The sequence below is a fragment of the Comamonas suwonensis genome (assembly GCF_012844455.2).
GTDB classification, from domain to species: domain Bacteria; phylum Pseudomonadota; class Gammaproteobacteria; order Burkholderiales; family Burkholderiaceae_C; genus Comamonas; species Comamonas suwonensis.
Genome location: NZ_JABBCQ020000017.1, coordinates 1 through 56,208 on the forward strand (window position 1 = coordinate 1; position 56,208 = coordinate 56,208).

General features: G+C 59.3%; 56 protein-coding genes and 1 riboswitch (1 of these 57 only partly in view). Of the genes, 32 read left to right on the plus strand and 24 right to left on the minus strand.

Annotated elements, in window-relative coordinates:
• Positions 1-238 precede the first annotated feature (238 nt).
• Entirely contained in the window at positions 239-1,684 is a 1,446-nt protein-coding gene (locus HF327_RS17275) for a lactonase family protein (RefSeq protein ID WP_198461577.1), read from the plus strand.
• 819 nt (positions 1,685-2,503) lie between these two features.
• Here the strand turns inward: HF327_RS17275 and HF327_RS17280 are convergent.
• Entirely contained in the window at positions 2,504-2,722 is a 219-nt protein-coding gene (locus HF327_RS17280) for a hypothetical protein (RefSeq protein WP_099736092.1), read from the minus strand.
• A gap of 196 nt (positions 2,723-2,918) precedes the next feature.
• Here HF327_RS17280 and HF327_RS17285 point away from each other — a divergent pair, with 196 nt between their 5' ends.
• Both HF327_RS17285 and HF327_RS17290 read left to right on the plus strand, forming a co-directional pair.
• Positions 2,919-3,320: a CidA/LrgA family protein gene (locus HF327_RS17285; RefSeq protein WP_198461578.1), complete on the plus strand. Its 402-nt coding sequence runs from the start codon at positions 2,919-2,921 to the stop codon at positions 3,318-3,320.
• Positions 3,317-4,057, plus strand: coding sequence for an LrgB family protein (locus HF327_RS17290; protein WP_198461579.1), 741 nt, complete (start codon positions 3,317-3,319; stop codon positions 4,055-4,057). Before HF327_RS17285 ends, HF327_RS17290 begins: the two co-directional genes overlap by 4 nt.
• Positions 4,058-4,101: 44 nt before the next feature.
• Here HF327_RS17290 and HF327_RS17295 read toward each other — a convergent pair whose 3' ends face one another.
• Both HF327_RS17295 and tenA read right to left on the minus strand, forming a co-directional pair.
• Complete coding sequence (locus HF327_RS17295) at positions 4,102-4,413, minus strand: hypothetical protein (protein ID WP_328701890.1); 312 nt, start codon at positions 4,411-4,413, stop codon at positions 4,102-4,104.
• Positions 4,414-5,517: 1,104 nt separating this feature from the next.
• Positions 5,518-6,189: a thiaminase II gene (gene tenA / locus HF327_RS17300; RefSeq protein WP_198461673.1), complete on the minus strand. Its 672-nt coding sequence runs from the start codon at positions 6,187-6,189 to the stop codon at positions 5,518-5,520.
• Between the two features lie 328 nt (positions 6,190-6,517).
• On the opposite strand from tenA, the gene HF327_RS17305 reads away from it, so the two are divergent.
• From HF327_RS17305 to HF327_RS17315, 3 genes are all read left to right on the plus strand, one after another.
• Positions 6,518-7,435 (plus strand): hypothetical protein, encoded by a 918-nt coding sequence (locus tag HF327_RS17305; protein ID WP_236024259.1) that lies wholly within the window; start codon positions 6,518-6,520, stop codon positions 7,433-7,435.
• Between the two features lie 471 nt (positions 7,436-7,906).
• Positions 7,907-9,079: an aromatic ring-hydroxylating oxygenase subunit alpha gene (locus tag HF327_RS17310; protein WP_198461580.1), complete on the plus strand. Its 1,173-nt coding sequence runs from the start codon at positions 7,907-7,909 to the stop codon at positions 9,077-9,079.
• Between the two features lie 423 nt (positions 9,080-9,502).
• Positions 9,503-10,129 carry a TetR/AcrR family transcriptional regulator gene (locus tag HF327_RS17315; protein ID WP_198461581.1) on the plus strand — a complete coding sequence of 209 codons (627 nt, stop codon included), beginning with the start codon at positions 9,503-9,505 and terminating at the stop codon, positions 10,127-10,129.
• A gap of 14 nt (positions 10,130-10,143) precedes the next feature.
• Here the strand turns inward: HF327_RS17315 and HF327_RS17320 are convergent, their stop codons facing one another.
• The gene (locus tag HF327_RS17320; protein ID WP_198461582.1) at positions 10,144-11,100 is read right to left on the minus strand and encodes a LysR family transcriptional regulator; all 957 of its coding nucleotides are present in this window, start codon (positions 11,098-11,100) and stop codon (positions 10,144-10,146) included.
• 193 nt (positions 11,101-11,293) lie between these two features.
• Between HF327_RS17320 and HF327_RS17325 the strand changes: the two genes are divergently transcribed.
• The 3 genes from HF327_RS17325 (at position 11,294) to HF327_RS17335 (ending at position 15,099) form a co-directional block, all read left to right on the plus strand.
• Entirely contained in the window at positions 11,294-12,487 is a 1,194-nt protein-coding gene (locus HF327_RS17325) for an acyl-CoA dehydrogenase (RefSeq protein ID WP_198461583.1), read from the plus strand.
• A 265-nt stretch (positions 12,488-12,752) separates the two neighbouring features.
• Positions 12,753-14,003 (plus strand): CaiB/BaiF CoA transferase family protein, encoded by a 1,251-nt coding sequence (locus HF327_RS17330; protein WP_198461584.1) that lies wholly within the window; start codon positions 12,753-12,755, stop codon positions 14,001-14,003.
• Positions 14,004-14,130: 127 nt separating this feature from the next.
• Positions 14,131-15,099 (plus strand): tripartite tricarboxylate transporter substrate binding protein BugE, encoded by a 969-nt coding sequence (locus tag HF327_RS17335; RefSeq protein WP_198461585.1) that lies wholly within the window; start codon positions 14,131-14,133, stop codon positions 15,097-15,099.
• A 107-nt stretch (positions 15,100-15,206) separates the two neighbouring features.
• On the opposite strand, the gene HF327_RS17340 is transcribed toward HF327_RS17335, so the two are convergent.
• From HF327_RS17340 to HF327_RS17350, 3 genes are all read right to left on the minus strand, one after another.
• Entirely contained in the window at positions 15,207-16,256 is a 1,050-nt protein-coding gene (locus tag HF327_RS17340) for a porin (RefSeq protein ID WP_198461586.1), read from the minus strand.
• A 71-nt stretch (positions 16,257-16,327) separates the two neighbouring features.
• Positions 16,328-17,548 (minus strand): sugar transporter, encoded by a 1,221-nt coding sequence (locus HF327_RS17345; RefSeq protein WP_198461587.1) that lies wholly within the window; start codon positions 17,546-17,548, stop codon positions 16,328-16,330.
• Between the two features lie 124 nt (positions 17,549-17,672).
• Positions 17,673-18,332 carry an NAD(P)-dependent oxidoreductase gene (locus HF327_RS17350; protein ID WP_198461588.1) on the minus strand — a complete coding sequence of 220 codons (660 nt, stop codon included), beginning with the start codon at positions 18,330-18,332 and terminating at the stop codon, positions 17,673-17,675.
• Positions 18,333-18,440: 108 nt separating this feature from the next.
• Here HF327_RS17350 and HF327_RS17355 point away from each other — a divergent pair, with 108 nt between their 5' ends.
• On the plus strand, positions 18,441-19,367 hold the full coding sequence (locus HF327_RS17355) for a LysR family transcriptional regulator (protein ID WP_198461589.1): 927 nt from the start codon (positions 18,441-18,443) through the stop codon (positions 19,365-19,367).
• Positions 19,368-19,523: 156 nt separating this feature from the next.
• On the opposite strand, the gene HF327_RS17360 is transcribed toward HF327_RS17355, so the two are convergent.
• Both HF327_RS17360 and HF327_RS17365 read right to left on the minus strand, forming a co-directional pair.
• Entirely contained in the window at positions 19,524-20,660 is a 1,137-nt protein-coding gene (locus HF327_RS17360) for a branched-chain amino acid ABC transporter substrate-binding protein (RefSeq protein ID WP_198461590.1), read from the minus strand.
• A gap of 241 nt (positions 20,661-20,901) precedes the next feature.
• Positions 20,902-21,444, minus strand: coding sequence for a 6,7-dimethyl-8-ribityllumazine synthase (locus HF327_RS17365; RefSeq protein WP_099736079.1), 543 nt, complete (start codon positions 21,442-21,444; stop codon positions 20,902-20,904).
• Between the two features lie 89 nt (positions 21,445-21,533).
• Positions 21,534-21,705: riboswitch (FMN riboswitch) on the minus strand.
• Positions 21,706-21,960: 255 nt separating this feature from the next.
• On the opposite strand from HF327_RS17365, the gene HF327_RS17370 reads away from it, so the two are divergent.
• Positions 21,961-22,605: a hypothetical protein gene (locus HF327_RS17370; RefSeq protein ID WP_198461591.1), complete on the plus strand. Its 645-nt coding sequence runs from the start codon at positions 21,961-21,963 to the stop codon at positions 22,603-22,605.
• An 89-nt stretch (positions 22,606-22,694) separates the two neighbouring features.
• Entirely contained in the window at positions 22,695-23,381 is a 687-nt protein-coding gene (locus tag HF327_RS17375) for a DUF4124 domain-containing protein (protein WP_198461592.1), read from the plus strand.
• 120 nt (positions 23,382-23,501) lie between these two features.
• Here the strand turns inward: HF327_RS17375 and HF327_RS17380 are convergent, their stop codons facing one another.
• Entirely contained in the window at positions 23,502-24,431 is a 930-nt protein-coding gene (locus HF327_RS17380; protein WP_407927052.1) for an SDR family oxidoreductase, read from the minus strand.
• A 109-nt stretch (positions 24,432-24,540) separates the two neighbouring features.
• Here HF327_RS17380 and HF327_RS17385 point away from each other — a divergent pair, with 109 nt between their 5' ends.
• Both HF327_RS17385 and HF327_RS17390 read left to right on the plus strand, forming a co-directional pair.
• On the plus strand, positions 24,541-25,587 hold the full coding sequence (locus HF327_RS17385) for a CDP-6-deoxy-delta-3,4-glucoseen reductase (protein ID WP_198461594.1): 1,047 nt from the start codon (positions 24,541-24,543) through the stop codon (positions 25,585-25,587).
• 120 nt (positions 25,588-25,707) lie between these two features.
• Positions 25,708-26,676 carry a Bug family tripartite tricarboxylate transporter substrate binding protein gene (locus tag HF327_RS17390; RefSeq protein ID WP_198461595.1) on the plus strand — a complete coding sequence of 323 codons (969 nt, stop codon included), beginning with the start codon at positions 25,708-25,710 and terminating at the stop codon, positions 26,674-26,676.
• Between the two features lie 117 nt (positions 26,677-26,793).
• Here HF327_RS17390 and folK read toward each other — a convergent pair whose 3' ends face one another.
• The 4 genes from folK to hda form a co-directional block, all read right to left on the minus strand.
• Positions 26,794-27,309 carry a 2-amino-4-hydroxy-6-hydroxymethyldihydropteridine diphosphokinase gene (folK, locus tag HF327_RS17395; RefSeq protein ID WP_198461596.1) on the minus strand — a complete coding sequence of 172 codons (516 nt, stop codon included), beginning with the start codon at positions 27,307-27,309 and terminating at the stop codon, positions 26,794-26,796.
• Complete coding sequence (pcnB, locus tag HF327_RS17400; RefSeq protein ID WP_198461597.1) at positions 27,302-28,870, minus strand: polynucleotide adenylyltransferase PcnB; 1,569 nt, start codon at positions 28,868-28,870, stop codon at positions 27,302-27,304. Before pcnB ends, folK begins: the two co-directional genes overlap by 8 nt.
• The gene (locus HF327_RS17405) at positions 28,867-29,571 is read right to left on the minus strand and encodes an HAD family hydrolase (protein WP_198461598.1); all 705 of its coding nucleotides are present in this window, start codon (positions 29,569-29,571) and stop codon (positions 28,867-28,869) included. The genes pcnB and HF327_RS17405 overlap by 4 nt, the downstream gene beginning before the upstream one ends.
• 69 nt (positions 29,572-29,640) lie before the next feature.
• Entirely contained in the window at positions 29,641-30,339 is a 699-nt protein-coding gene (hda, locus tag HF327_RS17410) for a DnaA regulatory inactivator Hda (RefSeq protein ID WP_328701897.1), read from the minus strand.
• A gap of 361 nt (positions 30,340-30,700) precedes the next feature.
• Between hda and purM the strand changes: the two genes are divergently transcribed.
• Together purM and HF327_RS17420 are read left to right on the plus strand one after the other, a co-directional pair.
• Complete coding sequence (purM, locus tag HF327_RS17415) at positions 30,701-31,753, plus strand: phosphoribosylformylglycinamidine cyclo-ligase (RefSeq protein WP_198461600.1); 1,053 nt, start codon at positions 30,701-30,703, stop codon at positions 31,751-31,753.
• Positions 31,754-31,789: 36 nt separating this feature from the next.
• Positions 31,790-32,848 carry an AI-2E family transporter gene (locus HF327_RS17420; RefSeq protein ID WP_198461601.1) on the plus strand — a complete coding sequence of 353 codons (1,059 nt, stop codon included), beginning with the start codon at positions 31,790-31,792 and terminating at the stop codon, positions 32,846-32,848.
• Positions 32,849-32,864: 16 nt separating this feature from the next.
• On the opposite strand, the gene HF327_RS17425 is transcribed toward HF327_RS17420, so the two are convergent.
• On the minus strand, positions 32,865-33,713 hold the full coding sequence (locus tag HF327_RS17425; protein ID WP_198461602.1) for a SirB1 family protein: 849 nt from the start codon (positions 33,711-33,713) through the stop codon (positions 32,865-32,867).
• 104 nt (positions 33,714-33,817) lie between these two features.
• Entirely contained in the window at positions 33,818-35,383 is a 1,566-nt protein-coding gene (gene murJ, locus HF327_RS17430; RefSeq protein WP_198461603.1) for a murein biosynthesis integral membrane protein MurJ, read from the minus strand.
• Positions 35,384-35,395: 12 nt separating this feature from the next.
• Between murJ and HF327_RS17435 the strand changes: the two genes are divergently transcribed.
• From HF327_RS17435 to HF327_RS17450, 4 genes are all read left to right on the plus strand, one after another.
• Positions 35,396-35,656: a hypothetical protein gene (locus HF327_RS17435; protein ID WP_198461604.1), complete on the plus strand. Its 261-nt coding sequence runs from the start codon at positions 35,396-35,398 to the stop codon at positions 35,654-35,656.
• The gene (gene rpsT, locus HF327_RS17440; protein WP_099736066.1) at positions 35,646-35,939 is read left to right on the plus strand and encodes a 30S ribosomal protein S20; all 294 of its coding nucleotides are present in this window, start codon (positions 35,646-35,648) and stop codon (positions 35,937-35,939) included. The genes HF327_RS17435 and rpsT overlap by 11 nt, the downstream gene beginning before the upstream one ends.
• A gap of 321 nt (positions 35,940-36,260) precedes the next feature.
• Entirely contained in the window at positions 36,261-37,961 is a 1,701-nt protein-coding gene (mqo, locus tag HF327_RS17445) for a malate dehydrogenase (quinone) (protein ID WP_198461605.1), read from the plus strand.
• Between the two features lie 116 nt (positions 37,962-38,077).
• On the plus strand, positions 38,078-39,454 hold the full coding sequence (locus HF327_RS17450; RefSeq protein ID WP_198461606.1) for an MATE family efflux transporter: 1,377 nt from the start codon (positions 38,078-38,080) through the stop codon (positions 39,452-39,454).
• Between the two features lie 86 nt (positions 39,455-39,540).
• Here HF327_RS17450 and HF327_RS17455 read toward each other — a convergent pair whose 3' ends face one another.
• On the minus strand, positions 39,541-39,867 hold the full coding sequence (locus HF327_RS17455) for a DUF3579 domain-containing protein (protein WP_198461607.1): 327 nt from the start codon (positions 39,865-39,867) through the stop codon (positions 39,541-39,543).
• A 238-nt stretch (positions 39,868-40,105) separates the two neighbouring features.
• On the opposite strand from HF327_RS17455, the gene HF327_RS17460 reads away from it, so the two are divergent.
• The 5 genes from HF327_RS17460 to HF327_RS17480 all read left to right on the plus strand — a co-directional run bounded on the left by HF327_RS17460 (position 40,106) and on the right by HF327_RS17480 (position 43,737).
• The gene (locus HF327_RS17460; RefSeq protein ID WP_198461608.1) at positions 40,106-41,302 is read left to right on the plus strand and encodes an aspartate aminotransferase family protein; all 1,197 of its coding nucleotides are present in this window, start codon (positions 40,106-40,108) and stop codon (positions 41,300-41,302) included.
• Between the two features lie 18 nt (positions 41,303-41,320).
• The gene (gene argF, locus HF327_RS17465) at positions 41,321-42,244 is read left to right on the plus strand and encodes an ornithine carbamoyltransferase (RefSeq protein ID WP_198461609.1); all 924 of its coding nucleotides are present in this window, start codon (positions 41,321-41,323) and stop codon (positions 42,242-42,244) included.
• Between the two features lie 38 nt (positions 42,245-42,282).
• Positions 42,283-42,537, plus strand: coding sequence for a hypothetical protein (locus tag HF327_RS17470; RefSeq protein ID WP_198461610.1), 255 nt, complete (start codon positions 42,283-42,285; stop codon positions 42,535-42,537).
• 124 nt (positions 42,538-42,661) lie between these two features.
• The gene (locus HF327_RS17475; protein WP_198461611.1) at positions 42,662-43,027 is read left to right on the plus strand and encodes a YkgJ family cysteine cluster protein; all 366 of its coding nucleotides are present in this window, start codon (positions 42,662-42,664) and stop codon (positions 43,025-43,027) included.
• A gap of 146 nt (positions 43,028-43,173) precedes the next feature.
• Positions 43,174-43,737, plus strand: coding sequence for a dihydrofolate reductase family protein (locus HF327_RS17480; protein WP_198461612.1), 564 nt, complete (start codon positions 43,174-43,176; stop codon positions 43,735-43,737).
• Positions 43,738-43,791: 54 nt separating this feature from the next.
• Here the strand turns inward: HF327_RS17480 and HF327_RS17485 are convergent, their stop codons facing one another.
• From HF327_RS17485 to HF327_RS17495, 3 genes are read right to left on the minus strand one after another with little or no spacing between them, the layout of a single operon-like run.
• A complete protein-coding gene (locus HF327_RS17485) occupies positions 43,792-43,986 on the minus strand; it encodes a hypothetical protein (protein ID WP_198461613.1) in 195 nt (64 codons plus the stop codon).
• A gap of 27 nt (positions 43,987-44,013) precedes the next feature.
• Positions 44,014-45,990, minus strand: a complete 1,977-nt coding sequence (feoB, locus tag HF327_RS17490; RefSeq protein ID WP_198461614.1) for a ferrous iron transporter B — start codon at positions 45,988-45,990, stop codon at positions 44,014-44,016.
• Entirely contained in the window at positions 45,987-46,322 is a 336-nt protein-coding gene (locus tag HF327_RS17495; RefSeq protein ID WP_198461615.1) for a FeoA family protein, read from the minus strand. Before HF327_RS17495 ends, feoB begins: the two co-directional genes overlap by 4 nt.
• A 241-nt stretch (positions 46,323-46,563) precedes the next feature.
• Here HF327_RS17495 and HF327_RS17500 point away from each other — a divergent pair, with 241 nt between their 5' ends.
• Positions 46,564-46,884, plus strand: coding sequence for a YkgJ family cysteine cluster protein (locus tag HF327_RS17500; protein WP_198461616.1), 321 nt, complete (start codon positions 46,564-46,566; stop codon positions 46,882-46,884).
• 29 nt (positions 46,885-46,913) lie between these two features.
• On the opposite strand, the gene HF327_RS17505 is transcribed toward HF327_RS17500, so the two are convergent.
• On the minus strand, positions 46,914-47,645 hold the full coding sequence (locus HF327_RS17505; protein ID WP_198461674.1) for a Stp1/IreP family PP2C-type Ser/Thr phosphatase: 732 nt from the start codon (positions 47,643-47,645) through the stop codon (positions 46,914-46,916).
• Between the two features lie 231 nt (positions 47,646-47,876).
• On the opposite strand from HF327_RS17505, the gene HF327_RS17510 reads away from it, so the two are divergent.
• From HF327_RS17510 to kynU, 5 genes are all read left to right on the plus strand, one after another.
• A complete protein-coding gene (locus tag HF327_RS17510) occupies positions 47,877-48,500 on the plus strand; it encodes a LysE family translocator (RefSeq protein ID WP_198461617.1) in 624 nt (207 codons plus the stop codon).
• Positions 48,501-48,509: 9 nt separating this feature from the next.
• Entirely contained in the window at positions 48,510-49,301 is a 792-nt protein-coding gene (locus HF327_RS17515) for an AraC family transcriptional regulator (RefSeq protein WP_198461618.1), read from the plus strand.
• Positions 49,302-49,401: 100 nt separating this feature from the next.
• Complete coding sequence (locus HF327_RS17520; protein WP_198461619.1) at positions 49,402-50,778, plus strand: amino acid permease; 1,377 nt, start codon at positions 49,402-49,404, stop codon at positions 50,776-50,778.
• Positions 50,779-50,875: 97 nt separating this feature from the next.
• Positions 50,876-51,508: an arylformamidase gene (kynB, locus tag HF327_RS17525; RefSeq protein WP_198461620.1), complete on the plus strand. Its 633-nt coding sequence runs from the start codon at positions 50,876-50,878 to the stop codon at positions 51,506-51,508.
• A gap of 71 nt (positions 51,509-51,579) precedes the next feature.
• Complete coding sequence (gene kynU, locus HF327_RS17530; protein ID WP_198461621.1) at positions 51,580-52,887, plus strand: kynureninase; 1,308 nt, start codon at positions 51,580-51,582, stop codon at positions 52,885-52,887.
• A 61-nt stretch (positions 52,888-52,948) separates the two neighbouring features.
• On the opposite strand, the gene HF327_RS17535 is transcribed toward kynU, so the two are convergent.
• Entirely contained in the window at positions 52,949-54,349 is a 1,401-nt protein-coding gene (locus HF327_RS17535) for an L-lactate permease (RefSeq protein ID WP_198461622.1), read from the minus strand.
• A 96-nt stretch (positions 54,350-54,445) separates the two neighbouring features.
• Here HF327_RS17535 and HF327_RS17540 point away from each other — a divergent pair, with 96 nt between their 5' ends.
• The gene (locus tag HF327_RS17540; protein WP_198461623.1) at positions 54,446-55,021 is read left to right on the plus strand and encodes a helix-turn-helix domain-containing protein; all 576 of its coding nucleotides are present in this window, start codon (positions 54,446-54,448) and stop codon (positions 55,019-55,021) included.
• Here the strand turns inward: HF327_RS17540 and HF327_RS17545 are convergent, their stop codons facing one another.
• On the minus strand, positions 55,022-55,996 hold the full coding sequence (locus HF327_RS17545; RefSeq protein WP_198461624.1) for a DNA-3-methyladenine glycosylase family protein: 975 nt from the start codon (positions 55,994-55,996) through the stop codon (positions 55,022-55,024).
• A gap of 108 nt (positions 55,997-56,104) precedes the next feature.
• On the minus strand, positions 56,105-56,208 hold the end of the coding sequence (locus HF327_RS17550) for a methylated-DNA--[protein]-cysteine S-methyltransferase (protein ID WP_198461625.1). The gene runs 769 nt beyond the window's last position; 104 of the gene's 873 nt are visible here — the last part of the coding sequence; its start codon lies off the right edge, out of view; it ends in the stop codon at positions 56,105-56,107.

Below are 56,208 nucleotides of genomic sequence, written 5' to 3' on the forward strand. Positions count from 1 at the left end.
AAAGGCTGTGCGATAAAAATTAACCAAAGTCAAAAACTGAAAAACTGAAAAACATAAATCTGAAATAATTAGTAATATTTTTATTCTTATCATGTAACAATATTTATGTCGTTTCTCTTTCTAAGACGACGCAATATTAGCTTGCATCATAAAAATACCAACACATAACAATTAGATATGACTGCATTTTTCTTCTTTGTCAATACATCGGTTTAATTTCAATGATTCATAGAAAAAAATGGATTTCAGAAAATCCACTGGCATCAATGAAACAGCACTTCCCTACTCAAAAATAGGCTATGCATTTTTGCTGGCATCTGCTATCGCAATGACTGGATGCGGCGGCGGCGGCGGCAGCGGCAGCGAAGAAGGCAAGCAGCCCGAAGTATCGGAGCCTATTGCTAAGACCTATACCGTCAGCGGCGAAGTCACTGGCCTGCTTGGTACAGGCTTGGTTCTACAAAGCAATTTCGGAGAAATTCTAGAAATAGCGGAAGATGGAAAATTTCAGTTTGCTAAAGCGTTGAAAAGCGAGGAGGCCTATGAAATTTCTATTAAAAATCAACCCACAAACCTTACTCGCACTTGCTCTGTAGCCCAAGGTAGTGGAGCAATCGCCAATGCAGAAGTCAGCAATATTAAAATCATATGCTCGGCTCCTAATGCACGATTTGCATATTCATTTTCCAGTAGCAACGATGAATTATCAATCTTTAAAATCGATGAAAAGACGGGCGAACTAAATTTCGTATCATCACTTACTGGTCAAAATAGTTTCTTGGCAGCTCACCCATCGGGTCGCTTTGCATACTCGTATAACTTGATAACGGCTGAACTCATTGTCTCGGACATCGACAAGGAGACGGGTGCACTCACTACAACCAGCTCCGTGCCTGACATCTACTCATCAAGATTGATCATTGATCCTACAGGCCGCTTCGCCTATTTCGTAAATCAACATACCTATCCCAACCATTTATTAGAAACTTACGCAATTGACCCCGAAAGCGGGAAATTGAGCAAGATTGGCCAAGGCTACAATATCATCCATTCTTTGCCATCTTACAGATACGAATATATAAAAATCGACCCCTTGGGTAAATATCTCTACATCGGAGATAATCAATCTACTTTAAGCTTCTCTATTGATACTAAAACGGGTTTGCCTAGCCCCATCAGCCAATCACCTTACATATCTCAGCAGCATTACACAGACTTTGTTATAGATCCAAGCGCTCGATTTGCCTACTTCGCGCACCAAGGCAACGGCCAAATAACAATAGCTACTATTGACACCAAGGGCGAGATAAGTGCAGTTAACGCCCCCCCACCAGTCTTGGGCCTCGATCCGTTGAAAATCGGTTTTCATCCAAACGGTCGATTTGCCTATGCGACTAACCCAATCTCACTCAAGGTGTCAAGCTACAGTGTTGATAGCACGGATGGATCGCTCACTCTCTTGAGCGCTTCACAAACGCCTTCATATTTCTACCCTGAATTAATCACCATTGATCCTACCGGCCAGTTTGCATATGTGAGCACCACAAACAACATGCTGCAGCCAGGGTTTAATAACGCATTAGTGTTTTTCATTAATCCAGAAACAGGCGAGCTGGGCTCGACGCCTATTTTTGCTACCAAAGCAAATATTACGTATCCAAATGCATTGATTTTGACTAGGTAAGGCATCTATTCTTGGAGGGAACGGCGAATTAAGGCAAGCATGGAGGCGATACCTCAACCCCCTAACGCCCATGCTCTGCCTGATCGCCAATCCCATTGGCGCAAACCTTTTTTGTCAGAGTGACGATTCGTCATTTTTTTGCGCCAAAAAACAGACTACAATCAGCACCCCTCAAGGGTTAGTGCCAAGACTCAAAATCCCCCACCGAAAGGTGTGCCGGTTCGATTCCGGCCCCGGCACCAGATACCCAAGCCGAAAAAGTAATTTACTTTCTCGGCTTTTCTGTTCTCTGACTCCAGAAAAACGGCGAATCGGGTACATCGCCTCATCTCTTTATCCAAGTCTTCCCATTGCAGGGCTTAGGCAAGATCTGCCTTATCTGCTCACTTTTCAGAAATAGTGCAGCAACTGTGCATAACTTTTTCCACTCAGGCCCTTATAAGCGCATGGGAATATGCAGCTTCTTGCTTTAACACGGCACCTCTACGCCGCTGCAGCTGACAAGCTCTACACGCAAGAAAAGCTACTCAAGGCAGTGACTACACAGCTGCCTCCTCTGAAAAATGTCTTTGCGACGTCAACGCTGGCGTACTGTCGAAGCCAAAGTCGACTGTCAATCAGAGCAATCCTGCTTCCGTTCCAGCCATAAAAAAAGCGCCGATTTTCGCGGCGCTTTTTTCCACAGATCCTGTTGATAATTCTGTGGAAATCCAGTGAAATCTAGTTAAAAAAGGCTTCTACGCCCTTGTAATAACGCCTTTACCGGTTGATTGCCTTCAAATCAGGCAGATGCCTAGCAAAGGGTTAACCCTTACCCTTTTAGAGGGTACGCCGGATCAGCAAACGGCCGGTATCGGTGATGTGCCAATGCTTTTCCTCGTCCTGCACAACAAAGCCACGCTCCAGCAGGCGCCTGGACAGGTATTCCTTGACGGCCGCACCGAGTGAAACATCTTCGCCCAGCTCCAGTTTTTTAAGCGTTTCCAATTCATCGACCGTAGGTTCATACACAGGTGCACGATAGACTGCTGTTTGCATGGTGATTTCTCCTAAGCTAGTCTGAGTAGACTGGACGCTCCGGCCTCGAAGCGCCTGAAACCCAAGATAAACCTCTCATTTGCCACGCGCAATAGCTGATTGGCGGCTTTACCTAAATTCACCAAGCCCTCAGACACCGCTCAGCACCACACCCAGCGCCAGTCCGCCACTCTTATTTCAGGAGCTAGCCACCCCCATGTTGTATGCGATTGCTGTTCTTTTCGCCTTTCAGTTGCTGGGCGAGTTTCTGGTGCGCGTCAGCGGCCTGCCACTGCCCGGAGCACTCGTTGGGACTTTGCTGCTGCTGATTGGACTGCTGTTTTACAAGCGCCTGCCCAAGCCGCTGGAAGACACCGCACAGGTACTGCTGCAGAACATGATGCTGCTTTTTATCCCCGTCATCGCGGGCGTGATGCTGGAGTTTGGCCACCTGCGCCGCGAATGGTTGCCGTTTGTACTGGCTTGCGTGGCAGGTGCGGCGATCACGTTTACAGCCACCGCCCTCACTTTCCGCTTTTTTCTGCAACGCCAGCGCACTCTTCAGAGCAGCAATAAAGATAACGATGAGCGCACGCCAGAGCAGGAGCAGCCCGCATGAGCACGCCTTTGCTTGACCGGCTGCACACCACCTGGCTGAGCCTTGCCCAAGGCTCGCCCCTGCCTTGGCTGGTGTTGACGCTGATCGTCTACCTTGCCGCCATGGCGGTCTACAAAAAAAGCGGTAACCGGCCCACACTGATTCCCGTTTTTACCGGAGTGGTTGTCATCGTCGGCATTCTGATGGTGACCGGCACGCCGTACGAAACCTATCGCAGTGGCGTGTCGCTTCTAGGGCTGATGATTGGCCCGGCCACAGTGGCACTGGCGATTCCGCTCTATGCCCAGCGTGAGCGCATCAAGGAGCTGTGGCTGCCCATCAGCGTGGCACTGTTTGTGGGTTGCCTGGTGGCGTTGTTTTCTGCGCTGGGTATTGCTTGGTTGTTCGGCGGCTCTGAAGCAACGCTGATTGCCGTGGCACCCAAATCGGCCACCATCCCCATCGCCCTACCCATGGCCGAGCGTTTTGGCGGCAAGCCCTCTCTGGCTGCGGTAGCAGTCGCCATCACCGGCATCAGCGGCACCATGATGGCACCACTGCTGTGCCGCTTTCTGCGCCTCAAAGATCCGGCCGTTGAAGGCTTTGCCCTTGGCCTGACCGCCCACGCCATTGGCACGGCGCGCGCCATTCAGCTCAACCCCACAGCAGGCGCTTTCTCGGCGCTGGCTATGGGGTTGAACGGTGTCGCTACGGCGGTGCTGATGCCGCTCGTGCTAGCCATCACCCCTTGGGTTTAAAAAGATAGCTGCTAGCGATTTATCTATAAGCGCTAGCGGCAGTTTTAGCTATTTTTTCCTCGCCGCGCCGGTAGGCCCAGACGAAGCCCAGGATCAGCCGCGGTGCGGGTTGTGTTTAGCACTGAACCATAGCAAGTCCACCACAAGCCCATCACGGGGTAGATAAAAGACAGGCCGGCAATGGGCTGAGCCTTGAGCCGTTTGAACGCTTTGTGCATCAGCGTATACATCCAAGCTGTGTGCAATAGCCGCAACACCAACAAGGCAGCCAACGCCTTGATGCTGGAAACCGCATCGCCTCTCAGCTCCCACACGAACGGCAGCAAAGCCAGAGCCCCGACTCCCATTTGCAGCATGGCAATCTGCGCCGGGGCAATGTGCTTGAAACGCTAGATAGTCAGCATTACCACATGCATACAGCTTGGCGGCCAGCAGTGCTAGGCCAATCCCTTGCCACACGATGCCTGATGGATGCGCCGTCACCCGCCAACAAGACACTGTTGAGTTGGGTGCCGAGGTCTACGCCGCCTGCAGCCAGCTGTTCCAGACCGCCAGCGACATCCACGCCACTGCCAGACACTACAGCGGCGTGCCGCGCGGCACGGTGAGACTGACTGTGACCACGGTAGTTGGAGCAACCTGGCTTTGCTGCCCACGCTGCGCTGCAAAGCGGCGCACTGGTTCAATTCAAGTACTGCCCCAGCGGAGCCTTACCGACAACGACGCCCCAGGTATCGCCGATGACGTTTATGCGCCATAGCGCCACTTCCCCCCCTCAAGGTCAGAGCACTCATTAATCACCTGATCGCAGCCGGAAAGACAACTTAAGTACCCACAACGAGTTCTCCCCGTCAAACCTCTACAAGCTTGTGGACAAAGCACTCCGGGTCGCTGGATAAGCGACTCAAGCCATTGTTATCAAAAGACTTCTTTGCAGCCGCTTATTTTTTAGGCAAAGCACTCCATACAGGCCTGCCAGTCTTCAAACTACGCAATTCATAGCAACCTGCGTGCTCTGGACATGGGCTGGCGGTCAGTTCTCCCCACAGAATCACTACAAGCTTGTGGACAAACCTCTCCAAGACCCTTGATAAGCAAGCTAACTCTTTGTCAGACAACAACAAAGTAAGAGATGACTATTTTTTAATCAACAACACCTTAAAGCAATGCCCCAGTTGCACGGGGAAGGAAAAACACCAGAGAGCGCCTTGGGCACCCCCGCAGTGTGCAACCACTGACTACACAGAATTGTGGCAAGAACTCCGCAATTCATAGCAGCTAGCGCGCCATGGACTTGGGCTAGAGGCTAGTTCTCCCCAAAAAATCGCTACAAGCTTGTGGACAAACCCCAGCAAGCGGCTGAACAAGACATCTAACTCTTTGTCATACAACAAAAAAGAGGGCTCCGCTTATTTTTTAAGCAACACCCTCTTCAGGTGAAAATTCAGGCAGTAAAGCGCTTAACGCAGCGACTTGGGCCAGTCAGCCAGCTGATAAGCACCGTCCCAGAACATCCACTCCAGCCTTGCCGCATCACGGTAAGCCACATGCATGGCGGCGCGGGTGGATTCCGTGGCATCTTCTGCCAAGCGATCGACCGTGGCGCAGACACCGCGCACGGCAGCGTGGAATTCTTCGCTGGCATAGGTATCGACCCAGGCCTGATACGGGTTGTCCGACGCCGATCGCGCATGAATATCGCGCCCCACTTCGGCGTAAATCCAGAAGCATGGCAACAGCGCGGCCACGGCCACGGGATATGTCGCGCTCCAGGCGGTAGAGACCAGAAAGCTGGTGTAGTGGTGGCAGGCAGGGGTGAGCGGCGTGGCAGCGAACTGCTCAGCACTCACACCAAAATCACGCATAAAGCCGCCATGCAGGGCGCGCTCCACCACCACGGCTTCATTGGCTGCATTGGCAAACTGCACAACGCCCTCGGCGTTGTCGGACTTGGCAGCCGTCACCGCCAGCGCACGACCGTAGGCGACGAGGTAATGCGCATCCTGAATCATGTAGTGACGAAAGCGCTCCTGACTCAGCGTGCCGGCGGCCAGTTCTTGGTTGAAGGGCAGCTCCAGCGTGCTTTGGAACAGGGCCTGATTGGCATCCCAGAGGCTTTGGCTAAAAGATATGCGGGTAGACATTACAACTCCTTCATTGAGAAAATTTCTCGTGCCTCGGCACATTAATCTGAATATTTCAGAAAATCATTTTATTAAAAATCTATTTTTTTGAAATATTTTAAAATTCCATTTGATATATGTTTGAAAAACATTCAAACATTTTTTCAAGCATCACAATAAAAAAATCATAGAAATTAAAACTAAGTACTCACACTCAAAGAAAACAGAGAGTTAACGATTACATTGGATTGATACAAATTGTATCAATCCAATGTACAATTAAAAAAATATTGACGCTACTTTTTAAACTTTATTAATTTCACTTGAATTAAAAGAAATGCTTTTCTCTAATCAATCATTGACTATTTTAGGACTCACCGCAACGCTGGCATTAAGTGGTTGCGTCACCACAGGAAAAAATCCTACGGCAGCCAGCGGTGCTGTAGCCGGGTCCACTGTGGTTGGCTCCAATAACGGCTTGGAGCGGTGCGAAGTTCCTTTGGGAACCTTGGTTATTGATGATGACCGCGAAAGGGGCTGGTATGGTGACTTCAATAGAAGAACCAAAATTACAACAATTGAGCCTCTGATTCGCCTCACCGTCATGCAGTCCAACTGTTTTGTTATCACAGCCTCCGGTGTCGGAAAAACAGGCGAAAAAATTGGTCGCATTAGCCATCAGCAGCGCCGGTCTGAAGACTACCGAGAAGACTCGAATCTCGAAGTTGGCCAACGCGTGGCCAGTGACTATTTCTTGGAGTCTGGGATCATCATTAATGATGAGACCGTAGGCCGTTTTACAGGCAAGGCAAAGGGCGAAAAAAAGAGCTTAATGTCCAGTATTGCTGGCTCCATTGGTGGCGAGGTAGAAACCAAAGTCTCCGTGGTCACCATGTCTTTGTTTGATATTCGCACCGGTGTTCAGCTGTCGATGTCAGAAGGCAACTCCACCACTCGGAATATCTCTGGAGCATTGAGCATCTTCGGCGATAGCGCATCTGCCAGCCTGCGGGGCTTCTCTCGCACGCCCGAGGGACAAGCCACGGTCGCCGCGTTTGTGGACTCCTACAACAAAATGGTGGTTGCATTGCGCAGCTACAAAGCACAAGAGTTGAGTGGCGGCATCGGTCGCGGAGGCCAGCTGGGCAGCAACACGACGCCAGCGCCAACACCAATGGCAGCAGCTGAGCAAACCCCTAGTAGCGGGGGTCTATTACAAAAGCTGTTACTTCCTTCACTGATGCTACTGCCTTAAGCTTCAGCCGCGCCGCGCCAGGGACGGCTGGGCGCTGGCCGCAAACTCTGGCGCACCCAGATCGCAGGCACGGTTGCCGTACCGCTGCAGCAATTCTTCCCTGGCGCAAGACCCAAAGCCTGATGTGACTTGCCCTTGGCAGAGCATGCATCAATGCCCCCACTTCGGCATCAATCCAGAAGCAAGATAGCAGCGCAGCTATGCTGCCACAAGATGATGCGTGTTCTGAATAGGGTCGTGACGTTAACGCTCCTGACTCAGCAGGCGGCCAACTCTTGATAGAAAAGCAGCTCCGGTGTGCTTTAAAACAGGGCCTTGTTGGAATGGCAAACGGCAACCTCGCGAACAAGGGGAAACCATAGCCGCCCAAATCAACCGTATCTCGCCAACCCCATTGACCGACTGATTAGTCGGTTTGTAGACTTACATCATGGAATCACCCAAACATCTTATTGATTGAACGGTGCAAAGATGAATACTCCTTTTGCGGGTGAGCTTCACCGCCGGGCCGCACTGGCCATGCAAACCGGGCTGGCTGATGCGGATGGAATGGGCGAGCAGGTCCCCGTCTCGCGATACACCAGCGATGAGCAGACTGCACAGGAGTTGCGCCTGCTGCGTCAGTTCCCCCAACCCGTGGCCGGTAGCTCATCCATCCCTTCGCCCGGCGCCTGGCTGTCACTCACGCAATTTGGCGTTCCGCTGCTGCTGGTCAGGCAGACTGACGGAGTCATTCACGCATTCATCAATGTCTGCCGCCACCGCGGCGCACGCGTCGCTCCCGAAGGCAGCGGCACCGAAGCGCGAGTGTTCATCTGCCCCTACCACGCCTGGACTTACCAGCCCGATGGAGGCTTGCGGGGAGTGCCCGATTCCTTTGGCTTCCCCTGCCTGAAGAAAGAAGACTCCGGACTCAAAAGACTGGCCGCCGTTGAGCGAGGAGGCATTATCTGGGTGGTGCTGGACCCCACCTCGCCTATTCGCGATATCGACACCCACCTGGGCCCGCTCATGGAGAACCTGGAGTCGCTGAACGGACTCCACTCGCCGGTGTCCTACGCGCAGCGCTCATACGAGGTCAACGCCAACTGGAAGCTGCTGATCGACGGCATCTTTGAGGCTTATCACTTCAAGGTGGCGCACCGCCAGACCATCGCCCACATGTTCATGAACAACTTGCAGCTGGTGGACGATTTTGGCCTGCACCGACGCCTGTACCTCATCAAATCCCGCTTTTCGCAAGAGCAGCCCGAAGCAGACGACTTCGACCCGCGCAAGTACGGCAACCTGACTTATTACTTCTTCCCGAACAGCATGGTTTTGGTGCAGCCCGATCATGGACAGCTGAGCTACGTGGAGCCGCTCAGTGCCTCCCGCACACGCGTGCATGAGCTCACGCTGATTCCTGCCGAGCCGACGACAGAAAAGGCCACCGCCTACTGGAATGCCAATGTGGATCTTTACCGCCGGACTCTGGCCGAAGACTATGCACTGGCGGAGTCCATACAGGCAGGCCTCGCCTCGGGCGCCAATGAGCACCTCACCTTTGGCACCTTCGAGTACAGTGCGCCACGCTTTCATGCGCAGCTCAGGCAGCAGCTGGATTCACTTCAGTCCCACGCTGTGAAGGCCGCGGCGACTTGACTACTTGCCCTGCAGGTCATTGAGTCACGCCCTCTACGGATACCTGCTCCTCAGCGACCGCATCAAGGACATGATCATTCCGGCACCGGAAACATCTACCCGGCGAGCTGGAGTACACCTTGATGAAACACCCGGCCGAGACAGACGGGGCGTGCCAGACCCCGTCTGAGGCGAGCCCGTCAAGACCTGCTCGTGCTGCGCCCGGAGGCCACGGCTGATCCGCTTTATGCGCGAGCAGGTGGCGCACTCCAAATGTCCGAAAGCGTGGAATTTCTGACAAACCTGCTGTGCACAAAATCAGGCAAGCTGCTCAAGCTAATGGGCAAGGCAAGAGCGGGTCGTCAACTGAACGAACTACGGCGCAGGCGCAGGCGCAGGGGCAGCCACTGCCACCTGTGTATCCCCCATTTCTATAATCTCTGGATGCCCAGCAAACCGCTCTCCCGCAAAGAACTGATCCTGGATCGTGCCGAACAGCATTTTTCCGACCACGGCTTTCAGGGGGCGTCACTATCGGCCATGGCCCGGGATTGCCAGATTGGCAACCCCAGCCTGCTCCACCACTTTCCCAGCAAGGAAGTGCTGTACCGCGCCGTGCTCGAGGTGCAGGCGCGCGAGCTGATGGAGCGTATGGAGCAAGGCGTGCAGTCCGGCGACCCCTTGCAACATCGCCTGCAAGCCTTTGTCTTGCTGCAGGTTGCATGGATGCAGACCCGCCCGGCAGGATTCAAGCTCATCACCCGCGAGCTGCTGGACAACTCGGAGCGCATTGAGCAAGCCCAGGCCCGGCCACTGGAAGTCTTTTTGCTCCAGAGCCTCGCCTTGCTTGAAGAAGGTCAGGCCGCAGCTCTGATACGCAGCGATATCTCTGCCGTGGTCTTGCTGACCATTATTCTGGGCAGCCTCAATTACGCGCAGATTGTGCGCCCCACCTTCAGTAAAGCCTTTACGGAAGCCGCCCTCAAGAGCGAAAGCCACTGGATGCAGAAGATTGCTGCGGATGTGCTGCTGCTCATCAGCGCTTCAGGCTCCGCCTTGAACAAGGTATAAGGCCGCCCTTTCACTCACTCGGCTTTTCCGCCACGCACCTCTTGCGCGCATCCCTGCAACCAATGGCTGAAGGTGCGCAACGCCGGTGATGGATGCGCATCCGCCGCAAGCTCTGGCGTGACCAGATAGTAGGCACGATTGCCGCGCAGCGACTGGGGGCAGGCAATGATGAGGTCGCCACGGGCAATTTCCTGCTCGATGAGCATGGGCGGTATCAGTGCCACGCCCAGTCCTTCCCGAGCGGCCACGGCCAGCATGGAAAAAAGCTCCAGCCGCATGCCATCCAGCGCGCGCGGTGCATCGACGTTCATGGCTTCAAACCATTGCCGCCAGCCGTGGGCTCGCGTGCTTTGCTGCAGCAGCGGCATCCTGCCAATCACCTCCGGGCCCACCGGCAGCCAAGCCCGGCCCGGGTCGCGCTGCTGGGCGGTGGCCAGCAGTTGTGGGCTGCACACGGGCACCACCTCTTCATCCATCAGCCACTGGGCCTGCACTCCGGGCCAGCGCGCCACCTGCTCTGGCGTGCCCGCGTAGAGCGCGGCATCAAACACCGTGTCGGCAAACAGAAATGGACGGGTCTGCACGTCGATGTGAACGGTGATGTCCGGGTGCTGCTGGGCCAGTTGCGGCAGGCGCGGCAACAGCCATCGCGTGGCGAACGTGGGCACGGCGGCAAGGTTGAGAGGGCCACCCTCGCCCTGATGGCTCATCAAATCCAGCGTGTCACGCTCCAGCCCCTGAAGCCAGCGGCCGACCTGCGTGGCGTAGTGCTGGCCAGCATCCGTCAGCAGCACGCCGTGGCGGGTGCGCTTGAACAGGGCCACGCCCACAAACTCTTCCAGCGCAATGATCTGGCGCGAGACGGCGCTTTGCGTGAGCGACAGCTCCTGCGCCGCCTTGGTATAGCTGATATGGCGGGCCGCCGATTCAAAGCAGGCCAGCGCCTGGGTGGAGGGAAGAACTCTTCGCATAGGTTTTATGCTTTCAGCGCATCAATAGAATTCAGATCAAGGTAGAAACCCTGATAAATCATTTTATACATGCATTTTACTCATCCATAGATGATTAATCATCGTTTGCCACCGGCTGTTTGGCAAAACTAATATGTGTGCAAGCACTCAGGCGACTGCCTGCCACCCGACACTTTGTATTCAGGAGATGAACATGGCCAATGGCTACCAGTGGGACGACTGCCTCCAGCTCGATCAACAGCTGACCGAAGACGAACGCATGATCCGCGACGCGGCACGCGACTACTGCCAGGACAAGCTCAAGCCCCGCGTGCAAGCCATGTTCCGCAACGAGTCGGTGGACCTGTCCATCTTCCGCGAGATGGGCGAGCTGGGCCTGCTGGGCCCCACCATCCCTACCCAGTACGGCGGTGCCGGCCTGAACTATGTGAGCTACGGCCTGGTGGCCCGCGAAATCGAGCGCGTGGATTCGGGCTACCGTTCCATGGCCTCCGTCCAGTCTTCGCTGGTGATGGTGCCCATCAACGAATTCGGCACCGAAGCGCAGAAGATGAAGTACCTGCCCAAGCTGGCCTCGGGCGAGTTCATCGGTTGCTTCGGCCTGACCGAGCCCGACCACGGCTCGGACCCCGGCTCCATGTCCACCCGCGCCTACAAGGTCGATGGTGGCTACAAGCTCAAGGGCAACAAGATGTGGATCACCAACAGCCCCGTGGCGGACGTGTTTGTGGTCTGGGCCAAGGAAGTGGCCGAAGACGGCACCGTGGGCCAGATTCGCGGCTTCATCCTGGACAAGGGCATGAAGGGCCTGTCCGCCCCCGCCATCCACGGCAAGGTAGGTCTGCGCGCCTCCATCACCGGCGAAATCGTGATGGAAGACGTGTTCTGCCCTGAAGAAAACGCCTTCCCCGATGTGCGCGGCCTCAAGGGCCCATTCACCTGCCTGAACAGCGCCCGCTTCGGCATTGCCTGGGGCGCGCTGGGTGCGGCCGAAGACTGCTGGCACACCGCTCGCCAGTACACGCTGGACCGCAAGCAGTTCGGCCGCCCTCTGGCCGCCAACCAGCTGATCCAGAAGAAACTGGCCGACATGCAGACCGAGATCACGCTGGGCCTGCAAGCAGTGCTGCGCGTGGGCCGCATGAAGGACGAGCACCAGAACGTGATCGAGATCACCTCGCTGGTCAAGCGCAACAACTGCGGCAAGTCGCTGGACATTGCCCGTATGGCCCGCGACATGCTGGGCGGCAACGGCATCTCCGACGAGTTCGGTGTGGCCCGCCATCTGGTGAACCTGGAAGTGGTGAACACCTATGAAGGCACGCACGATGTGCACGCGCTGATTCTGGGCCGCGCCCAGACCGGCATCGCTGCATTTGCGAACTGATAGCTTCCCCTGAGCGGCTGCGCCGCTTCCCCCTCTCTCTTCGGGAGGGGGACGGCAGCTTCGCCGCGAGACGGCTCTTGCTGGCCACCCTCACCTCGGAGCGATGGCAAAAATTGCCGTCACCAGCACTTTCTGCTCACTATCTATTAATGAGCTGGTACCGCTTGATTTGTCTGGGTTCTGATTAGTTTTCAGCTCAGAACCCAGACAAATAAAGCGCAAACAGCTACTTATTTCATTGTTTCGCTTGATCGGGCTACTCGACATGAACGCATCCACAACCATTCCCACCGGCGCACTGGCAGGCATCAAGGTGCTGGATCTGTCCCGCGTGCTGGCAGGCCCCTGGGCCACACAGATGCTGGCCGATCTGGGGGCTGATGTGGTCAAGGTCGAGCGCCCTGTGGCGGGCGACGATACACGCCATTGGGGACCTCCGTTCTTGAAGGACGATGCGGGCAATGACACGCGCGAGGCCAGTTACTTCACGGCCTGCAACCGCAACAAGCGCTCCATCACCGTAGACATGGCACACCCCGAAGGCCGCGCCCTGCTGCTGCGCATGGCGCAGGAAGCCGATGTGGTGGTTGAGAACTTCAAGACCGGCGGCCTTAAGCAATACGGGCTGGACTATGCCAGCCTGAAGGCGTTGAACCCGCGCTTGGTCTACTGCTCCATCACCGGCTTCGGCCAAGACGGCCCTTACGCCGAGCGCGCCGGTTACGACCTGATGGTGCAGGCCATGACCGGCTTGATGAGCATTACCGGCCATGCCGATGGCGAGCCCGGCGGCGGCCCGCTGAAGGTGGGCGTGGCCGTCATCGACGTGTTCACCGGCCTGTATGCCAGCAACGCAATTTTGGCGGCGCTCAATGCGCGCCATGCGACGGGCGAGGGCCAGTACATCGACATGGCGCTGCTGGATGTGGGCATGGCCGTGCTGGCCAATCAGGCCGCAGGCTTTCTGGCCACGGACAAGGTACCGGGCCGCGCCGGCAATATTCACCCCAGCCTTGCGCCCTATCAGGACTTTCCCACGCTGGACGGCAATGTGCTGCTGGCCATTGGCAACGACGGACAGTTCGCCCGCTTCTGTGCCGCCATCGACCACGCCAGCTGGGCACAGGACGAGCGCTTTGCTACCAACACCGCCCGCGTGCAAAACCGCAGCGCTCTGCTGACGCTGATGAAGCCCGTCATGCTGACGCGCAGCACCACAGACTGGATTGCGCTGCTGGAAGACAAGGCCGTGCCCTGCGGTCCGATCAACACCATTGCCCAAGCGTTTGAAGACCCACAGGTCAAAGCGCGAGGCATTCAGCAAAGCTTGCCGCGCAATGCCGGCGACGGCATTGACCACATTGCCACTGTTGCCAGCCCCATGCGTCTTTCGGCCACCCCAGTGACTTACCGCCGCGCCCCCCCGGCACTGGGCCAGCACACCGATGAGGTGCTGCATGAGCTCGGACTGGATGAGCAAACCATCGCGAATCTGCATGCGCAGAACGTGGTTTAAGACATGGTTTGAAAGCCTGCCGGCCTGAACGATCAACCCAACCAAAATCAGAGGGCAAAAGCCCCAAAAAACTGCAGCCAGCTTTCAAGAGAAGCGCACTGCACATCACACTTCCAAGGAGACTAATATGTTCAAAATCACTGCCACCGTTCTGGCAACACTCGCGCTCTGCGGCGCAGCACAGGCTCAAGGCGCCTACCCTAACAAGCCCATCCGCCTGCTAGTGCCTTTTGCGGCTGGCGGCACGACGGACCTGATTGCCCGCGTTATCGCTGAACCCCTGAGCCGTGAGCTGGGTCAGTCCGTTGTGGTGGAAAACAAGGGCGGCGGCGGCGGCACCATTGGCGCCGCTGAAACGGCACGCGCCAAGCCCGATGGCTACAACCTGGGCATTGCCACTGTGTCCACCACGGCCACCAACCCGGCCATCAACCCCAAGATCACCTACAACGTCGCCACCGATTTCACGCCCATCGTGAACATCGCCGCCACGCCCAACATCATTGCCGCCAACCCCAAGTTTGCAGGCAAGGATTACAAGAGCTTCCTGGCTGAGGTCAAGAGCAACCCCGGCAAATACTCTTACGCATCGCCCGGTCAAGGTTCCATCACCCATCTGATGATGGAAATGTTCAAGCTGGAAACCAAGACCGACATGACCCACGTGCCTTACCGCGGATCGGGCCCTGCGCTGAACGACGCAGTTGCCGGCCAGGTGCCTCTGATTTTTGACAACCTGCCCTCCACCCTGCCCTTCGTCAAGGAAAAGCGCCTGACGGCCCTCGTCGTCGCAGCACCCCAGCGTCTGGCTGCGCTGCCTGATGTGCCCACCTTCAAGGAAATGGGTCTGCCCCAGGTCAACCGCATGGCTTACTACGGCATCGTCGGCCCCAAGAACCTGCCCAAGGAAGTGGTGGACAAGATCAACGCCGCCGTGCGCAAGGCCGTGCAAGATCCTGCGGTGAAAAAGCGCATTGAAGAAAGCGGCTCCATCATCATGGCCGACACACCTGACGCCTTTGCCAAGCAAATGGCCGAAGAGCTGGTCGTCTACAAGAACGTGGTGCAAAAGCAGAATCTGAAGATGGAAGACTAAGCGTCTTCCCCCCAAAAAAGTCCTCACCGGTGTGAATGCCGGCGAGGACTTTTTACGTGGTGCTGCTCATGCACAAGCAAGGTGCTGGTGCATGAAACTGGTGCAGCTTAGAAACGATGACGGATACCCACCATTGCGCTGGTGCCGGATTTGTTGGGAATGTCCATGCTCACGCGGTCATACATGGCCACGGCATAGACATCGGTGCGCTTGGACAGGAAATGGTCATAGCCCAGGCTGACGGTGGTTCTTGTGCCGCTGACGCTGCCCACTTCAGACTTGGTGCGTGCTGCCGCAGCCTTGATGGTTCCCGCCGTGCCGCTGACGGGGACATCCAGACCCAGCGAGTACGTGGTGTTTTCACGGTTCTGCGCATTGATCTTGGCCTGACCGTAGGTGGCATAGAGCTTGGCCACGCTGAAGTCATAGCTGCCGCCGACCATCCAGTTGCTCTTGGTCGGCATCACGGCCAGAGAAACCGGATTGTTGATTTGCGCGCGCTCGTAGAAAGCGGTCAGACTCAGCGGGCCACCGAAGTACATCAGGTTCAGGCCCACATTCTTCTTGCCCTTGTTGCCGCTGCTCGTCTGTTCACCGAACTGGTAGTGCACATTGGCCTTGAGACCGCCAAAGCTGGGCGTGGTGTACAAGACCTGATTGCTCCAACCCGTGTTGGATGCCGTGGTCAGGCTGTCATTGCCCCAGGCCGCTGTCGTCATATTGGCATGCAGCACCAGAGGGGAGAGCGTGAAGGAGTCGCCAAACGGGTTGGTCAGCACGGTGGGCAGAAAGTTCGGCGCCAGCCCACGGCCTAGACTCACACGACCAAAGCTGCCAGCCAGGCCCACATTGGCATCACGCGAGAAAAAGGGGTCTGCATCAAAACGGCCGGGAGTGCCCGTATCGGCGCGGAAAAAGCTGGTGATATTGAAGTCGGCCTTGAGCCCGCCGCCCAGATCTTCCACTCCTTTCACGCCCCACCACGAGGTGGTCAGGCCGCCGGAGCCGACCGAGGCCACGCGCTCCTGCCCAGCCATCTTCATGGAGCCCACATAGGTATCGACGGTACCGGTGAGCTGCACCGAGCTTTGGGCCTGGGCCGACAGACTGGCTACGGCCAGGGCAATAGTGGTAAGGGTTGCGGCAAACGCTTTCATGGATGATTTCCTCTCTTAAAAATTTGAGACAAACCATCCATGCAAAAGTCAGGCCAGTTTTGTATACAAAGCTAAGGCTTGCGTCGAAAGCTGTCGGCCAGCTTCAGCATCATGAACAGCCACAGCGCACCGCCCACGGCAATCAGCAGACCGCCCGCCAGCCCGATATATCTCATGCCCCATTGCTGACTGACAATGCTGCCCAGCAGCGCGCCGCCGCCAATGCCGATGTTGAAAATACCCGAGAACATGGACATGGCCACATCCGTCGCATCAGGGGCCAGGTTCAACACCTTGGACTGCATGGTCAGCGCAAAGCTGATCATGGCAATGCCCCAGATAGAGCTTTGCAGATACAGGCTCCACTCATGCACGCTGCTCGTTGCCAGCAGCAGCAGGCTCAGCGCCAGCACGGCAATGGCCGCCAGCAAAAAGCCGCGTGGAAAGCGCAGGCCCAGCCAGCTAAACAGCACACTGCCCACAATGCCCATGCCGCCGTACAGCAACAACACGGCCGTGGTCACACCAGCGGCGTGACCGGCAATGTTCTGCACAAAGGGCTCGATATAGCTGTAAGCCGTGAACTGGCCGGTAATCACCAGCACCAGCAGCACATAAATGCCCACCAGCGCCGGGCGCTTGAACAGCATGGGCACGCTTTGGAGCGAACCGGCGTTCTCGCTCGGCAGCAACGGCAGCAACTTGCCCAGCGTCACCATCACCACGGCAGCCACACCGCCAATCGCAAGAAACGTCATGCGCCAGCCCAGCCATTCACCCACGATGCGTCCCAGGGGAATGCCCAGCACCATGGCCATCGAAGTGCCCGTGGCCAGCAGGCTCAGCGCCATGGCCTTTCGCCCCGGTGGAGCCACGCGCACGGCCAGTGAGGCAGTGATGGCCCAGAATATGGCATGTGACAGCGCAATACCGATGCGGCTAATGACCAGCGAGGCGTAGCTCCACGCCACGCCCGACAGCAGATGGCTGACCACAAACACCGCAAACACGCCCATGAGCAGCTTGCGCCGCTCCACCTTGCGCGTGAGCAGCATGAAGGGCAGCGACGCCAGCGCCACCACCCACGCGTAGATGGTGAGCATCAGCCCCACTTGCTCGACACGCAGGTCAAAGCTGGCACCAATGCTGCTGAGCAGGCCCACAGGCACAAACTCGCTGGTGTTGAAAACAAAAGCGCCCAGCGCCAGCGCAATCACGCTGAGCCAGGCCTGGGTCGGGGTTCGGGTTGAGGTGGATGCCAAAGCAATGGGGTCTGTAGAAGGTTCTGTCATGCAAAAAAAGCGTGCCGGCGCCCTGCGCCGCAAAACCCAGAATTGTGCGCGTGCACCAAGACAGTACGCAGACAGCACCGCCTTTCCCCGGCAAACGCCGGGGTTGGATCCGCTAGTCAGCCACTCAATACGCCACGGTAAAGCGGGCCCGGATATGCTCGTTCTTGTCCAGGGCATCCACCAACGCCACGGCCAGATCCTGCACCGAGATATCGCCAGGCTGGCCATCGGCCTGCATCAGGGGCTCATCCTTGCCGGTGCGGTACTGGCCGGTGCGGCCCTTGGGCTGCGCAGCCGAGCCACCATGAAATCCCACAGCAGGGCTCAGCAGCGTCCAGTCCAGATCCGTTTCTTTCTCCAACTCCTTCAACATGTCGCGCGCTGCCGATGCACCTGGCTTGATGAAGGCCGGGAAGTCGGGCGAATCCACCAGTTGCTGGCCATTCACATACAGGCTGCCCGCGCCGCCCACCACCAGATAGCGTTTGATGCCCGCGGCCTTCACCCCCTGAACAATGGCACGCGAGCCTTTCATGAAGTCGTCGTAGATATGGGGGTTGGTCCAGCCCGCGTTGTAGGCACTGAGCACGGCGCCGCAGCCCGCCACAGCGCGCTGAACCTCGTCGGCATTCATTACATCGGCCTGAACGACCTGTACATGTTCACGAACGGCAAACGCCTCGGGCTTGCGCACCAGCACCACCACCTCGTGACCACGGTGCAGCAGCTCTTCCAGCACGCCTGCACCCACAAATCCCGTAGCGCCAATCAATGCAACTTTCATTTTCCAACTCCTTGTGTGTTCAACAGGACTGAAGATTAATCGGCATTAATCCGCAGAAAAACCCCCTTTAGCCACCATGACCTTGAAGCACAGCTTCAAAATAGAGGCATGGAAGATTTCAAACGCATGGCCATTTTTGCGACGGTGGTCGAGCGCAGCAGCATGAGCGCGGCTGCGCGCCAGCTGGATATGTCGCCCTCGGCCGTCAGCCAGCACATTCGCCAACTGGAGCAGGATGCGGGCGTGACGCTGCTGCATCGATCGACCCGGCAGCTGACGCTGACCGACGCTGGCCAGCGCTTTTATGCCCAGTGCGCCGCCATGTGTGAAGCCGCCAGCCGCGCGCGGGCCGAGCTGGCTGCCGAGTTGCAATTACCCAGTGGCGAGCTGCGCTTGGCCACCCCCGCAGGCTTTACCCAACATGCCGCGCCTGCGCTGGGCCAATGGCTGGCCGCACACCCTTCATTGCGGCTGCGCCTGCTGATGGATGACACGCCCATTGATCTGATTCAGGCCCGGGTGGACCTGGCACTACGCTTTGGCAATCTGCAGGACTCCAGCTGGGTCGCTCGCCACCTGGGTCGCAGTGCCACCGTGCTGTGCGCATCACCCCAGTGGCTGCAGGCGCACGGAAGCACGCCACAACACCCCGCAGAGCTGGCGCAGATACCCTGGCTGGAGCTAAGCCGCAATGAGGAGGTGCAGACCGACTTTCTGTGGCATCACCACAGCACTGGGCAAGAGTACCGACTGCAGTTGCTACCGCGAATGGTCAGCAATCACAGAAGCGCCGTTCAGCAGTTTTGCGAAGCGGGTCTGGGCATCGCCCTGCTCTCTGCCCATGACGTGGCTGCCAGCCTGAAAAGCGGCATGCTGGTGCGCCTGCTACCCGAGTGGGACATGGGCATGCTGGACATTTGGGCCGTCACCGCCAGCCGCGACACGCTGCCCGCCAAGGTCCGCGAAGCCATCAACGTGCTGCGCCAGTACTTTGCCCAGCTTGATGGGGTGCAGAGCACGGTAGCCCTGACATAAAACTATCAATTCCATAGCTGCCTGCGTAATGCAGACAAGCGCAAGAAGCTGTTTTTACTCAAACAAAAAAGCCTGCCAATGCAGTCGCATCAGCAGGCTTTGAAATTCCGGACTACCCAATCAGGCAACCAGTCCGGACGCACTCAAACATTCAGATCACTTCAGATCGATAGGCGTCTTGTTGCCACCGATGTATCGACTCAGTGTGTAGCTGGGGTTCTTCATTTCGCCGTTCTTCTCGAAAGCGATCTTGGAGGTCACACCCGAGAAATCCGACTTCTGCAGGAAGGGGATATAGACCTTGGGGTCCCAGGAGTTGGCGCGCTTCATGGCGTCGGCCAACAGCATGGTGCCGTCATAGAAGTACGGGCTGTAGACCTGGAACTGACCGGGATACTTGGCGTCGTAGCGCTTCTTCCACTCGACTCCGCCAGGCATCTTGGCCAGCGATGCACCACCGTCGGCGCAGACCACATTGTCCAGCGGCTTCGCACCTGCGGCCACCTTGGCCAGTTCGGTCACGCAGATGCCGTCGCCGCCAAACATCTTGACGTCATTCATGCCCAACTGAGCCATCTGACGCAGCATGGGACCAGCCTGACCGTACATGCCGCCGTAGAAGATGGCATCCGGCTTCTTGGCCTTGATGGAGGTCAGAATGGCCATGAAGTCCGTGGCCTTGTCGTTGGTGAACTCGTTGGCAACGATCTTGATGCCCTGCTTCTCGGCATCCTTTTTGAACACGTTGGCCAAACCCTGACCATAGGCCGTGCGGTCGTCGATGACGGCAATGTTCTTGAGCTTCAGCGTCTTGGCCGCATAGGTGGCCAGCGCCGCACCCAGGGCGTTGTCGTTGGCGATGACGCGGTAGGTGGTGTTCCAGCCGGGCTTGGTCAGATCAGGGTTGGTCGCGGCGCCGGTAATCATGGGAATACCGCAGTCATTGAACACCTTGGACGAGGGAATCGCCACGCCGGAGTTCACAAACGCCACAGCGCCAGCCACTTTGTCATCGCACAGTTTCTGCGAAGCAGCCGTGCCCTGCTTGGGGTCCGCCACATCGTCTTCTGCCACCAGTACGAACTTGACCTTCTTGCCGGCAATTTCCATGCCCTTGGCATTCAGGTCTTCAATGGCCATGCGCACGCCATTTTCATCATCCTTGCCGAAGTGCGCCTGAGGTCCAGAGGTCGGGCCAATGTGGCCGATCTTGATGACCTGCTCCTGGGCCATGGCGCCCCCCGCCATGGCTGTTACTGCTGCCGCGATACACAACTTGCCAAAATTCTTCATTGCGCACTCCACTCGGTTGAGACAAGGCGCTACCTTATGCCTCGCCACAGGCAGTTGGCAATGAGGCAATCACATAGGTGCAAGGAGTGCTACACCGGTACAACAATCAGTGTTTTCAGGGATCGGCAAGACCGCCCAGCTGTGCTGTAAAAACTGCAAGAAAACAGATGCAGGAAGTGGGGATACTTTCTGCCAACGCCATGCCCGAAGCTGGGCATGGCGTGCACTATCTCAGTGCAGTTCAGGCGGCCTTGGCCTGCAGCAAGGCGTCCAGCTTGGCGTGCTGATCCAGCGTGTTCAGACAGGCGTGGGCCACTTCTGCGCCCTTTTTCACAAAGTGCTGACGGAAGAATTCCACATGGTCGCCATGCTCGTGGAAGTCACGCGGTGTCAGCACGGCAGAGAACACGGGGACCTCAGAATCCATCTGCACACGCATCAGGCCGTCGATCACGGCCGTCGTCACAAACTCGTGGCGGTAGATGCCACCGTTGACGATGAGCGCGCAGGCAATCACCGCATCAAAGCGGCCGCTTTGCACCAGCTTCTTGGCCATAAGAGGGATTTCAAAAGCACCGGGGACGCTAAAGTGCTGGATGTTGCCGGCCTGCACACCTTGCGCCTGCAGTTCAGCCTGCGCTGCATCACGGGCCTGGTACACCACTTCGGTGTGCCAGCTGGCGCTGATGATGGCAATGCGGCTACGACCCGCCGTAGCCTTCCAGGGCGTACCTGCGGAAGTGGCATGGGTTTCAAAGTTCATGGTGCTGGGGGTCTGATTCATGGTGGTATTTCCAAAATCTCCAATGAATCAGGGCGTGCGCAAAGACACCCACCCATGCCGCAGCGATGGCTGCAACAAAGGCAAATGCTGCGCGATCTCTTTCATCCGGACTATGACCGTCGGCTCTGGCATCTCACCAGATCTGCTGACCCTGAAATCTCTGACGAGACCACAGGCGCTCGCGGGCTGCTGCAGTCCGGACCCTGTGGTCTGGCTGCAAATACCGCCGGTGGGGAATTACACCCCGCCCTGAGAACGCTGCTTTGCGGCGAATGGTTTCACCACAAGACAAAGCCATTCTAGCGACGCTTTGGTGCTGCTTTTGCCAAAAGGGTCACTCTTGCGTCACTTCTAAAACTCAAGGAAAAATGGCTTGTACCCCATATAAATAAATCGCCAGCGGCTATCAAATTGAAGTGAATGGCGCGTAAGTCAACCTCGACTGGCAGCCACACGTTAAACATCACAAGATCAGTCAGTGCCCTTTGCGTTGACGGTCACCTCACAAGGCGAGTCATGAAACAGTCCCTGCAGGCATTGCTGTCAACCTCCACACGCTGGGCCACCATCGGTGCGCTGGCGGCGCTGAGTACGGCCTGCGTCGCGATTCCTGGTGAATATGACTCTGGCTACAGCGGCAGTTACGGCGGCGGCTATGGCGGTGGTGGCAGTTACGGCTCGACCACCATTTACAGCAGCCAGCCCGTCTACCCGGCTTATCCCGTTTATCAAGGTCAAGACCGCAACGAATGGGCGATTCGAGAGCGCGAGCGTCGCCAGTGGGAGCGCCAGCGTGAGCAGGAACGCGACCGTGCCCAACACATGCGTGAACATCAGCAGCAAGACCGTGAACGCCAGCAATGGCAACGCGATCAGCAGCGCCAGCAAGAGCAGCAGCGCCGCGACTGGGAGCGCCAGCAGTCTCAAAACCGCCGAGACCAAGACCAGAATCGCCGCCAGCAGGAGCGCGATCAACAACAGCAAATGCAGCAGCAGGCACAGCAACGCGACCGTGACCGCATGCAGGCCGAGCGTGACCGCCAGCAACAAGCCCGAGACAGGCAGCAGCAAGAACGTGATCGAGACCGTGATCAGCGCCAGCAACAACGCCAGCGTGAAGGTCAGCAGCAGGGCTTTCCTCCACGCGGCGACTGGCGCTAATCTTCTGTTGTCGCAGCAGAGCTGCGCTTCAATTTTTTCTTGCCGCCCCTCATAATTTGCAGGCGTTCACAGCCATCAAAGGATTGGTCATGCCGAAGCTCAACTCCCTGCAACCGGTCATGCGCACGCTTTCGCTAGCCTTGCTGCTGGGTTGGGCGGCACTGGCCAGCACGGCCCAAGCCCAGGTTCTGCGCTGCATAGACGCCAAGACCGGCGAGGTGACCTATACCAACGGCCGCTGTGTTTCAGGCGAATCGACTACTCTGATTCAGCCGCCACAAAGCGCCGAAGAAATTGAGGCCGAACGCGCCCGCGCCAACAAGGCCCGAGAGCGCAGCAAAGCCGAGATAGCCCGTGATGAGGCACAGCGCCGCCAGCGTGAAGCGCAGGAGCGCAAGGAACGCGAAGCCGCCGAGAAAGCGCAGGCCCGTGCCGGTGGCAATCTGGAAAACTCCCCTGCCTGCCGCCAGGCCCGTGAACGCTACAACGCCATCCTGGCCGAACCCAATCCCGACCCCGCCACCTGGGGTGAGCGCAGCCAGGCCGCCCAAGCCCAGATGGAAATGAGCTGCCTGGGCGCTGCCGCCTATCAGCAGCTGCAGCAAAGCCGCGCGCTGCAGCCCAATGCCATCAACCGCCCACAGTGGGGCTATGGCCGCCCACCCCATGGATATCCGCCTGTACGCCCGACGCCATCGCAGCCACCGGCCAAGATCGTCAACTGCAATGTCTTTCGCTGCTACGACAACCGCGGCGGTGTTCATCCCATTCCTTGATTCCCCTGCGGCGCTTTGCGCCTTCCCCCAGGGGACGACAGCTTCGCTGCGATGCGGCGCTTGCTTGCTGCCCCTTGCCTGGGCCAAGCCAATTTTTAAGAATCGTGCTCTTTGCTGTGCCTAGCTTTGCAGGCCCTCGGTCACCGTGGGATAACGCAGCTTGAGCTTGAGCTCCTGCTTGAGTCGCTGATTCGACAACCGCCGTGACTCGCTCATGAAGCTGAGCAAGCTGGCTGGCAGCTCGGTCTTCGCCAGCTCACGCGAAATACGTGGTGGCCTGGCCATACCGTACAGGTCAGCCGCAAGATCAAAGTAATCACCCATCTTCAACTGCGTATCGTCACTGGCGTGATAGATGCGTTGCGGCTTGCCGCACCACAGTGCCCGCAGGCAGGCGCGGGCCAGATCATCGGCATGAATGTGGTTGGTGTAGACATCATCGGCCGCCAACAACACCGGCGTGCCACGCAGCAGGCGCGGGCGTGGCGTACCGCCCTCGCGATTGGGCGCATAGATGCCGGGAATGCGCAAGATGCTGGCCCGCAGGCCTGAGCGCCCGGCAAAGCGCACAGCCCGCTCAGCGTTCACGCGTCGTTGCGCCCGGCCTGTAGTCGGTGCGACGGCCCGGGTCTCAGTCACCCATTGCCCCTGACAGTCCCCATACACACCGGAAGTCGATGCATAGACCAAACTGTGCGGCAGGCTGCGCAAGCGCAGGGCCTGCATCAGCGCCGTGGTACGCCCATCCAGCCACCACCCCTCCTCAGCCTCCGACAGCGCAGGCGGAGGAGCCAGATGCAGCACCCGCGTAGAGATACCCGCCAGCCGACGCAAGCTACTCATGTCATCCAGATCACCCCACAGAGGCAACACACACTGCGCCCGCAACTGAACTGCACGTTCTGGATTGCGGCTCAACACCAACGCCTTGACTCTGCTGCCAAGCAGCCGGGCCGCCCGCTGGCCGACATCGCCATAGCCAACGATCAATACACGTTCACGACGAAAGCGCGCTGGTAGCGCACCCAATGGGCTTTGGTTTGAGGGCAAAATCGGGGCCTGCTGCGTACACGAATAGAGGGTCATCCACGCTGCTGCGACTGCAGCAACGCGGGGCAATGACTGCCAGTTACGCCTTCAAGGATACCTAGAAAAAGCCATGACCGAGATTGCCAACGCTTCGTTTGAAATTACCGTCCAGCCCAGCGGACGTTCTTTTGCCACTCAAGGCGCTGAAACCATTCTGGCCGCAGCGATCCGCACCGGCGTCGGCCTGCCTTACGGCTGCAAAGACGGTGCCTGCGGCTCCTGCAAATGCAAGAAGATCAGTGGCGATGTGAGCCACGGCACGCATTCGGACAAGGCTCTGAGCGCCGATGAAGAAGCCAGCGGCTATGTGCTGACCTGTTGCGCCACGCCCCACAGCGATGTGGTGCTGGAGTCGCGCCAGGTGACCGATGCCAGCTCATTCCCCATCAAGAAAATGCCCGTGCGCGTGGCCGCGCTGGAGAAAAAATCGCACGACGTGATGCAGGTTCGCCTGCAACTGCCCGCCAGCGAAAAGTTCCAGTACCACGCCGGTCAATATGTGGAATTCATTCTGCGCGACGGCGCCCGCCGCGCCTACTCGATGGCCACCGCCCCTCATGTGCAGGAAACCACACCCGGCCTTGAGCTGCACATTCGTCACATGGAAGGCGGCAAGTTCACCGACCACGTCTTCGGCGGCATGAAGGAAAAAGAAATTCTGCGCGTGGAAGGCCCGTTCGGCAGCTTCTTCCTGCGTGAAGATTCGGACAAGCCCATCATCTTGCTTGTCTCTGGCACCGGCTTTGCCCCCATCAAGGCTCTGATCGAGCACATGCGCCACAAGGGCATCAACCGTCCCACCACGCTGTACTGGGGTGGTCGCCGCCCTGCAGACCTGTATGACGCGGCATGGATTGCCGAGCACACTGCCTCCATGCCGCAGTTCAAGTACATACCCGTCATCTCGGACGCTCTGCCTGAAGACGCCTGGACGGGCCGCACCGGCTTTGTGCATCAGGCCGTGATGGCCGACTTTGCCGATCTGTCCGGCTATCAAGTCTACGCCTGTGGTGCCCCCATCGTGGTGGATTCGGCCCGTGCCGCTTATACCAGCGAACGCGCCCTGCCTGCCGAAGAGTTCTACGCGGACGCATTCACCTCCGAAGCCGACAAGTAAATACCTTTATTAGTGCGAACCCCGATGCTTTCCATCAATCATCGGGGTTTACGCGCAAAATTCCTGTTTGAATAACTACCTTGTCTGACAGGGTTGCAATTTTTTGCACAATAGTGAGCTATGAACCGTAGAAACAGCCTTCTCTCGGTCATGGCGGCTGTTGCTGCCCTGGCCTCCCCCCTCTCTCAGGCCCAAGAAACCATTCGTCTGATCGTGCCCTATGCGCCCGGTGGTCCGCTGGACATCACCTCTCGCGCTCTGGCGGAGCGCGTGCGTGATTCACTGGGCGTTGTCGTCATCGACAACAAGGCTGGCGCGGGCGGCAACATCGGTGCCGACGCGATTGCCAAGGCCCTGCCTGATGGTCTGACCATCGGTCTGGCAGCAACCGCCACCCATGCCGTCAACCCCTGGCTCTATGCCAAGATGCCCTACGATGCAGGCAAGGACTTTGCCGGCATCACCCAGATGGTGCGTGTTCCCAATGTGCTGGTGATGAATGCCGCCAAGGCCACCCAGCTCAACATTCACAACATGGCTGACCTCATCAGCTACGCCAAGAGCAACCCTGGCAAACTGAATTACGGCAGCGGCGGCAATGGCTCTGCAGGCCACCTGGCTGGTGAAATGCTCAAGCAAAAGGCCGGCATTTTCGCCCTGCACGTGCCTTATCGCGGTGCCAACCCTGCCCAGCTGGCCTTGCTGTCAGGCGAGGTGGACTTCAATATCGACAACCTGGCTGCCGCCGCCCCCAATATCAAGAGCGGCAAGCTGGTGGCGCTGGCTGTGACATCGCTCAACGCCTCGCCCCTGCTGCCCGGCGTACCCGCTCTGTCCAAGACCTATCCCGGTTTTGCGATTGATACCTGGTGGGGTCTGGTCGCCCCCGCAGGCACACCCAAGCCCGTGCTGGACAAGCTGAGCAAGGCCTTCAACGACGCCCTGCAGGCACCAGAGACCAAGACGCGCTTCAGCACACTCATGGCTGAACCCGTGGGCTCGACGCCTGCCGAATTCGACAAATTCATGGCTGCAGAGCGCGCCAAGTACCAGCCCATCGTCAAGGCCTCTGGTGCCAAGGTGGACTGAGCCAATCTAGCGATACGCTGATACCCATAGCCCCGGCAGCAGCGATGCTCCGGGGCTTTGATGTTTAAGGCCTCTAGCGCTTTATAAATAAGCGCGAGCAGCTATCAAAATAGTAGTTTATTGTTGCCACCAGCCTTGCGACTGACTGCGTTCAATACTCTGATCGACCACGGCCTGCAGCAGCTTGGCACTCACACATTGGGGCGCAATTTCGGCCAGCGGCACGAGTACAAAAGCGCGCTCCCACATGCGAGGGTGGGGCACGATCAGCACCGGATCCTCCGAGCGCCATTCACCCCAAAGCTCGATATCCAGATCCAGCGTGCGTGGTGCATTACGGTAAGGGCGCTCGCGCCCGGCCTGCAACTCAAGTGCTTGCAGCGCCTGCAAAAACGCCAGTGGTGCCTGCTGGGTACGCACCAACGCCACAGCGTTCAGATAATCCGGCCCTGACGAATCAATAGGCTTGGTGCTGTAGAGCGAAGAAACGGACAGCAACTGCGTCTGCGCCAGCTGGGCAAGGGCTTGCACGGCCCAGCGCAGCGTTTGCTGCGCATCCCCCAGATTGGCTCCCAGGCCAATGGCCACCGTATCCGCAGCCAAGGTCGCCAAAGCAGTGTCAGGCTTATTCATCACCACCGGTGGTCGCGCTGCCTGCTGCGGGCTTGCGGCGGCGACGGCGGCGCTTTTTAGGCGCATCGCCCTCATTGACTTCATTAGCGACTTCCTCCAGCGGGCTGCTCGCGGCCTCGCCTTCGGCTTTTTTCTTGGCCACGCGGTGCACCTTGGGCGCTGCCTGCTGCTGGGTACGCTGACGGGCACGCTGCTCATCGCGCGCCTGAGCGATCAGGTCCGCACGGCGGGTATCGTCCGCATGCTGGAATTCCTGCCACCAGCTGGCCAGGCTCTCTTCCACCTCGCCAATGTCAGCACGCAGACGCATAAAGTCAAAACCGGCGCGAAAGCGCGGCTGTGCCACCATGGAGTTAGGCGTTGCACCCGTGCGCTTGTCAAAGCGGGGCTGCATGACCCAGATTTCACGCATGTCCGCAGCCAGCTTGCCACGGCCCGACACGTCGCCAATGCGCTGGTCAAAGACTTCGTCAATCGACTCCTGCAGCGCGGGGAAGGGGTGATAGCCCTTGCCCAATCGCTTTTCCCAGCCTTGCTTGACGTCTTGCCAAAGCACGCAGGCCAGCAAGAAGCTGGGGGCCACGGGCTTGCCTTCGGCGACACGGCGATCGGTATCCATCAACGCGGCTTGCACAAACGGGTGGTCAGCACGCTCCATCACCACATCCAGCAGCGGGTAAATGCCGCGCGACAGGCCCAGCGCCTTGAGCTGCTCCACCGATGCAATGGCGTGGCCGGTCTGCAGCAGCTTGAGCATTTCGTCGAACAAGCGGCTTTGCGGCACTTCCTGCAGCAGCGGCTCGCATTCAACCAGCGGCTTGGCCGTCTTGGCTTCGAGCTTGAAGTCCTTGCTGCTCAGCTTGGCGGCAAAACGCACGGCGCGGATGATGCGCACCGGGTCTTCGCGGTAACGCGTCGCCGGGTCGCCAATCATGCGCAGCACCTTCTTCTTGGCGTCTGCAATACCGCCGTGATAGTCGACCACGATTTGTGTCTCGGGGTCGTAATACATGGCGTTAATAGTGAAGTCGCGGCGCGTAGCATCTTGGTCCTGCGGGCCCCAGACGTTGTCGCGCAGTACGCGGCCGCTGGCGTCCACGGCATGCTTCATGCCGGCCAGCTCGTTTTTGCTGGTACGTTCATTGCCGCTGACTTGCTCAGCCGCGCTGTTATCCAGAAAGGCGCGGAAGGTCGAGACTTCGATGACCTCGTTTTCGCGGCCACGGCCATAGACCACGTGCACGATGCGAAAACGCTTGCCGATGATGAAAGCACGGCGAAACAGGTTTTTGACCTGCTCGGGCGTGGCGTTGGTCGCCACATCAAAGTCCTTGGGACGCAGACCCAGCAGCAAGTCACGCACGGCGCCGCCGACGATATAGGCCTCAAAACCCGCGCTCTTGAGGGTCTGCACCACATCAATGGCGCGGCGATCCACCAGGTTCGGGTCAATGCCGTGCACTTGCACCGGCACTTCATCACGTTTGCCGAACTTGGGCTTGCGCGCGCGGGGGGCCGCTGGGGCTTTACCCAGGAGCTTGTCAATAATGGTCTTGATCATGGTGCTTCGCTAAATAGGTCCACGATGCGCCAGCCGCGTTCCTCGGCCAGGGAACGCAAGCGCGCATCGGGGTTGGTGGCCACAGGGTGATCCACTTTTTCAAGCAGGGGCACATCGTTCATGGAGTCGCTGTAGAAGGTCGCTTCCACGTCTTCCCAGCGCAGGTTTCTCTCTGCCAGCCATTCGGTCATGCGCACGACCTTACCTTCGCGCATATTTGGAATGCCCGCAATTTCGCCCGTAAACCAGCCCTTGGCATCCCGCACCAGCTCGGTGGCAAGCAGATGCTGGACGCCAAAAGCCCTGGCAATCGGGCCCGTCACAAATTCATTGGTGGCCGAGGTAATGACCACGGTATCACCCGCATTCAGGTGTTGTTGCACCAATTCAATGGCCGCAGGCTTCATGGCTGGACGGATCACTTCGTCCATAAAGCGCTGATGAGCCGCAGTCGACTCCGCCTCGCCACGCTCGACCACGGCTGCCGTGGCAAAGCGCACATAGTCGGGAATATTGAGCTGCCCGGCCTGATAGTCTTCAAAGAAAGCGTCGTTCTGGCGGCCAAAGGCCTCCTGATCGCACCAGCCAATGGCGATGGAGAACTCGCCCCAGCCGTGGTCAGAATCCAGCGGCAGCAGGGTGTGGTCCAGATCAAAAAGGGCCAGCTTTGGCTTGTTCGGCAATTCAGAAGCAGTCGACATGCAAATCCAACAAAAAGTGCCGTGGCAGGGCCAAAGCGGGGAGTAAGGCAAGCAACAGGGTGCGTGACTTCACTCAGTTTCCAGCATGGTTTTGAGCAGCGGGATGGTGATGGCGCGCTTGCTGCGCAATGCAAAGCCGTCCAGCATGTCCAGCAGTTGCATCAAAGAACCCAGATCGCGTGAGAAGCGCCTGAGCATGTAATCCATCACTTCGTCACTCAGAAACACACCGCGGGCATCAGCCTCCTGTCGCAGCACGGCGCGGCGTGCAGGTTCATCGAGCAAATGCAGCTGATAGACATGGCCCCAGCCAAGGCGGGTGCGCAGGTCTTCGCGCAGTTTGAGGTCAGCAACAGGCAACTGTCCGGCACCCAGCACCCAGCGCGGCAAGCCGGTCGCAGGGCTTGTGGCATTCACAAACCAGTTGAAGGCCCGCGCCTGCTGAAAAGGGGTGTAAATGTCCACATCGTCCATGAGGACGGCGACCCAGCGCTCATCAAACGCAGGAGGAAATGGAGTGGAGGCATCCATCCAGCCCACCATGGCGCCCTGCTCGCGCAGCGCTTCACGCACGGCCTTGAGCAAATGACTCTTGCCTGACCCCGCCTCGCCCCAAAGGTAAGTAGGCACTGGCGTTCTTGCTTTTTGAAGCTGTCCATCGCCCACCCAATGACGCAGATGGTCAATCAGGGCAGCGTTGGGACCCACAAAAAAGCGCGACAAGGTCGGGCCGGGTGCCGTGCTGATATCCAGAGCCAGTTGCTTCATCTGCGACATACGCGCAGCGCCCCCTTTCCTGGGCATTCAACAGCCCATGCGGCGAAATCTGACAGGAGATTTATCAGCATCAATGTGAAGGAGACGGTGACCTGGGATATGCACTCCGATCAAGCCCTGCAAAAATGCATTGACTCGATCGCGCGGTAACAAAAGCACTAATTTTAGTCTGCACTGACAGGCCCTGAGCCGGTTCAGGCTGATTTTGCCTACTGCCGATGTTGTAGTCAGGCCATGAATGCTCCAGCAAAACCCTTTGGCGCATGTCGGCCCGCACCCGAGAACAAGGTAAGCGCCGTAGAATCCCGGGGTTTCCCGCCCATGCAGGGCGCTCCCCGCACCGGACCCATCGATGAGCTCTTCCGCATCCTCCTCTACCCCCATTTCCTACAAAGACGCAGGCGTTGATATCGACGCTGGCGACGCACTGATTGAGCGCATCAAGCCTCTGGCCAAGAAAACCATGCGCGAAGGCGTGATGGCTGGCATCGGCGGCTTCGGCGCGCTGTTTGAAGTGCCCAAGCGCTACAAGGAGCCCGTGCTGGTCTCCGGCACCGACGGCGTGGGCACCAAGCTCAAGCTGGCCTTCGAGTGGAATATGCACGACACCGTGGGCATCGATCTGGTGGCCATGAGTGTGAACGACGTGCTGGTGCAAGGCGCGGAGCCCTTGTTCTTCCTCGACTACTTTGCCTGCGGCAAGCTGAATGTGGATACGGCTGCGGCCGTGGTCGGCGGTATCGCCAAGGGCTGCGAGCTGTCTGGCTGCGCACTGATCGGCGGCGAAACCGCTGAAATGCCCGGCATGTACCCCGATGGCGAATACGACCTGGCAGGCTTTGCCGTCGGCGCTGTCGAGAAATCCAAAATTCTGACCGGCCAGAGCGTCAAGCCCGGCGACGTGGTCCTGGGCTTGGCTTCGCACGGCGTGCATTCCAACGGTTTCTCGCTGGTGCGCAAGTGCATTGAGCGCGCTGAAACGCAAGGCTCCGTGCCCGAGACGCTGGACGGCAAGCCCTTCAAGGCCGCCATCATGGAGCCTACCCGCCTGTACGTAAAGAACGTGCTGGCTGCGCTGGACAAGCACCCCATCAAGGCGCTGGCCCACATTACCGGCGGCGGTCTGCTGGAAAACATTCCCCGCGTGTTGCCCGAAGGCACTGCTGCCCACCTGACCGCCGGTAGCTGGCCCCAGACTGAGCTGTTTGCCTGGCTACAAAAGACAGCGGGCATTGACGATATCGAAATGAACCGCACGTTCAACAACGGTATCGGCATGGTGGTTGTGGTGGCCGCAGAAGATGCAACCGCTACCGAAGCCACTCTGGCAGAGCTGGGCGAGAAGGTCTACACCATCGGAGCCATCACAGAAATTGGCGCTGGCAAACCGGTTGAAGTACGCTAAGCACATCTTCAATACAGCCCTCTATCCCGAGCTTGAATGACGCAGCATTTGCCAGCCCCCATCGCGACGCAACCGGGTCCTTCGCCCAAGGTCATATTGGCCAGTTACTTGTTGATGGGAGCGGCACTGCTGCTCGTCATGCATCAGGGGATACTCCCCGGCCTGCTGTGCGTGTGCGTGGGCTTCATGCTCACCCGCGCACTGTCTCGCCTGCTGTCACGGGCAAATCATCGCGCCTTTCACAGCAACCAGCTGCCTCGCTGGACCCAGGTGGTCGCAACCACCATCGTGATTCTGGCGCCACTAGCCTTGCTTAGTGGCGCCCTGTCACACACCCGCACCTACATCACCGAAGCCCCGGCCCAGTACAAAGAACTACTGGACTACCTGGCAACCACGGTGCTGGAGCTGCGCGAAAAGCTGCCTTCAGACATTGCCGATCAACTGCCTGACGGCGCCCAGGACATTCAGCGCAAGCTGGCCACTTACCTCGCCGCCAAAGCCGGCGTACTGGCCAATGCAGGCCGCGCCTGGCTGACCGGCCTGCTCTACGCCTATGTGGGTCTAATCATTGGCGCGCTGGCCGCCGTGCGCCCCATTACCGCCCGTCGCCCCCCACTGGTCTGCGCCCTGCAACAGCGCATCAGCCACTTCGCGCTGGCCTTCAAGCAAATCGTGGCGGCCCAGTTCTGGATTGCGGCCTTCAACACCTTGCTGACCTCCGTCTTTCTGCTGGTCATTTTGCCGATCTGGGACCTGCAACTGCCCTACACCCCGGCCCTGATCACCCTGACGTTTGTGGCCGGACTCATTCCCATCGTCGGCAATCTGCTGTGCAACGCCGTGCTGACGCTGGTGGGTCTGTCGGTCTCGCCCGTGGCTGCAGCAGCATGCCTGGGCTTTCTGATTCTGATTCACAAGGCCGAATACGTCATCAACGCCAAAGTAGTAGGCACTCGCACCCACATGGGCGTGTGGGAACTGCTGGCCGTGATGTTTGTGGCTGAATCCGTTTTTGGCCCCGCAGGTCTGGTGGCTGCCCCGCTGTTTTACGCCTACCTCAAGAAAGAGCTGGAAGCCGCGCAGCTGGTCTAAGCTTCGAATTCAGCCCTCAATCGGCCTGACGTAGTCTGGCGATAGCCTTGGCTATCAAATCAGCCTCTAGCCCATGCGCAACATTGGAATAGCGCTCCAGATCTAATAGCGCTCTTGCAGGCACCCCCCACTGGGCGTAAGCCATACCGCGGTCTCGGTACAGCTCATCACGCTCAGGCTGCAGCAGAATCAGACGATTGAGCACGGCCACCAGCATGGCCCAGTTTTTTTGGGCATGGTGAATTTCCTGCAAATTGCGCAGCATGCGCCCCACCACATCGCGCGGATGGGCTGCCTGCAGGTACAGCCCCAGCGGCGGCGCATCTTCAGACGTAATGCCTGTTTGATCCAGAAAAGGCTGCAGCCGCTCTGCCAGCGCATTGGCTGAATAGGAGTCGCCTGTCAGCGGGTCTTGCACCACCTGCCCCTGGGGCAAGCGCACCTTGACCAGAAAGTGTCCGGGAAAGCTGATGCCTTCCACCGGCAAATCAATGCTGTTCGCCAGCTCCAGCCAGATCAGTGCCACGCTGATGGGAATGCCGCGCCGCGTTTGCAGCACATGGTGGATATAGCTGTTGGCGGGGTCGTAATAGTTGTTGAGGTTGCCCGCAAAGCCCAGATCGCCATAAAAGAATTTGTTGAGCGCACTGAGCTTGCGCAAGCCGTCATCCTCGCCCGCCAGGCGCTGCACCAGCCGCACCTGCAGGCGGTCCAGTTCTGCCTGCGCAGATTGCAAATCCAGATCAGGCTCGGCATCTTGCGCAATGCTGATGGCCGCCTCCATCAATGCAAAGTTCTCGTCGCTTTGCACCAGAGACGCAAAATAATTCAGGGCAGTGGGGTACTCGTCAATCGTCCAGCTCATAAGCGGCTTTGTAAGCCGCTTATGAGCGAGTTGCAAGCAAAATTCCCTTGATACGCAGATAAACCGCGCACAAGCCGCTCACATTTCCATGAGCAGCTAAGCCTTTACCGGCGCAGCAACTGACGCAGATTCAGCCCCGACAGCATCAGCACACCAAAGTACAGCACGGCAGCTCCAGCCATCATGGCGGCCAGCAGGCCAGCACGCAGCAAGCCATTGCTGCGCAGACCCACCCAGTCAAAATGCTGGCTGCCCCAGAGCAGCAGCACGGCCAGCAGCACACTGGCAGCGATCACCTGCGCAATAAACTTCAGCCAGCCGGGCTTGGGCCTGTAGGCGCCGCGGCGCAGCAGGCCGATCAGCAGCCAGGTGGCGTTGATCAACGCCGCAAGGCCAATGGACAGAGCCAACCCCGTGTGCTTGAGCCAGGGCACCAGCGCCAAATTCAGCAGCTGGGTGATGATCAGCACCACAACCGCAATTTTCACAGGAGTGCGAATGTCCTGACTGGCGTAATAACCAGGTGCCAGTACCTTGATGGCGACCAAACCCAGCAGGCCCGCGCCATAGCCCATCAAGGCCAGCGCAATCTGCCCCACATCGCTGTCATGCAGCGCTCCGCGATGGAACAACGTGGCCACTAGCGGTGTTGCAAACGTGAGCAAGCCCACGGCACAAGGCACAGCCAGCAGCACGACCAGACGCAGACCCCAGTCCAGCATATTGGAGTAACGCTCGTCATCGCCCGCAGCTTTGGCAGAGGCCAGCTGCGGCGTCAGCACCACCCCCAGCGCCACGCCCAGCAAGGCCGTGGGAAATTCCATCAAGCGGTCCGCGTAGAACAGCCAGGTCACGCTGCCCGGTGCCATATAAGAAGCAATCTGGGTGTTGATCATCAGCGAAATTTGCGCCACGCCCACCCCCAGCAAAGCCGGGCCCATCAGCGCCAGAATGCGGCGCACACCGGCCTCATCCCATGCAGCACGAATAGCAGCAGGCGAAAAACCAATGCGCGGCATGAGCGACATGGCGCGCAGCGCAGGAATTTGCACCGCTAGTTGCAGCACACCACCCAGCATCACACCGCCAGCCATCGCATAAATCGGCTCAATGCCTTGCTTTTGCAGCCAGGGTGCACCAATCAACGCTGCCACAATCATGCTCAGATTCAGCAACACAGGGGTAGCCGCAGGCACGGCAAATTTCTTCCAGGTATTAAGAATGCCCGCAGAAAGGGCCACCAGCGACATAAAGCCGATATAGGGGAACATCCAGCGCGTCATCACCACGGCAGCGTGATAACCATCAGGGGTCTGACGCATACCGCTGGCCAACAGCCACACCAGCAGTGGAGCACCCACCACGCCAAGCACGCAGACAACGATCAGCGACCAGAACAAAATCGTGGCTACATGCCCAATCAGCTGGCGCGTGGCCTCCTCACCATTTTTGGTCTTGCTGGCAGCCAGTACCGGCACAAAGGCCTGACTGAAAGCACCTTCGGCGAACAGACGCCGGAATAGATTGGGAATTCTGAAGGCGACATTGAACGCGTCTGTGAGCGCATTGGCTCCGAACATGGAGGCCATGAGCAGATCACGCACCAGCCCCGAAATACGGGAGGCCAGCGTCATCAGGGATACGGTGGAGGCGGCTTTGAACAGTGACACGCAGCGAAGTGTATGCGTTCACGCCTGCGACTGCAGGCCGATTGGTGGTGCTTTTCACTCTGTAGCAAACATGCAGAGCCGATGCAGACGGTATCGCGTCAGTCAGGCATGCCGCAAGCTATTGATGCCAAGCAAAAGCTGCCCCGCAGCGAGGGCATTGCCCTTCCCGTGAAGCGAGAGAGTGGGAAGCCTCGATGCGGCGAAGAGGGTGGTACAATCTATTTTTTTGCTGACATCATCCTCAGACACAAGGAAATAAATCATGGCAACTAAAGCCAAAAAGAACCCCCGCCTGGCTTCTGGCCGCAAGCGCGCCCGCCAGACAGTCAAGCTGAACGCTGCTAACACTTCGCTGCGTTCCAAGTACCGTACTGCTGTCAAGAATGTCGAAAAGGCTGTTGTGGCCGGCGACAAGACCAAGGCAGCTGAACTGTTTGCCAAGGCTCAGTCCGTGATCGACCTGATCGCCGACAAGGGCATCTTCCATAAGAACAAGGCAGCTCGCGATAAGAGCCGCCTGTCCGCCAAGGTCAAGACCCTGGCTCTGGCTGCTTAATACCAGCCTCCCTCAAGCACGGATGACTTTGGTCATCTGCCGTTTGTAATGGGTGCGCTGTCAGCAAAAACATCAAAACCGCCTTCGGGCGGTTTTTTTGTTGCCTGCAATTTTTCGGCTTTTCAGATGCAGTCATCATTCTCCGCCTCGCTCCTGACTGCCCCCTCTAACACCAATTGATTAGCGTCAATTTTCGACTTCCCTAGGACAATCACTAGCTCGGGGAGTCTTATGTCTTCTACAGGACTTACTCTCCACTCCGCCGCAAAAAGCCTGCTGCCTGCCTGCAGGCTTTTTCTTTAGTCAAGCCTAGAAGAAGTCATGAAAAAGTCGATCAAAGCAGGACTGGGTGCCGTCGCGGCCCTGGTTCTGGTCACGCTATTATTTTTATTTTGGCCACTGTTCCCCCGCTCGGTCCCCAAGGCCGAGAACGAGCAACCTGTGGATGTGGTGATGGTTGGTGCCGGCGTGATGAGCACTACGCTGGCGACCTACCTGCAGGAGCTGCAGCCCGACTGGAAGATCGAGGTCTTCGAGCGCCTGGACGGTGTCGCCCTGGAAAGCTCCAATGGCTGGAACAACGCAGGCACGGGTCACTCGGGCTTTGCCGAATTGAATTACACCCCCCAGTTGCCTGACGGCAGCGTGGAAACCAAACGTGCAGTGGGCATTGCCGAGCAGTTTGAAGTGACGCGCCAGTTCTGGGCTCATCAGGTCGGCCGCGGTTTCCTGCAATCACCCGAAACCTTCGTGAATGCCACACCTCACATGAGCTTCGTCTGGGGTGATGACAATATCGCTTTCCTAAAGAAGCGTCAGCAGGCCCTGATCCAGAACCCCTTGTTCTACGGCATGCAGTATTCCGAGGACCAGGCACAGATCAAGAAGTGGGCCCCACTGATGATTGAAGGCCGCGATCCAAGCCAGAAAATCGCCGCCACCTACATGCCCTTGGGCACCGATGTGAACCACGGCGTCTGGACCGAGCAGCTCATGGCTTCTCTGCAGAAGAGCCCTAATTTCAGCCTGCACCTGCAAAGCGAAGTCACGGCCCTGCGCCAGAATGCCGATAAGACCTGGAACGTGACCGTGGCCGATCTGGCCAACGGCCGCAAGGAAAAGACTGTCAAGACCAAGTTTGTGTTCGTGGGCGCCGGCGGTGCCGCGCTCAAGTTGCTGCAGGCCTCCGGCATCCCCGAATCCAAGAACTACGCCGGTTTCCCAGTGGGTGGTCAGTTCCTGGCCATCGAGAACCCCGAGCTGGCAGCCCGCCATGACGTGAAAGCTTATGGCATCGCCTCTACCGGCTCCCCTCCCATGTCGGTGCCTCACCTGGATGCCCGCCAGCTCGACGGCAAGCCCGTGGTGCTGTTTGGCCCATTTGCGCTCGCAACGACCAAGTTCCTCAAGCACGGCTCTTGGTGGGATCTGTTCTCCTCGGTCAATCATGACAACCTGATGGGCATGCTGCACGTGGGCATCCACAACCTGGACCTGGTCCAGTACCTGATGCAACAGGCCGAGCTGAGCGACGAAGACCGCCAGGCCGTGCTGGCCCAGTACTTCCCCCACGCCAAGCGCGAGGACTGGAAGCTGGTCACAGCAGGCCAACGTGTTCAGATCATCAAGCGCGATCCCGAAAAGGGTGCTGTGCTGCAGTTCGGCACCGAAATCGTAGGCTCCGAAGACGGCAGCATCGCCGCCTTGCTAGGTGCCTCGCCCGGTGCGTCGACCGCTCCCCACATCATGCTGAACCTGCTCAAGAAGTCCTTCCCCGATCAGATGGCCAGCGCCGACTGGAAGAGCCACATCCAGCAAATCGTCCCCTCGTATGGCCGCAAGATCAATGAAGACGCGACTTACACCAACGAGATCCGCCGCATGACCAGCTCGGCCCTGAAGCTGCCTTATGTGGATGTACCTGCCGACCTGGGCAAGAAGGCCGAAGTGGCTCCCACTCCCGCCCCTGCCGCTGCGCCCCAGAACCCCACCCAGCTGAACAAGGAAATGCAGGCGCTCTAAGCCCTGCTCCTGCCGCACCGGCCCTGCTGGTGTCCACCCCGCCGGCCCGTGCCGCGCGGGGTTTTTTCTTGGAGCATCACTCCCTGTCCCTCGGCTGTGTCGGCCTTCCCATTCTCATGCTCCGCCCTCTGACCCACGCCCCCATTGGCCGAACATTGGTTCACTTTTCCCTGCCCTTGTGGGGTGGGTATGTGCTGCAATCGCTGAACACCTCGGTCAATGCGTTCTGGATCGGGCGCCACCTGGGCGAGGCCGCCCTGTCTGCGGCCGTACATGCCAACAACCTCCTGTTTGTACTGATCGCTCTGGTCTTCGGCATCAGCCAGGCCACCAATTTGCTGGTGGCACGCGCCGTGGGTGCAAACCGCTGGGCGCTGGCGCGCCGTATCACGGGCACCAGCGCCAGCCTGTTTTTGTGCTTCTCCCTGCTCATCGCCGCCCTGGGCTGGCCTCTGGCCGCGCCGCTACTGCACATTCTGGGGGCTGAGCCTGCCACTTCAGCTCTGGCCGTGGACTATCTTCGTGTATTGTTTTTAGCACTTCCGCCCATGCTGCTGCTGATCTTCGTGGCCGCTGTGCTGCGCGGCACCGGCGACAGCCGCACGCCTTTTTTAGTCCTCTTGGCCGTGGCTCTGGGAGATGCCGCACTCAACCCCCTATTCATCTTCGGCACAGGCCCCTTGCCGGGTATGGGCATGGCCGGCTCGGCCCTTGCCACCCTCGTGGCAAATAGCGTGGGCCTGCTGGGCCTGCTGGCTTGGCTGCACTGGCAGCGCCTGCCGCTCTGGATAGGCTGGCGCCAGCGCCGCCACCTATGGCCCAAGCCAGCCCTGCTGCGCTGCCTGCTCACCAAGGGACTCCCCATGGGCCTACAGATGCTGGTGGTCTCACTCTCCCTGATGCTGATGTTGAGCCTGGTCAACGCCTATGGCACTCAAACCTCCGCAGCCTACAGCGCAGCCCTGCAACTGTGGGCCTATGTGCAGATGCCAGCCATTGCCGTGGCCTCGGCCTGCTCCACCATCGCAGCTCAGAACCTGGGCGCCGGCCACTGGTCGCGCGTAGCGCGCACGGCCCGTACCGGCGTGGCCTTGCAGCTGCTGTTGACCGGCGCCTGTGCGGCCCTGGTTCTGGTCTTCGAACGTCCAGTACTGGCCCTGTTTCTGCCCGAGGGCAGCGCGGCCCTGGAGCCCGCACGCCACCTCAACCGCATTGTGCTGGGCTCGTTCATGCTGCTGGGCGTGAGTAACGTGTTGGCCGGAGTCATGCGCTCCACAGGTGCAGTGCTGGTGCCTTTGGCCATCATGGTCGCAGCGCTGTGGTGGGTGCGCCTCCCCTTGGCCTGGGGGCTGCAGCCCATTTTGGGGATTGATGCGCTATGGTGGAGTTTTCCGCTCAGCGCCCTGGCATCCATGCTGCTGTCGCTGGCCTATTACTGCTGGGGATCATGGCACCAGGCACATCTGCTGGACCCAGCCACCGCCTCCCACTGAGCCTCCATCGCTGTCAGGCGGATACAAAAAAAGCTTCTCATGGAAGCCTTTGTCGTTTGCGCGGCACCTCTGGGCACCAGAAAGAATCACCCCTTTTCGGACGACGCCTTGTCTGGCAACAGACAGGCTTCCGCGACTTGCAGATCGTTGTCCTTGGCGAAGTTCAAGCAGAAGTCCCAAGCCATGGGCTCATAGTCGCGCAGATCTCGGTTAATCACCACGCATTTGGTTCCGTTCATCACTGTGGGCACGCACCAGGGCGAATAGCTCAGATGACTGCCTGCGCAGGCTCCACCGGGGCGAAACTGGCTCATGACCCCAGCCAGACGCTCGGCCCAGTCGCTGGGTCGAAAAGTTTTGCCGGCATGGGTCATACCCATGATGAACAGTTCTTTGCTGGAAGGGGTAACCATCAAATATTCGCTAAATAAAACCGGGCAACCGGGCGGGATCTCCACCAACATACCCAAAGAATCATTCTAACTCTTGTATAAGAGACGTGCTGTCAACCCCACAATGACCTAGGCTCATTGCATGGCAACGATGCGTAATCCGCAATGTTGGGGTTATCAGGGCACTCTAAAATCAAGCCTCGCATTTTTAAGGTGCCAGTGCGCACCATTGACCTTCCTTTTCCAGGAGATTCTTGCAATGACCGCTTTCATCGAGGCAGCTTCGCCCCACGTTATGCCCACCTACGGCCGCGTCCCTATCGCGCTGGAGCGAGGCCAGGGCTGCCGCGTATGGGATGTGAACGGCAAAGAATATCTGGATGCGCTGGGCGGCATTGCCGTCAACACGCTGGGCCATAACCATCCCAAACTGGTGCCTGCCCTGCAAGACCAGGTGGCCAAGCTGATCCACACCAGCAACTACTACCATATCCCCGGTCAGGAAACGCTGGCCAAGCTGCTGACCGAGCGTTCGGGCATGACCAATGTGTTCTTCTGCAACACGGGCCTGGAAGCCAACGAAGCCGCCATCAAGATCGCCCGCAAGTACGGCGTCGACAAGGGCATTGCCAAACCTGAAATCGTGGTCTATGACCACGCCTTCCACGGTCGCTCCATCGCCACCATGAGCGCCACCGCCAACCCCAAGGTTCGCAACGGCTTTGGCGATCTGCTCGACGGCTTCACCCGCATTGCCCCCAATGACTACGAAGCCCTGATCGACGCCACCGAAGGTAACCCCAACATCGTCGCCATCCTGATGGAGCCCATTCAGGGCGAAGGCGGCCTGCACCCCATGCGTGCCGACTACCTGAAGAAGGTGCGCGAGCTGTGCGACGCCAAGGGCTGGCTGCTGATGATGGACGAAGTGCAAGCCGGCATGGGCCGCACTGGCAAGTGGTTTGCCCACCAGTGGGCCGGTATTACGCCCGATGTGATGACCCTGGCCAAGGGTCTGGGCTCTGGCGTGCCCGTGGGCGCTGTGGTGGCGCACAATGCCGCCGCCAAGGTGCTGACTGCCGGCAACCATGGTTCCACCTTTGGTGGCAACCCCTTGTCCATGCGCGCTGGTGTTGAAACCATCCGCATCATGGAAGAAGATGGCCTGCTGGCTCACACCACGGAAGTGGGCGAGTACCTGAAGGCCCAGCTCCACGCAGCGCTGAGCAGCCTTGAAGGCTATGTAGAAGTGCGCGGCCAGGGCCTGATGATTGGCGTGGAGCTGACCAAGCCCTGCGGCCAGCTGATTGGCCAAGCCGCCGAAGCCGGCCTGCTGCTGAGCGTGACCGCCGACACCGTGATCCGTCTGGTGCCCCCACTGATTTTGAGCAAGGCCGAAGCCGATGAAATCGTCGCTAAGCTCAAGCCATTGGTTCAAGCCGTACTGGCTGCCTGATCTCTCAAGGAATTTCGCATGAAGCACTACCTGCAATTTAGCGACTTCACGGCAGATGAATACGACTACCTGCTGGAACGCGCTGCCTTGATCAAGAAAAAGTTCAAGGGTTACGAGAAGCACCATACGCTGAGCGACCGCACCATGGCCATGATCTTCGAGAAGGCCAGCACGCGCACGCGCGTCAGCTTTGAAGCCGGCATGTACCAGCTGGGCGGCTCCGTGGTTCACCTGACCACGGGCGACAGCCAGCTGGGCCGCTCCGAACCCATCGAAGACAGCGCCCGCGTCATCAGCCGCATGACCGATCTGGTGATGATTCGCACCTTCGGCCAGGACAAGATTGTGCGCTTTGCCGAATACTCGCGCGTCCCCGTCATCAACGGCCTGACCAATGAGTTCCACCCTTGTCAGATTCTGGCCGACATCTTTACCTTCATCGAGCACCGCGGCTCCATCAAGGGCAAGGTTGTCGCCTGGGTGGGCGACGGCAACAACATGGCCAACACCTGGCTTCAGGCGGCTGACCTGCTGGGCTTCACCGTCCATGTCAGCACACCCGGCGGCTACGAGGTAGATGAACAACTGGCCTTCAACGGCAAGCCCGTCAACCCCGGCTGCTACAAAGTCTTCAAAGACCCGCTCGAAGCCTGCAAGGGCGCCGATCTGGTCACCACCGATGTGTGGACCAGCATGGGCTATGAAGCAGAGAACGAAGCACGCAAGAAAGCCTTTGCCGACTGGTGCGTAGATGCCGAAATGATGGCTGCCGCTCAAGGCAACGCCTTGTTCATGCACTGCCTGCCCGCCCACCGCGGCGAGGAAGTGGAAGCCGACGTCATCGACGGCCCGCAATCCGTAGTCTGGGACGAGGCGGAAAATCGCATGCATGTGCAAAAAGCACTCATGGAGTACCTGCTGCTGGGCCGCCAGCCAGGCTGATACCCCACGCCCTGGCTCATTTGCATACAGACACACCCATGCACCTGAGCCATACCCCATTCAAACACCGCCTGCTGGTACCGCACCCGCAGGCGGTGTTTGCGTTTGTGCACCGCGCAGCCTCGGGGTTCAGGCACAGCTTTGGTGCCAGCGCCCTGCGCCAGCCCCACGTGGCACGCCACTGGAGGGTGCCCTGCTGCTACGGACCGCGCAAACGCTTTGCGGCCCGGGTGCGCGCGCTTTATGTGCGCATTCACACCTTCTATCTGAAGTTTCTTCAAGGCCACACCTAGTGGCTCAGGCACCGGATTTTGCGCTTGCGCAGAACCCTCCTCTCATCCTTGACCAAGCACAGCCCCTTCCCTCAAGGAAAGCAAGGGCTGTCATTGCTGATGCCTGAAAAATCGAAGAAACCTGATGACCGAATCCGTTCACCCCTGCCTGACCTGCGGCGTTTGTTGCCAGAACTACCGCGTTGAATTCTCTATCTACGAGCTGCAATCCATGGGCGGCACCGTACCTGACGAGCTAGCTCATGAAGTCCCCGGCAAAGGCAACCGTGCCCGCATGAATGGCACGGAGCGCCACCCCGTGCGCTGCGTGGCCCTGCGCGAGTTGCCCGAGGTGGGCGAAGGCTGCATGGGCTGCGGCATCTACGAGCAGCGCTCCAAGCCCTGCCGCGACTTTCCGTTTGCATCGTATGGCTGCCACGACACGCGCGAGAAATTTGGTCTGCCTGTGCTGCAAGAGCAGGAAGTGGAGCGGTGGCAGGAAGCCGCGTGAGCCGTTCGAGACAGCTAGGGCGTTCAAGGGATGGCTACATATTTTGATAGCTGACTGCGCTTTTTTATCTTGCATTTCAGCCTTATTAAGCTCTGAAGTTAGCTATAACCATGCGTAATCAGCTCCTGTTCTAATGGAATCACCCCATGCCCTGCTACGCCTATATCGCCACCAGCCTTGACGGTTTTATCGCCCGCCCCGATGGCGGTCTCGACTGGCTGGATGCCGCCCAGGCCCGCATCACCCCGCCCGAAGACTGCGGCTATGCCGACTTCATGCAAGGCATTGATGCCCTGGTCATGGGACGCAACACCTATGAAAAAGTGCGTGGTTTCACACCGTGGCCGTATGACAAGCCGGTCTATGTGCTGAGCCGCACCTTAAAGGAGTTGCCCGACGCGCCTGCAGGCGTGCAGCTCTTCAGTGGCACACCGGCCGAACTCGTCGCTCATGCCGCGGCACAGGGTCAGCCGCGCCTGTATGTGGATGGAGGCATGACCCTGCAGTCTTTTATTGCCACTGGCTTGCTCGACGAAATCACCCTTACCCGCATCCCCGTGTTGCTGGGCGAAGGCTTGCCGCTGTTTGGCCCGCTGGGCCCCGGGCAAACCGCAGTCCAGCTGCGTCACCTGAGCACGCGCAGCTGGGACTTTGGCCTGGTGCAAAGCCACTACGCGCTGGAGAACGCGCAAAAAAATAAAAAGGCCTGAGGCACCGCAAAGCGCCTCAGGCCTGATCTACCCGCGTTGACGGCTCTACAAGCCTCAAGGCTTTTTAGCGCTGGGCGCGCAGCTGTCACCGCCACAGGCGCTGCAACCACCGCAGCCGCTGTCCTTGTTGACGCCCGCCAGCGCGGGGTGCGACTGCGCCAGCTTGCGCTTCAGGGCCGAAGGCATGAGCCTCCAGACCAAAGCCACGGCGGCCAGCGCCACAATCAGTCCCACAATGATTTCCTGCATTGGCTGTTTCCTTTCTTCAGGCCCGGCTTAACCCGCACCGAAGGCCACGGCCACACGGTAGGTAATAAAGCTGCACAAATAGGCCAGACCAAACATATAGCTGGTCATGATCAACGGGTAGCGCCAGCCATTGGTTTCCCGCTTGACGATGGCCAGCGTAGAGATGCACTGGGGCGCGAAGACAAACCACATCAGCAACGACAAGGCCGTGGCCAGCGACCATGTATGCGCAATCAACGGGCCCAGTTGCTGGGCCATGGCGTCATCGCTGGAGGCCGACAGTGCATACACCGTACCCAGCGCACCCACGGCCACTTCGCGCGCTGCCATGCCGGGCACCAGCGCAATGGCGATCTGCCAGTTGAAACCAATCGGTGCCAGCACCACTTCCAGCCAGCGACCGATCTGGCCCGCAAAGCTGTAGCGGATCGCGCCTTCGGTCACGCCCTCGGGAGCACCCGGGTAGCTGGCCAGGAACCACAGCACGATGCTCACCGTCAAGATGATGCCGCCCACGCGGCGCAGGAAGATGATGGCGCGCTCATACAGGCCCAGAGCCAGGCTGCGGATGCTGGGCCAGCGGTAGGCTGGCAGCTCCATCATCAGCGGTGTACGCGCCTTGTTGGTTCTGAACAGCTTGGCCACCCAGGCCACTGCCATGGCGCTAACGATACCGCCCACATATAACGCAAACAGCACCAGACCTTGCAGATTGAACATGCCGCCCACGGTTTGCTCGGGGATGAAAGCACCGATCAGTAGCGCATACACGGGCAGGCGCGCCGAGCAAGTCATCAGCGGCGCAATCATGATGGTCAGCAAACGGTCACGCCAGCTACTGATGGAACGCGTGGCCATGATGCCGGGCACGGCGCAGGCGAAGCTGGACAGCAACGGAATGAACGAGCGCCCCGACAGGCCCACAGTGCCCATGATGCGATCCAGCAGAAAAGCCGCGCGCGGCAGATAGCCCGAATCTTCCAGCACCAGAATGAAGAAGAACAGAATCAGAATCTGCGGCAAAAACACCAGCACAGCGCCCGTTCCGGCAATCACGCCGTCCACCAGCAAGCTGCGCAGCACGCCGTCTGGCATGACATGCCCGACCCACTGGCCAAAACTGGCAACCCCGCCTTCAATGCCTTCCATCAACGGTTCGGCCCAACTGAACACCGCCTGAAAAATCAGAAACAGCGTCACCAGCAACAGCAGCGTTCCCCAGACGGGATGCAGCACTACCGCATCGATACGGTCTGCGCGCTGATTGTCCACCTGCGGCTCCCGCACGGCGTCGCGCATCATGTCCGCCACCTGCTGGTGCAGACTCAGCAATTGCTCCTTGGCCCCCAGCCCGGCCTTGGGCTGCCAGCGCCCTTCCATCGATGGAGCCTTCAGCGAATGGGCCTGCTCGCTGTCCAGCCAGTTCAGCAGTTCCTTGCCGCCGTCCAGCCGCACACCCACACTCTCAATCACGGGCATGCCCAGCGCCTGACTGAGCTTGGCCTTGTCCACCACAATGCCCTGGCGGCGCGCCATATCGCTCATATTGAGCACCAGCAGCATGGGCAGACCCAAGGCACGGGCTTCCAGCACCAGGCGCAGGTTCAGGCGCAGATGGGTGGCATCGGTCACGCAGATCAGCAACTCGGGCGGTGCTTCGCGCCCATGCAGACCACTGACGATGTCGCGGGTGATGCGCTCATCATCGCTGTGCGCATGCAGACTGTAAGTACCGGGCAGGTCCAGCAGACGCACGCGGCGCTTGCCCGGTGTGCTCAGCCAGCCTTCTTTGCGCTCTACCGTCACGCCTGCATAGTTGGCAACCTTCTGGCGTGCGCCAGTCAACAGGTTGAACAGCGCAGTCTTACCGCAGTTGGGATTGCCCAGCAAGGCGGCGCGCAGGGGCGCGTTCGGGTCTGCCGCAGTAGCAGAGCCAGCATTCAGATTCTGAAGAGAGATGTTTTGCACGAGCTGCTCTGTTTTCGGGTTGTCACGCGCGTTCATGCCTTTGCCTCCACCGCCACCATGACCCGCGACGCTTCATAACGGCGCAGTGCAAAAGTGGCGGCTCCCACGCGCACGGCCAGTGGGTCGGGGCCGGGAAAGCCGGTGGCCACAATGCGCACACGCTCGCCAGGCAGAAAACCGATTTCCATGAGGCGCAGCATCAGCTCTTGCTCCTCCACATTGCTGGCGCTGACCAGATCCACCACGCGGGCAGAGGTGTTGACAGCCAGCGTGTCGAGGCTGATCGCAGCCTGCGCGGTCACTGGTGCGCCATCCGACGCAAAAACGGGGGCCGCGCTATCCGAGGCCAAGGACTGCAAGATACTCATGGGCGCTATTTTATTGAGTTTAATTCTCATTATGTTTCAGGCGTCTTCAGAGTCCCAGTGCACCGCAGTGCCGCAGGTATGTGGTTTTCAGCCCGAAAGAGGCACATTAGTCTGCGCTTGCTCTGCCCTAAAGCCTTGAGCGCTTTGTTTCCTTGCAGCACAGTCGGATTTTCAAAACAACGCCTTGCCGCGCGGCATTCAGCAGAGAAAATTCCGGCCCAGCTCTTTTTCTGGCCCAGCCATGACCCATCCCTGCCTGACCTGCGGTGCCTGCTGCGCATCATTTCGTGTGGATTTTTCCGTCCATGAGTCCCAGGAACAGGGGGGCAGTGTTCCCTCGGGACTGTCCGAAGAAGTCACCGACTACACCTGCCGCATGCGCGGCACGGACTGGGCCAAGCCGCGTTGCGCGGCCTTGATCGGCAAAGTGGGAGAGAAAGCCAGTTGCGGCATTTATGAATGGCGCCCCTCGCCCTGTCGCGAGTTTGCTGCTGGCTCGGACGCCTGCAACCGCGTGCGCCGCCGCCATGGCATGACGGAACTGGAAAGCGGACTGCTGTAGACCGCTCTAAGCTCTAGTTAGATAGAGGATCAGGTCTCTTCCTCCATCAGCACCACACCAATATTGTCCTTGCCACCCGCCGCATTTGCCGCAGCGATCAGCGAGAGCAGCAGCTCCTGCAGCGGCAAGTTTTCCTCAAACAAGGATTGCAGGCAGGCATCGGCCAGCATATCGGTCAGCCCGTCTGAGCAAAGCATGATGCGGTCGCCATGATGAAGAGGCCAGTGCGTGAGTTCTGGCTCGACCAGCGACGTGACGCCCAGAGCACGGGTGACCAAATGGCTGTAGCGCGAATGCAAAGCTTCTTCAGCTGTGATCAGGCCCGCATCAATCTCTTGCTGCACCAGAGAATGGTCGCGCGTCAGGCGCTGCAACTGCCCCTCGTGCCAGGCGTAGGCACGGGAGTCGCCCAGATGAGCCACCAGAAGTTCATCCTCCAGCACCAGCGCGGCAACAACCGTGGTGCCCATGCCACGGCATTCAGGCGCAGATTGCGCAGCCCCGAAGATGGCCAGATTGGCCATGTGAAAGGCATCGGTCAGCTCGCATTGCGCTACCTTGGCAGAGCTGTCCGCCCAGGCTTCATTGCGCACAGCGGCCGTAATCAGGTCAACGGCCATGGCACTGGCCACCTCGCCCGCGTTATAGCCACCCATGCCATCCGCCAGCACGGCCACAGGCCAGGGCTCAGCCAAGGGCTGGATGCCGACCGCGTCTTCATTGTTGCGGCGCTTCATACCCATATCGGCACACGCAACCATGCGCACCGCTGGCCAGACACGGGAGGGAAAAGAGGCTTGAGCGGTTGACATGGAAGACGGGAACAGTAAGCAGATGGGTAAAAAGGAATCCAAGCGTAACGTAAGTTGCCGCTATTACTTGTCTGAAAAGACGCCGTTTTGCAGTTGTTCACGGGTCAAAGGCGCAATTTTGTTCAATACCTCGCGACGCAGAAAGCCCAGACTTGCCAGCCTTGTACTTCGGGCTTTCTCATGTTTTCTTCGTTCTTGGCCATGGCCGGGTTTGCGCTGGCGGGTGCCATCACACCTGGCCCCGTGAACCTGATCGCCCTGCGCCACGGTGGCGGCCGCTGCCGGATCACTGCTTTTGTGTATGTCCTCGGCGCCAGCCTCAGTTATGCAGCCATTGTCTGGCTGATGGGCCAGAGTGGGCATTGGTTGCTGAAGCAGCCTGAATTGCTGCGATGGGCTCCGCGTATTTGCGCCGCCTACTTGCTATGGCTGGCATGGCGGCTGGCCTCTAGCCATGTCGACTCTTCAGGGGAAACCAATACCTCTGCCGCGTTGCAAACGGGTTTATCCAAAGCATTTGTGCAAGGTGTAGCGATTCAGAGCCTCAACCCCAAGGCTTGGCTGGTAGCGCTGTCCGGCGTGGGCATTTTTGTCGCGCCACTCGCTAGCCCTCAGATGCCACTGGAAACGGCGCTGCTGCTGTTCTGCACCATCTCTTTGCTGGCGTGCCTGCTGGGAGTCGGCTTCTGGGCTGCGCTGGGTCGCGCTCTTACCCAATGGTTAAGCACTCCCAAACGCCAGCAACGCCTGAATCAAACACTGGCCCTGCTGTTACTGATCAGCGTGGTCAGCATGCTGGCATGATGAATCGCCATGCCTGCGCCCAGTCATCAATTTCACCGCCACCCGGCCACGCCCTGGACGGAGCTGCGCATCAGCCACCAGTCCTGCTACAGCTACCGGCTGCATGCCCATGCCCAGTACTCCATTGGCATCGTGGATGAAGGAGAGACCCTGTTTCTTCATGACCAGGGCCCCGAAGCGCTGAAAGCCGGCAACGTGGTTTTGATCGAACCCGGGCACTGGCACGCTTGCAACCCCGAGACCTCACAGCCCTGGTCATACCGCATGCTGTTTGTGCAGGCCGACTGGGTACATGAGCAGCTCGGCGTCAGCGCCCTGCACTTTGCAAAGCACGCGCTGAATGAGCCCGCGATTTCACGCTGGGCCAACCAGCTCTGCCGCCCGCTTGCCAGCGACAGCACTCCCTCAGACATTCAAAGTCATACGCAGTCATTGATGGATTTTTTGCGCCAGCTGGGCAGCCCTACCCAGCCGCGCACCGATCCGCCCCATGCGGTGCTGTCGGCACTACAGCATCTGCACAGCAACCCCGAAGATGAAACCAGCGTGCAGGCCCTGGCATTGCGCTGCGGTATGAGCCCGAGCCGGTTTATTCGCCGCTTCACGGCCATCACCGGCGTCACGCCAGGGGCCTACCGGCTCAATCTTCGACTCAATGCAGCCCGCCACCTGCTGGCCCAGGGCCAGCCACTGGCAGCGGTCGCCCACCAGATGGGCTTTGCCGACCAATCCCATATGCAGCGCGCCTTCAAAGCCCACCACGCGCTGACGCCCGGCAATTACGCGCAGGCAACGCACTAATCAGCCAGAACCGGCTCCAGGGCATTCGGCCAAGCACCACTTGGCCCGAGTATTCGCGGGATACTTGCTCCTCCCAATTTTCAGAGCCCGCAAGTAAGCAATGGCCAACTTTGACAGTATTCAGCAACGCGAAACCGGGTTGCAGCCGCACCTCAACTCGGCCCAGATGACCATGATTGCCATTGGCGGTGCCATTGGCACCGGCCTCTTCATGGGCAGTGCCTTTGCCATTGGCTTTGCCGGGCCCAGCGTGCTGATCAGCTACGCCATTGGTGCCTTCATTGGCTTGCTGCTCATGGGCTGCCTGGCCGAGATGACCGTGGCCCACCCCACCTCGGGATCCTTTGGTGCCTATGCCGAGCACTACATCAGCCCGCTGGCCGGCTTTGTGGTGCGCTACGCCTACTGGGGTGCCGTGGTGCTGGCCGTGGGCATGGAAGTGACGGCCGTGGGCAAGTACATGGCCTACTGGTTCCCTGCCGTCGATCAATGGGTGTGGGTGCTGCTGTTCTCCATACTGCTGGCCGCCGTCAATGCCACCAGCGTCAAGGCCTTTGGTCAGGTGGAGTACTGGTTCTCCATGGTCAAGGTCATTGCCATCGTGGCATTTATCCTGATTGCCGCCTATGTGGTGTTTGGAACGCGCCCTGCAGGCGTGGGTTTTGACAACTACTTTGTCGACGGCGGCTTCTTCCCCAATGGCTGGTGGGGCACCTGGGTGGGCGTGATCGTAGCCATCTTCAGTTACCTGAGCCTGGAATCCATCGCCATTGCGGCGGGTGAAGCCCAGAACCCCAAGCAAGCCGTCACCCGCGCCTTCCGCAGCACGGTGCTGCGTCTGGTGCTGTTCTATCTGCTGTCGCTGGCGCTCATGCTGGCCATCGTGCCCTGGAGCCACGCCAGCACAGACAAGAGCCCGTTCGTGAAGGTGATGGAGATTCTGCAGATCCCCGGCGCGGCGGCGGCTCTCAACTTTGTGGTGCTACTGGCCTCTCTTTCGGCCATGAACAGCCAGCTCTATGTCACCTCGCGCATGATGTTCAGCCTCTCGCGGGGTGGTTATGCGCCCAAGCGCCTGAGCCGGCTCAGCAAAAGCGGCGTGCCACTGGGCGCGATTGCCGTATCTTGTCTGGGCATGGCCGTGGCCATGGTGCTCAACGTCTTCAAGCCCAAGGAGTCGCTGGAGCTGATGATGTCCATTGCCATGTTCGGCGCCATGTTTGCGTGGTTCATGGTGTTTGTGACACATCTGTTCTTTCGTCCCCGCTGGCAGCGCGAGCACCCGGGCCAGAAACTCGAATTCCGCATGTGGGGCTTTCCGGTGCTGACGCTGATCGGCGCGCTGCTGATGGCGGGCGTAATCGTCACCACGCTGTTTACCAAGGAGTTCCATACGACAACGCTGGTGGGTGTACCGTTCCTCATGGTGCTCGTCCTCGTCTATGCTTTGTGGTACAGGAAGAAGGTTGCCCCCTAAAGGGGACGACGGAGGTTGCTGCGGAGCGCCCCTTGCTGGCCGTCCCGCACTCAGACCTGTTATCGATCCAGAGTGAATTACCCCATTCGTACACACCATGAAACGCCAACTCTGGGACATTTCCCCCGCCATTCACCCTGCTGCACCGGTTTTCCCGGGCGATACGCCGTATAGCCAGGAATGGGTCGCCAGCATTGGCCCGGGCTGCCCGGTCAATGTCAGCGCCATTCACCTCTCGCCCCATGTGGGTGCACATGCCGATGCACCGCTGCATTACGACCCACAGGGCGCTGCCATTGGCCTGGTGGATCTGGATGCTTTTCTCGGTCCCTGCCGCGTGATTCATGCCATTGGCTGCGGGCCGCTGATCGAGTGGCCGCATATTGAACATGCCATCAACGCCAGCCTGCCCCAGCGCGTGCTGGTACGCACCTATCAAAAGGCCCCCACTGGCTGGGACCCTGATCTGGCGGCCTATGCACCAGAGACCGTGCAAAAGTTGGCCGACCTCGGCGTCCAGCTCATCGGCATCGACACCGCCAGCATCGACCCGGCCAGCAGCAAGACGCTGGACAGCCATATGGTCATTCGCCAGCGCAATCTGCGCATTCTCGAAAATCTGGTGCTCGACGAAGTGGCCGAAGGTGACTACGAGCTGATCGCCCTGCCCCTCAAACTGACCGAAGCCGATGCATCGCCGGTGAGAGCCATTTTGCGGGCCTTGGCCTGAATTTGCATAAAAACTGCCCGCAAGCCCAATCAGAATAAGCGCTTGCAGCTATTAAAAACACAAGGATGACAATGACTACTTTGCAAGACTGCCAGGCCCTGGACAATCTGGACACTCTGCGCCCCCTGCGCGATCGCTTTGCCCTGCCCGCGGGGGTGATTTATCTGGACGGCAACTCTCTGGGTGCCCAGCCCAAGAGCGCTGCCGCCCGCGCTGCCGAAGTGGTGACGCAGCAATGGGGCCAAGACCTCATCACCTCCTGGAACAAGGCCGGCTGGATCACTCTGCCCGAGCGACTGGGCAACCAGTTTTCCCCCTGGCTGGGCGTGGGCGAAGGTGAGCTGGTGTTTACCGACACCACCTCCATCAACCTCTACAAAGTACTCAGCGCCGCAGCGCGCATCGCCCGTGAAGATGCGCCGAATCGCAAAAAACTCATCAGCGAGCGCAGCAACTTCCCCACCGACCTCTATATCGCCCAGTCCGTCTGCCAGGAATATGGCCTGGAGCTGGTGCTGCTCGAGCCCGAGGAAATCGCCGACGCGCTGCAAACCGATGTGGCAATTTCCATGCTCACCCATGTCAACTACCGCACCGGTGCCATGCATGACATGGCAGCCGTCACGGCTGCCGCGCACGCCAAGGGCATTCTTTGCGTCTGGGACCTGTGCCACAGCGCAGGTGCCGTGCCCATAGACCTCAAGGGTGCAGATGCCGACTTTGCCGTGGGCTGCAGCTACAAATACCTGAACGGCGGCCCCGGCTCGCCCGCCTTTGTCTGGGCCCACCCACGCCTGATCAACCGCTTCTGGCAGCCGCTGTCGGGCTGGTTCGGCCATGCCGAGCCCTTCAAGTTTGTGCCGGACTATCACCCCGCCCAAGGCATTCAGCGCTACCTGTGCGGCACTCAGCCCATGATCAGCATGAGCGTGCTGCAGTGCGGCATCGACATCTTTACCGAAGCCGAGGCTTTCGGCGGCATGGCAGCGCTGCGCACCAAATCTCTGGCGCTGACCGATCTGTTCATCCAACTGGTTGAAGAACGCTGCCAGGGCTACGGCCTGGGACTTGCCACCCCGCGCAACCATGCACAGCGCGGCTCGCAAGTCTGCCTCACACGTGACGAAGGTCTGGGCGTAGATGGCCAGGACAGCGGTGCCTACGCGATTGTCCAGGCCCTGATTGCGCGTGGCGTCATCGGCGACTTCCGCAAGGGCGACGGCGGCACGGGCAAACACAAAGACATTCTGCGTTTCGGCTTCACGCCTCTGTATGTAGGCTTTGAAGATGTCTGGCATGCCGTCGAGCATCTGCGCCAGGTGCTGGAATCGGGCGAGTGGAAGAAGCCCGAGTTCAACACCATCAATGCGGTGACCTGACGCCTCTAGCCGCCACGCCGCCGCCTTTTGACAAACGGATGGCGGCCTAGGCCGGGCTACCTCAAGCCCTGGCCCAGACCAGGTTGAGCAGGCCCATCAGCGCCACAGCGACCAGATCCACGACCAGCACGCTTTGCTGCACCCAGCGCCGCTGGGCTGCCCCCTCTGGCACCAGTTGCACCGCCATCTCCACCTTGCCGGGCGAAGCCATGAGCAATAGCGAGGCACTGACGTTGTGCACGGCCATAAAGGGCAGCAGTGGTGCGTTCAGCGCCCGGGCAATCTCGGCCTGGGTGGCCGCAAACATGGCATTGGCACCGGTGTTGGAGCCGGTCACAAAACCGCCCAGCGCCCCGACAAAAGGAGCGGCCAGAAGGTACAGCGGCCCGCTCTGGGCCAGCGCATGCGCCAGCTCTGCGGCCATGCCCGAGACCGCCATCAACACCCCCAGCGTGATAAACAGCGCCGTCACCGGAGCAACCTGAGCCCAGGAACGCCAGACGCGCTGCAGCGACTCACGCTCCGGCAGACCCCGCGCGAAAAAGCCAGCGGCCAGCAGCAGCCACAAGCCTGGTGAAGCCAGTCCATGCCAGAGGCCGGGCAGACCCAAGGCTCGCACCAGCACCCCGGCCACCAGCACCCCGCCCAGCAGTAGCACATAGGCCGCCAGCGCCCGTCGTCCCAAAGGATGCAAGGGCTGAGCCTGCTGAAGCGCGCGCATGCGCAACAAATGAAAGCCCACGACCACCAAGGCACCCAGCGCGCCCGCAGGTGCCGTGCCGGCCACGGCATTCATCAGCGCCACCGCCGCTGTCAGCAACAGCCCGGACAGCAGGCCTTGCAGCAATGCAAGGCTCAGACGACCGGGTGCACTGCACAGCCCGGCAGCCACCATGCCGGTGATGGCAAACGGAATCATGCTGACCAGCGCCGAGGCCTGACCCAGATCCTTGAACGGCAGATCGGCCATGGTGGACGCCACCAGGGTGCCCGGCCCCATCGAGCCCCAAGGCACGGCGCACAGGCCCAGCAAACCGATGAGCGCCACTTTGCGCGCCGGAAGGCCAAAGTGCGCCAGCAGCGGAATGCCGATGGTCACGCCCACGCCAAAGCCGGTGACCGACTCGGCAAACGGTGTGATGCCATGCACCACCAGCAGCACGGCCCCTGTGCCGCTGCCCGCGCGCACCAGCAACCAGTCTGCCAGGGCCTTTTGTGCACCCGACTGGCGCAGCACCTCGGACAGCAGCAAGCCGCCGCCCACAATCAGCACCACCTCCAGCAACACCGGTGCCCAGTGAATGGCAGCCGCCACCCAGATCGACGCAGGCTGGGAAAATGCCATGGCAATCGCCAGAAGTGCCGCCGCCACCCCCACCAGGGCGGCATAAAGCGACCGCCATCCCGCCAGCAGCGCGGCAATGACGCTGACCACGGGCAAGGCGCTCAGAAGCATGTACATTGCATTCATCCCTGAAAAATAATTTCCTATCAGAAAAATAATTTTCTCATAGGAAATTTATTAACGCAATCACAGACGCAAGACAAGGAGCCAGGCTTGAACTCCACCACCGCATCGGAAGCATCAGAGCAAGATGCGCTTTTCGGCGCCGCCGTGCGTGCGCGCCGCGCGCAGCTGGGCATCACGCTGGACCAACTGGCGCAGGCCAGCGGTGTCTCGCCGGGAGCCCTTTCACGTGTGGAGCGCGGCCTGCTGGCCACCAGCTTGCGCAATGCCATGGCCATTGCACGCGGCCTGGGCTGCGAGCTGGGCGAGCTGGTGCAAAGCACGCCGACCGCGCAAATCACGCGCGCCGGCGAGAACCTTCGCTTTATCGACGAGGCCAGCGGCGTAGAACGCCTGGCCCTGGCCAGCCCCAGCGCGGGCGTGAACTTGGTGCACTACCGTTTTCCGCCGCGCGCCGTCTCCAGCCACTTCGCGGCCCACCGCGCTGGCACGCGCGAAGTCTTCCATGTACTGGAGGGCAGCATCGAGGTCTTTACCGCGCAAGAGCAGGTGCTGTTGCACGCAGGCGACACGGCCACACTGGTGGTGGACAGCGAGCACCGTCTGGCCAATGCCGGCGACACCACGGCGCGCCTGCTGCTGCTGGTGCTCTCGCCCCTGGCCTGATCAGTAAGACTTGTCGGCCAGCGAAGCCCACAAGTGCGCGGCCACCAGCGCGCGCCAGGGCTTGAATTGCGCCAGCCAGTCGCTGGCGGCGCGGGCATCGGGCTTGTCGGTGCCGGTCAGCAGCCCGATGGCGCGGCGCACGGCCACATCACCGTGCAGGCTGCCGTCGGGCCAGCCGTAGCCGCGCAGCAGGCAGTAGTTCACCGTCCACGGGCCAATGCCTTTGACAGCCAGCAACTGCTGGGCCATGACCTCGACGGTTGACTCATTCCACAGCCCCCGCGCGCTTTGCTGTGCCCAGTCATCCAGCGGCAGCAAGCCCTCTTGTACCGCCCGCGCCACGCACAGCAAAGTCCGGGCCTTGGCCTGAGAAAAGCCCAGATCCCGCAGCGCGCCCTCACCCAGCTGCAGGACTTGTTCCGCATCCGGGCTGGCCCGCAAATGCGCAGCCTCGGGCACCTGCTGCTGGGTTGATGAATGCAATGGCAAACCTGCCGCCTCGATCAGCTTTCGCCGCAGGCTGACAGCGACAGCCACCGATATCTGCTGACCCATGATGGCCCAGCTCAGCGCCTCAAACGGCGTGGGCGATGCGGGCACATGCAGTCCGCGTTGTCGATCCAGCAGCGGCCCCAGCTCGGCATGACAGCCAAGGGCCTGCACCAATGCGCTGGGCGGCCAGGCCAGACCCAGCATGCGCAGCAACAGGGCTTGAAACTGCTGCTGGTGCTGACTGTGCATATCCGTGTCCTGCACCACATCCCCTGGCCAGTGCAGCCGCGCCTGGACCTGGCGCTCATTCCACTGCAGCACCATCAAGGCAGGCTGGCCATGCCAGATCAAGGCCTTGAACAATCGCCGCGACTGGGGCTGCAGCCGCTCGGAGCGCTGCTGCACATCCCGTGCGTGAAAGGCCAGAAACTCATGCCAGCGATAGGGCTGAGGCAGGCTTTGTTGGCATTCAATGATCTGCATGCCGGTCCTATGATTTTGAGAACTTCCAGCGCTTGATATTCATAGATATTGAACTCAAATCACTCTAAAATACATATATATCAGGCGCTGCCAGCTATGCTTTTCAAATCAAACGGGGCTGCACTGCTGTGCTTCCCGCAGCAGCAGCGCACGCTTGCGTTCCACGCCCCAGCGGTAACCCGAGATGCTTCCATCATTGCGCAGCACGCGGT

Coding starts and splice junctions, on each gene's coding strand:
- HF327_RS17275 (WP_198461577.1), top strand. CDS start 239: ATGGATTTCAGAAAATCCACTGGCATCAATGAAACAGCACTTCCCTAC.
- HF327_RS17280 (WP_099736092.1), bottom strand. CDS start 2,722: ATGCAAACAGCAGTCTATCGTGCACCTGTGTATGAACCTACGGTCGAT.
- HF327_RS17285 (WP_198461578.1), top strand. CDS start 2,919: ATGTTGTATGCGATTGCTGTTCTTTTCGCCTTTCAGTTGCTGGGCGAG.
- HF327_RS17290 (WP_198461579.1), top strand. CDS start 3,317: ATGAGCACGCCTTTGCTTGACCGGCTGCACACCACCTGGCTGAGCCTT.
- HF327_RS17295 (WP_328701890.1), bottom strand. CDS start 4,413: ATGCTGCAAATGGGAGTCGGGGCTCTGGCTTTGCTGCCGTTCGTGTGG.
- HF327_RS17305 (WP_236024259.1), top strand. CDS start 6,518: ATGCTTTTCTCTAATCAATCATTGACTATTTTAGGACTCACCGCAACG.
- HF327_RS17310 (WP_198461580.1), top strand. CDS start 7,907: ATGAATACTCCTTTTGCGGGTGAGCTTCACCGCCGGGCCGCACTGGCC.
- HF327_RS17315 (WP_198461581.1), top strand. CDS start 9,503: ATGCCCAGCAAACCGCTCTCCCGCAAAGAACTGATCCTGGATCGTGCC.
- HF327_RS17320 (WP_198461582.1), bottom strand. CDS start 11,100: ATGCGAAGAGTTCTTCCCTCCACCCAGGCGCTGGCCTGCTTTGAATCG.
- HF327_RS17325 (WP_198461583.1), top strand. CDS start 11,294: ATGGCCAATGGCTACCAGTGGGACGACTGCCTCCAGCTCGATCAACAG.
- HF327_RS17330 (WP_198461584.1), top strand. CDS start 12,753: ATGAACGCATCCACAACCATTCCCACCGGCGCACTGGCAGGCATCAAG.
- HF327_RS17335 (WP_198461585.1), top strand. CDS start 14,131: ATGTTCAAAATCACTGCCACCGTTCTGGCAACACTCGCGCTCTGCGGC.
- HF327_RS17340 (WP_198461586.1), bottom strand. CDS start 16,256: ATGAAAGCGTTTGCCGCAACCCTTACCACTATTGCCCTGGCCGTAGCC.
- HF327_RS17345 (WP_198461587.1), bottom strand. CDS start 17,548: ATGACAGAACCTTCTACAGACCCCATTGCTTTGGCATCCACCTCAACC.
- HF327_RS17350 (WP_198461588.1), bottom strand. CDS start 18,332: ATGAAAGTTGCATTGATTGGCGCTACGGGATTTGTGGGTGCAGGCGTG.
- HF327_RS17355 (WP_198461589.1), top strand. CDS start 18,441: ATGGAAGATTTCAAACGCATGGCCATTTTTGCGACGGTGGTCGAGCGC.
- HF327_RS17360 (WP_198461590.1), bottom strand. CDS start 20,660: ATGAAGAATTTTGGCAAGTTGTGTATCGCGGCAGCAGTAACAGCCATG.
- HF327_RS17365 (WP_099736079.1), bottom strand. CDS start 21,444: ATGAATCAGACCCCCAGCACCATGAACTTTGAAACCCATGCCACTTCC.
- HF327_RS17370 (WP_198461591.1), top strand. CDS start 21,961: ATGAAACAGTCCCTGCAGGCATTGCTGTCAACCTCCACACGCTGGGCC.
- HF327_RS17375 (WP_198461592.1), top strand. CDS start 22,695: ATGCCGAAGCTCAACTCCCTGCAACCGGTCATGCGCACGCTTTCGCTA.
- HF327_RS17385 (WP_198461594.1), top strand. CDS start 24,541: ATGACCGAGATTGCCAACGCTTCGTTTGAAATTACCGTCCAGCCCAGC.
- HF327_RS17390 (WP_198461595.1), top strand. CDS start 25,708: ATGAACCGTAGAAACAGCCTTCTCTCGGTCATGGCGGCTGTTGCTGCC.
- folK (WP_198461596.1), bottom strand. CDS start 27,309: ATGAATAAGCCTGACACTGCTTTGGCGACCTTGGCTGCGGATACGGTG.
- pcnB (WP_198461597.1), bottom strand. CDS start 28,870: ATGATCAAGACCATTATTGACAAGCTCCTGGGTAAAGCCCCAGCGGCC.
- HF327_RS17405 (WP_198461598.1), bottom strand. CDS start 29,571: ATGTCGACTGCTTCTGAATTGCCGAACAAGCCAAAGCTGGCCCTTTTT.
- hda (WP_328701897.1), bottom strand. CDS start 30,339: ATGAAGCAACTGGCTCTGGATATCAGCACGGCACCCGGCCCGACCTTG.
- purM (WP_198461600.1), top strand. CDS start 30,701: ATGAGCTCTTCCGCATCCTCCTCTACCCCCATTTCCTACAAAGACGCA.
- HF327_RS17420 (WP_198461601.1), top strand. CDS start 31,790: ATGACGCAGCATTTGCCAGCCCCCATCGCGACGCAACCGGGTCCTTCG.
- HF327_RS17425 (WP_198461602.1), bottom strand. CDS start 33,713: ATGAGCTGGACGATTGACGAGTACCCCACTGCCCTGAATTATTTTGCG.
- HF327_RS17435 (WP_198461604.1), top strand. CDS start 35,396: ATGCGTTCACGCCTGCGACTGCAGGCCGATTGGTGGTGCTTTTCACTC.
- rpsT (WP_099736066.1), top strand. CDS start 35,646: ATGGCAACTAAAGCCAAAAAGAACCCCCGCCTGGCTTCTGGCCGCAAG.
- mqo (WP_198461605.1), top strand. CDS start 36,261: ATGAAAAAGTCGATCAAAGCAGGACTGGGTGCCGTCGCGGCCCTGGTT.
- HF327_RS17450 (WP_198461606.1), top strand. CDS start 38,078: ATGCTCCGCCCTCTGACCCACGCCCCCATTGGCCGAACATTGGTTCAC.
- HF327_RS17455 (WP_198461607.1), bottom strand. CDS start 39,867: ATGGTTACCCCTTCCAGCAAAGAACTGTTCATCATGGGTATGACCCAT.
- HF327_RS17460 (WP_198461608.1), top strand. CDS start 40,106: ATGACCGCTTTCATCGAGGCAGCTTCGCCCCACGTTATGCCCACCTAC.
- argF (WP_198461609.1), top strand. CDS start 41,321: ATGAAGCACTACCTGCAATTTAGCGACTTCACGGCAGATGAATACGAC.
- HF327_RS17470 (WP_198461610.1), top strand. CDS start 42,283: ATGCACCTGAGCCATACCCCATTCAAACACCGCCTGCTGGTACCGCAC.
- HF327_RS17475 (WP_198461611.1), top strand. CDS start 42,662: ATGACCGAATCCGTTCACCCCTGCCTGACCTGCGGCGTTTGTTGCCAG.
- HF327_RS17480 (WP_198461612.1), top strand. CDS start 43,174: ATGCCCTGCTACGCCTATATCGCCACCAGCCTTGACGGTTTTATCGCC.
- HF327_RS17485 (WP_198461613.1), bottom strand. CDS start 43,986: ATGCAGGAAATCATTGTGGGACTGATTGTGGCGCTGGCCGCCGTGGCT.
- feoB (WP_198461614.1), bottom strand. CDS start 45,990: ATGAACGCGCGTGACAACCCGAAAACAGAGCAGCTCGTGCAAAACATC.
- HF327_RS17495 (WP_198461615.1), bottom strand. CDS start 46,322: ATGAGTATCTTGCAGTCCTTGGCCTCGGATAGCGCGGCCCCCGTTTTT.
- HF327_RS17500 (WP_198461616.1), top strand. CDS start 46,564: ATGACCCATCCCTGCCTGACCTGCGGTGCCTGCTGCGCATCATTTCGT.
- HF327_RS17505 (WP_198461674.1), bottom strand. CDS start 47,645: ATGGTTGCGTGTGCCGATATGGGTATGAAGCGCCGCAACAATGAAGAC.
- HF327_RS17510 (WP_198461617.1), top strand. CDS start 47,877: ATGTTTTCTTCGTTCTTGGCCATGGCCGGGTTTGCGCTGGCGGGTGCC.
- HF327_RS17515 (WP_198461618.1), top strand. CDS start 48,510: ATGCCTGCGCCCAGTCATCAATTTCACCGCCACCCGGCCACGCCCTGG.
- HF327_RS17520 (WP_198461619.1), top strand. CDS start 49,402: ATGGCCAACTTTGACAGTATTCAGCAACGCGAAACCGGGTTGCAGCCG.
- kynB (WP_198461620.1), top strand. CDS start 50,876: ATGAAACGCCAACTCTGGGACATTTCCCCCGCCATTCACCCTGCTGCA.
- kynU (WP_198461621.1), top strand. CDS start 51,580: ATGACTACTTTGCAAGACTGCCAGGCCCTGGACAATCTGGACACTCTG.
- HF327_RS17535 (WP_198461622.1), bottom strand. CDS start 54,349: ATGTACATGCTTCTGAGCGCCTTGCCCGTGGTCAGCGTCATTGCCGCG.
- HF327_RS17545 (WP_198461624.1), bottom strand. CDS start 55,996: ATGCAGATCATTGAATGCCAACAAAGCCTGCCTCAGCCCTATCGCTGG.